Consider the following 57,671-nt stretch of genomic DNA (forward strand, 5'->3'; position numbering starts at 1 on the left):
CCACCTTCTCGTTTTAAACAGGAGTTAGAACTGCTGTTTGAGTTAGACAATGTCCAATGGCTGGAAAAGCCGCTAGAGAAGCTATTTAGGCAGTTAGAGAGCTATCTCACCATTCGTAATAAAACCGCGCATGAGCTGCAACTCACCTTATTTCAACGTAATGACTTAAGCAAGGCTATCTCTTTTCATTCCGCGCAAGGTGAATATCGTAGCCAACAATGGCAAAAGCTCTCCGCTCTAACGTTAGAATCCACGATTCTTCAGGCTCCCGTTACACGTCTGCAGCTAGAGGTCATCCGGGAAGGTGAGCCCAATGCTCACCCTACTGATCTCTTTTCTCATCGAACAGGGCAACTCTCTCGCCTCGAGTTGTACTCACTGTTGCAAGCAAAATTAGGCGCAGATTCCATAGCCACTTTGGGCTTGAATCATGATCCTAGACCTGAAAAAGCAACCCGTTACCAATCAACATTAACAGAACCCCCAAGCGAAGAGATTGAATGCCGACTACTACGCCCAAGTTTTTTACTCCCTGCTCCTGAGCCTTTGCAACATCATGTTTCTTTGATACATGGCCCTGAACGTATTGTCAGTGGCTGGTGGGATGGCGATGAGATCATGCGCGATTATTTCATTGCGAGAACCGAGCAAGGCCAGTGGCTTTGGGTATTTCGCGATCAAAAAAAGCAGTGGTTTTTACACGGTTTATTTTGTTAAGCAATTAAGGTCGTTATGTTTTACGCTGAACTCTTTTGCCAAAGCAACTTCTCTTTTCTGACGGGGGCTTCTCACCCTGAAGAACTCATCGTGCAGGCGAATTTTTTAGGCTACCACTCGCTGGCGATCACGGATGAGTGCTCACTGGCAGGCATCGTAAGAGCACACAGTGCCATTAAGCAACATCAACTTTCGGTCAAACAAATCGTCGGCAGCTTTTTTAAACTCAATACAGAATGTCAGTTTGTCTTGCTCTGCCCCAACCGCGAAGCCTACGCTGAATTATGTCGAATCATCACCAACGCTCGTCGACGTTGTGAAAAAGGCCAATACCAACTGTCACAGTGGGATGTCATGTCTCTAAAACATTGCTTGCTCATCTGGCTTCCGACAGGGCAAACGAGTGATGAACAATGGGCAACATGGCTTTCTCGTTATCAACAATCACGTCTTTGGCTTGGCTTACAACGCCATCTTCGCCATGATGATGAACATTACCTTCACCACTGCCAAACATTGGCAAACCAGTTTGATTTGCCCATCACAGCCTGCGGTGGAGTATTAATGCACAGACCCGAGCGATTACCTCTACAGCACACGCTCACCGCCATTCGTCACGGTTGTACGGTAGAACAACTGGGCACACAGTTATTGACCAATGCAGAGCAGTCTCTGCGTTCGGAGAAGAAACTCCGCAAGCTGTTCAAACCTCAGTGGCTCGCAGAGAGTCTGTATATCGCCAGCCTATGCAGTTTTGACCTTGATAGTTTACGTTATGAATACCCAAGCGAGTTGATTCCTGATGGCTATACTCCCGACTCTTACCTCGAACACCTTGTCGAACAAGGCAAAAAATTGCGCTTTCCAGAAGGGGTTCCCGACGCTATCGAGCAAACGATTCAAAAAGAGCTTGCTCTGATTAAAGAGCAAAAATACCCATTTTTCTTCCTCACTATCCATGACATTGTCATGTTTGCCAAACAGCAAGGCATTCTCTACCAAGGGCGAGGGTCTGCGGCCAATTCCGTCGTCTGCTATTGCTTACAGATCACCTCCGTTGACCCTAGACAGATCGCGGTACTATTCGAGCGTTTTATCAGTAAAGAGCGTGACGAGCCACCGGATATTGATGTTGATTTCGAGCACGAACGACGTGAAGAAGTCATTCAATATATCTATCAAAAGTACGGTCGCCAAAGGGCTGCGCTGGCAGCGACGGTTATCTCCTATCGTTTCAAAAGCGCCGTTCGACAGGTAGGAAAAGCCTTGGGTATCGAGGAAACACAGCTCGATTTTTTCTTGAAGAACATCAACCGTCGTGATCGCCAGGCTGGGTGGCAAGCGCAGCTCGTTGAACTGGGTTTGCAGCCCGACTCACTCAAAGGACAACACTTTATTCAGTTAGTCGAAGAAATCATTGGTTTTCCTCGTCATCTTTCACAGCATGTTGGTGGGTTTGTTATCTCTTCTGGGCCACTATACGAACTGGTTCCAGTCGAGAATGCCGCCATGCCTGAGCGCACCATTATCCAATGGGATAAAGACGATCTTGAGAGCCTAAAGTTACTGAAAGTCGATGTTCTATCTCTTGGTATGCTTACCGCAATCCGTAAGTGCTTCCTCTCGATTGAGCAACATCATCAACAACGACTTTCTATTGCCGACATTACTCGCCGCCAAGATGACCAAGCCGTCTACAAGATGATTCAAAAAGCCGACACTATCGGCGTCTTTCAAATTGAATCTCGAGCACAAATGAGTATGTTGCCACGGCTTAAACCAGCGTGTTACTACGATCTTGTGATTCAGATTGCGATTGTTCGCCCAGGCCCGATTCAAGGTGATATGGTCCACCCTTTTCTTAAAAGACGTGATGGAGAGGAGCCGATTAGTTATCCATCGGTACACGTCCAAGAAGTATTGGAACGAACACTCGGAGTGCCGATTTTCCAAGAACAAGTGATTAAATTAGCGATGGTGGCTGCGGGATTCAGCGGCGGAGAAGCCGATCAATTACGCCGCGCTATGGCGGCATGGAAAAAAAACGGTCACGTCTTCAAGTTCAAAACAAAGTTAATCAATGGCATGTTGGAAAGAGGCTATGAGTTAGACTTTGCAGAACGTATCTTTGAGCAAATTTGTGGCTTTGGTGAATACGGTTTTCCAGAAAGTCACTCCGCTTCCTTCGCAGTTTTAGCCTATTGCTCTGCTTGGTTAAAACACTACTACCCCGCTGAGTTTTATACTGCCCTACTCAACAGCCAGCCCATGGGCTTTTATAGCCCATCCCAGCTGGTGCAAGATGCCAAAAGGCATGGTATTGCTGTGCTACCTATCTGTGTCAATTTCTCTAATGCAGAACATCAACTGGTGAGGTTAACATCAGGCGAGTTAGCCATTCGCCTTGGTTTCAATCTGATCAAAGGGTTAAGCCACGAAGGCATCACTCGCCTACTGACTCATCGACCCGCACAAGGCTACCAATGCATAAGCGAAGTGAAGCAAATCCTGCGTCAGGCAAAAGATATCCAGAGCCTTGCCTCTGCCAATGCTTTTTATCAATTGGCGGACAATCGTTATTTGGCTCGCTGGCAGGTGATGGACAACCTTGATGAACTGCCTTTGTTCCAAACGTTACCCAGCATAAGCAACAACCCTTTACCGAAGCCAAGCGATTATCAAAATGTATTAGAAGACTATGCGGCAACAGGGCTCTCTCTGGCTGAGCACCCCGTTGCTATGTTAGAAAAAGCGGGCGGCTTAACACGCTTTACGCGCGCCAACCAATTAAACCAATGCTCTCATCGCTCATTGGTGACGGTGATCGGACTGGTGACCGGAAAACAATCTCCCGGAACCGCAGCTGGTGTCACGTTTTTCACTCTCGAAGACGACACTGGGAATATTAATGTGGTGGTCTGGCAGGCAACCTCAAGAGCACAAAAGCAAGCCTACTTAACCGCGAGGCTGTTAATGGTGAAAGGCATTTTGGAGCGCGAAGGAGACGTCATACATGTGATCGCAGGGAGGTTGATTGATCTGACGGAGAAGCTGTCGGGTTTAAGCCCAAAATCTCGTGAGTTTCATTAAGAAAAATGCCAACCAAAGGCAATAAAAAAGGAGTGAATCTTCACTCCTTGCGTTTAACCACCGTTAAATGATTTCTCTTAAGCGATCTTGGGTGACTTGCACCAGTAGGTCTGGCTGGAACTTCGAAATAAATCGGTCACACCCTACCTTTTGCACCATCGCTTCATTGAAACTGCCACTTAATGATGTATTGAGCGTAATAAACAACTTAGACATACGCGGATCACTGCGCACTTCGTGTGTGAGTTTATAACCATCCATTTCTGGCATTTCCGCATCGGTGATCATTAACAGCAACTCTTTATTTAAATCCTTACCCTCATCACACCAAGATTTGAGCAGATTCAGGGCCTCAAGGCCATCGCGACATTCAATAATGTGAAGGCCAAGTTGAGATAAAGTATCGCGGATCTGATTACGTGCCGTAGACGAATCATCCACCACTAACACTTTACGCCCCACCATTTCATTCGACAGCTTCGAATCCAAAATGCCTTCAGAAATCGTTACGTCGTAATCGATGATTTCTGCCAGAACTTTTTCAACATCAATAATCTCGACGATTTTGCTCTCTTTCCCTTCTTTCACATGGGTGATCGCCGTTAAATAATTACTGCGCCCTGATGTTTTCGGTGGCGGCTGAATTTCCGTCCAAGCGGTATTAATAATATTGCGCACTTGGCCAACCAAAAAGCCCTGAATGGTTCGGTTGTATTCGGTAATGATGAGGTTCTCTTCTTGCCCTTCTAATTTCGAGGCAGGAAAACCTATCGAGCGTCTAAGGTCAATAACAGGAACTGGTTCACCTCGCAAGGAAGCGACGCCTCGGATGTTTGCGTGAGCGCCAGGTAACTTGGTCAGCGGTGGCACTTTCAGCACCTCCCTCACCTTGAATACGTTGATCGCAAATAACTGACGGCTATTTAAACTAAACAGCAGAAGTTCCAGACGGTTTTCACCAACCAAATTGGTTCGCTGGTCTACAGTATTTAAAACTCCAGACATACAACATCCTAATGGGTTAAAACTCTATTAAAAATAGCCTAAAAAACATAAGTCATGGCAAAAGTACATGAATGAAAAACAGAGATCAATTGATGAGGGGCAATTGAGATAGGCAGGTCACTGATTTCAAGGCCGAATAAAACAAAACCTGGAGAAGATCCAGGTTTGCCGCGAGTTGGGATTTAACCTTCGACCACTTTCATTAATAGCAAGCCATCGTAAAGAGCCTGCTTAATCAATGCAGCCCCTGGCATGGTTGCCTGTTTATAGAAACGCGATTCCACCAGTTCAAGATCTTGGTGATAAACAGGCAAGCTTTGCTCTTCAATGCAGCGTCGAATAGCCGGATAGAGAACTTCCTTCGCTTGGTTGATTACACCGCCGATCAGCACTTTTTCTGGGTTAAATAAGTTGATGACAATCGCAATCGCCGAGCCAAGATAACGGCCGAGTTTCTCAATGACATCCACAGCTAATGCATCTCCATTCGCTGCGGCCTCACAAATGCTTTCAATCGTGACATCTTCCAGCTCTTCGAGAATGGACGACTCTCCATTAGCAATGCGTTCCATTACCTCTTCACGAATGGCTTTAGAACTTGCGACCGTTTCAAGGCACCCTCTGTTGCCACAGTGGCAAAGTTTGCCTTGTGGATCGATCTGGATATGGCCTAATTCGCCAATGTTCCCGTGACGGCCCTGCAATACCCGTCCATCAAGTATGATACCCGCACCTAAACCATGGTGGATCGAAATAAGAACCGAGTTTTCGTTACCTTGAGAGTGACCAAATAGCTTTTCCGCCAAAGCCCAAGCTCGTGTGTCATTGGCGATGAAAACCGGTAGCCCAGTCGCTTTGTAAATCTCTGGACCGAGAGCGAGGTTTTCAACATTGTAATGCGGCATTTGCAGCACAATGCCTTGTTCTGAATTGACTAAGCCAGGCAACGTAATCGCGATACTGGTTACACGATCCAGTTGATCGGCATAGGTTTGGAAAAATTCTTCGATTTCGTGTAGGAGTCGAGCAAGAACGTCATCTTGATCCCTTTCGTGGATATCGATTTTTGTATCGATCAGGACTTCACCACCCAATTCATGGAGTGCAATGGTGAGATAACCTCGTCCAAGTCGCATCGAAAGAAATTGCCATCCAGCATTATTCACTTGAAGGCCGACCGCTGGTCTTCCTCGGCTAATCGCTTCTTGCACGGTAGTTTCGTGCACAAGATGTGCTTCTATCAACTCACGGGTAATTTTCGTAATACTCGCCGGTGCCAGCTCGCTTTCTTTTGACAAATCGATTCGAGAGATTGGACCCTTAAGGTCAATTAGTTTGTATACACGACCAGCATTGACCTGTTTGATATGATCAATATGGCCCGGTTGAGCCATGTACATCTTGCACTCCAACATTCTATAACGGAGCAATTTTTTTACTTTGCGAAGTAATTGTGAAGTGAATTGATAAATCCCCGTGACCAGCATCACGTATAAACATGAATGTTTGTGTATCGAATCAAATATCCATCATTTAGTCGGCGACACATCGCATCACCTCAAACTTATTTTTCTTGAAAAAATTTCTGAATTTTGTGGAAAGTCAACAGCAAAGAGACCACGCTTCTCTGTATAACTATCTATGACATACGTCTATCGCAGGAGAAGCTATGACTCAGCCATTAAGAAGAACAAAAATCGTGACCACTTTAGGTCCTTCAACTGACAAAGATAATGTACTAGAAGAAATTATTCGAGCCGGCGCGAATGTGGTCAGGATGAATTTTTCTCACGGCAGCGCAGAGGATCATAAAACTCGCGCAGAAAAAGTGCGCAATATTGCCGCCAGACTTGGCAGACAAGTGGCTATTTTAGGTGATTTACAAGGCCCGAAGATCCGAGTATCAACCTTTAAAGAAGGGAAAATTTTCCTTTCAGTGGGTGACCTCTTCACTTTAGACAGTGACTTGCCCAAAGGCGAAGGCGATCAAAAATCAGTGGGATTAGACTATAAAGCACTGCCTCAGGATGTGGGACCAGAAGATATTCTGCTGCTTGATGATGGACGTGTACAACTGCAAGTGCTGACGGTCGATGGCAACAAGGTGAACACTCGTGTGATAGTGGGCGGACCGCTGTCAAACAATAAAGGTATCAATAAAAAAGGGGGCGGCCTCTCTGCTGACGCTCTAACGGAAAAAGACAAACAAGACATCTTGCTCGCCGCCGAGATCAAAGTCGATTATCTCGCGATCTCCTTTCCACGTAATGGTGCCGACATGGACTATGCTCGTCGCTTGGCCAGAGATGCCGGCTTGGAAGCCAAACTTGTTGCCAAAGTTGAACGAGCAGAAACCGTTCGAAACGATGAAAACATCGACGATATTATCATGGCTTCCGATGTCATTATGGTTGCTCGTGGCGATCTAGGGGTAGAAATCGGCGATCCGGAATTGATCGGTGTACAGAAAAAACTCATCAAACGAGCCAAAGAACTCAATCGTGTCGTCATCACGGCAACACAAATGATGGAATCGATGATTGAAAATCCAATGCCCACTCGAGCAGAAGTCATGGACGTAGCCAACGCGGTGCTGGATGGCACCGATGCCGTGATGCTTTCAGGGGAAACCGCCGCTGGTAAATACCCAGTCGAAACGGTGCGCTCTATGGCAGAAGTCTGCATTGGGGCAGAAAAAACGTGGGAACCGGGCAGCCAGAATTATCGCATCGATAAATCCTTTGTCACCGCCGAAGAAACCATTGCAATGTCGACAATCTACGCCGCAAATCATATGGAAGGCGTCAAAGCGATGGTGACGTTGACTGAATCGGGAAGAACCGCATTAATGACGTCAAGATTGAACTCAACACTGCCCATTTTTGCGCTTTCGCCTAATGAGCGAACCCTTAATCGCTGCTCTCTCTATCGTGGCGTCACTCCCGTATTTTTTGATACCAAAGTAGAAACTGGATTTGATGTCGCAATGGCCGCATTGAGCACGCTTAGAAAGAAAAAACTGCTCGATTTTGGGGATTTAGTGATCATCACACAGGGGGACATCATGGATGTTGAAGGCTCGACTAACTGCATGAGAATCCTGCCTGTTTTTGACTAACTCGCTTCATTAGTGATAGTGACAACCGCCCTTCAGCGGTTGTCATTTGTCTGATTCAACCGTGACAGCATTCTTTGCTGTTTAACCAATTGATACTGTTTAATAAAGCGATAACCGGCCTGCACACCACAATCGTAATCAAACAGCAATTCGTCTCGGCCGCTGAGCAATGAACTGGATCTCAGTGGCGCATCCGGTGTAATTTGAATAATAAACGTATCGTCAGGTGGCTTAGCAAGAAAATCTCGGGTTAACGAATACGTTTGATAGTGCACCATCAGCATATCGGCTAATCCCGAATCAAAATTGTCACCAATCAGATGGCTAAGGCGGTAGATGTTGTCTGCACCAAATAACCAACGCCCCCCGTTCAACAAGCGAAATTTGTGATCGGGAATCGCTTGAGAATCGGCAATTTGTTGTTGAAAGAACAAGCTCCAATCTTCACGCCAGCGGCTCACCCTATCCTGCCATTTCAACTGCACATTACCGAATGAATTACGAAACCAATCAGCTTCTCTCGGTTTCATCTCATTAAGATTAAGAGGCGCAGTATTCTCGGTTGCACTAAACGGTTCGGTTCGGATCACCACAATAGAACGGGCATTACGCCGCCACGGCTCCTGAACCGGAACGGACGCCGATACCCCACCGTCCACATACTCGTTGCCATTTATCATCACAGGCTTCGCATATAGCTTAGGAATGGCACACGTTGCCAGCATGGTGTCGTGCCATATCGGACCAAACATTGGCAAATAACGGTCAGTTAATGTCGATGTTTCCGTCACCGAAGCATACGCTTGTCGTTCACCCAATATGGTTTCACCAAGATCAAGATCCAACTTATAGGGATAAGAGCGAATTTTATCCAATGCCCATTCTAAACCCAGATATTGCTTCTGCCGAATGTAACCAAATAGGTTAAAAAACTCAGAATCCGTGGTGAGATCGAGTATGAAGGCTTTTCCTAATCCATGCTGACGACACAAGTAAGCACACAAATTTAAAGCGCCAGCAGAGGTACCATAGAACTCATGGAAAGGGTCAAAATCAGAGAGGATGAAAGCATCTAAAACGCCAGCAGTGAAAATACCTCTTTGGCCACCCCCTTGGGCAACCAAAGATGTTTTTCCCTGTTGGTATTTGGCGTACCGCTCTATGTCAAGATTGGTGTAACTGTTCGTGACAATACCACTGTTTATTGCCATCGGCGTTACCTAAATTTAAGCGGCAGTGATCGCAATAAAACCAAAAGAGAGTAGAACTGCAAAGACAGTTGCTGTGATGATTAGGGCTGCTTTTAGATCGTGTTCCATAAACACCTCCAACTTGTAACAAAGTAATAACAGTAGTATGAGGGATGTCTGGAAAATGTCTAAAGACGTCATACAAATTTGACGTTAGCATCACAAATAAACAGTTGGCGAAAAAGGAATTTATCATGTTGAAACATCTCTCCCTCCTCAGTTGCACACTCTTACTTATGTTTGCGCCACTGGCATCAGCCAACAAACTGATTGTAACGCCTTTTGTTGGTTATACCTTTGGTGGTGCTGTTGAAGATGAAAATCAGGACACATTCGATCTCAATGCCGCGCCAAACTACGCCATCGCCATCGAAACCCCTTTGGATAAAGGACGAGTTGGTCTGTTCTACTCCTATCAAAGCTCGGAAGTGGATGTCATCAAACAAGATTATGGTTTCCACTATTTACACTTCCAAAGCAGCATCTACTATCCAACAGATTCTGGCTTAAGCGGTTATCTCGGTATGGGGCTCGGTGCATCTTATGCTGACGTAGATTGGGCAGATGACAAAGTTGGTTTCTCCACCAGTATCTTTGGTGGAATTGAATACCCGATTACCAGTAATTTATTGATTTCAGCTCAAATTCGTTGGCTAGGAACGGTGGTCGACAATGACTCAAGCGCCGCTTGCGTTGTACCCACCACGGGGCAAAACTGTGTCATTCAATTTGAGACCGATTGGGTAAACCAATTTCAATCTAATTTAGGATTAACCTTCAAGCTTTAACATTAATACAACAAAAATATTCTAGTGGGCGTATGAAAATCAGTTATACGCCCTAAATGTTTAAAAAAGTAACATCCCCCAGCAACAACCAACAAACCAACACATTCCACTAAAAAGACCACAAAACACCATTAATTAACTTTGCACACACACCTAAAAGCAAAATGAAAACCAAATATAAATCCAAATTTAACAATTACATTCTATTGCTTAACGCAAAATAAATCGCTACTCTCCATCTCACGCGACAGTTGAATATTTCAACCAACGCAAACACACATCAAACAAATTGGAATTTAATTCTAAATTTTCTCTCTTGATTCGACACAAAAACTAACAATGACATTAACATTAGGTTAATTGCTCGAATACAGTATGAAAGACCGTTTTTCATACATACTCGTCATTCAAAGAGAAAAGCTTCATTCCTCAGGGAGTCGTAAAGGAGTTAGTTATGAAGCGAGAACAATGGGGATCCCGAGCAGGATTCATTTTAGCGGCCGTCGGTTCAGCGATCGGTTTAGGCAATATTTGGCGTTTCCCATATATGGCTTATGAGAACGGTGGCGGCGCATTTTTTATTCCTTACCTTTTTGCCATGATCACCGCTGGTATTCCCTTTATGATCCTAGAGTTTAGTATGGGACAAAAATACCGCGGCTCAGCACCAGCAACTTTGGGTAAAATCCACCCTAAATTTGAATGGCTAGGTTGGTTCCAAGTTGGCGTAGCGGCCGTTATTGCGGTGTACTACGTCGCCGTTATTGGCTGGGCAATCTCCTACTTTGGTATGTCATTTACACAAAGTTGGGGAAGCGATACCAACGCCTTTTTCTTCAGCGAATATCTGGCACTTGGCGATAACTCACCAACCAATCTAGGTTCCATTCAATGGAAAATTGCTTTGGCGATGCTGATTGCGTGGGGGATTACCTATGCCGCTATCGTCGGTGGCGTAAAATCCGGTATTGAGCGCGCATCGAAGATCATGATGCCGATTCTTTTCATCATGGTACTGCTGCTGATTGGTCGTATGATCTTCTTACCCGGAGCTTTGGATGGTGTGAACTACATGTTCGAGCCAGACTTTAGCAAGATTTGGGACGTTAAAGTATGGGCAGCAGCCTACGGGCAGATCTTCTTTACCCTCAGTATTGGTTTCGCCATCATGCTGGCTTATTCCAGCTATCTACCTGAGAAATCGGACATCACAAATAACGCTTTCATGACCGTATTAATCAACTGTGGTTTCTCGATTCTTGCGGGCATTATGATTTTCTCGGTACTGGGCTATATGGCGCAAGAACAAGGCAAACCGATCACGGAAGTGGTGTCTGCTGGTGTGGGCCTCGCATTTGTTACGATCCCGGCAGCCATTAACTTGTTACCCGCTCCTTACATCCTTGGTCCATTATTCTTCTTAGCATTGGTGGTGGCAGGTCTAAGCTCGCACATTTCAATCATGGAAGCGGTCACTTCTGCGCTTATCGACAAGCTAAACTGGAGCCGTAAAAAAGCGGCCACTATTGTCATCGGTAGTGGACTGGTTGTCTCTATGGCATTTGCAACCAACGGTGGTTTGTTACTGCTCGATCTCGTTGATCACTTTGCAAACAACGTCGGTATCATGGCCGGTGGTTTAGTTGAAATCGTACTAATGGCATGGCTGCTCAACAAAGTGGCCGATGTTCGCGAATACGTGAACAAGATTTCCGATTTCACGATTGGTACTTGGTTCGATGTTTGCCTGAAATTCATTACCCCAGCGGTTCTTGCTGTGATTCTAGCCACCAAGCTGATGACGCTGTTTACCGAAGGCTACGGTGGTTATGACTTGACGCTTGGCTGGGCAATTATCGCAGCGCTGTTTGTGATGGGCTTTGTTATCAACGCAACAAATCGTAAGGAAGCATAATTATGGCAACGAGCGCAATTATCATGATGCTGATTGGTCTTGGCATTACCTGGGGTGGTGCAGCCATCTGTATTAAACGAGCAATGGACAAACAATAACTTGTCTCTTATTTCTCGATAATAGTGCACATAAATGAAAACCGGCTTAAGCCGGTTTTCTTGTCTTCTAAAACTGATATTTAATGCCTACCGCACCGCCAAGCTGCAGTTCTGCACCTTTATATAAACTGAGCTCTGGTTGTATTTGACCATACAGGTCCCACCCGTGGGTGAGATCCCAATTGAGTCCCAACGGTACGCGAAAGCCAAAGTCATCATTCCACTCAGCCCACCCACCTACGCCAACATACCAAGTCACAGGGATATCTTGATTAAACGTGCCTTTTTTGGCGAGGTAATCAAATGCTAAACCATCATTACCAATCACCCCTCGGTACTGGTGATTCAATTCAATCACGACACTTAACTGCTGGTCCACTGCCATACCGACAGCAAGGTCGGTCTTTTGTTCTGCAGCTAGAGTAGCGAAAGGAAATAAACAAAGAGAAGCCACTAACCACTTTTTCATCTAAACGTCCTATTAATAAAAAACAAAAGCTGTAAACATCGTCACAAGCTCAGGTTTTGCATTGCTCTGTAATATCAGTGATGCAATTTTGTCCGCATAGCCATATCGCCATGTCAGCCAACGGTTAGCCCTACGATAATTCGTTGCAAATGAGGTGGTGAAGATTCAGGGAAAGAGGTACCCAAATGACTTGGGTTGCTGGTAAACGGCAAATGAATGAATCCCCTTGAGTACAGATACACGATGTGAGGGTGCCTGGCAGGCGACTCAGTGAACAAACGTAGCCTGATCACTGCAGCTTCAAGTAGGAAAGGTACAATAAAAAAAGGAGGCCTCAGCCTCCTTTTGTCAATCAATGAGTGTTAGGGATTAACCGTGGTTACGGATCCACTCATCCATTTCAGTTTTTAGGTTGTCAGATTTAGTACCGAAGATAGCTTGAACACCACCAGCAACGACAACAACACCTGCTGCACCTAGCTTCTTCAATTTATCTTGGTCTACTGCTGCTGTGTCAGCAACAGCCACACGTAGACGTGTGATACATGCATCTAGACCTGTGATGTTTGCTTTACCGCCGAACGCAGCAACCAATTCACCAGCAAGGTCTGAGCCAGAAGTTGCAGTTGCTTCTTCCGTTTCATCTTCACGACCTGGAGTCTTAAGATCCATCGCTTGAATAACGAAGCGGAATACTACGTAGTAGATAGCTGCGTAAACTAGACCAACACCAATCATCAGACCCATCTTCTGCGCGTTACCAGATAGAACTAGGAAGTCGATCAGACCGTGAGAGAATGAAGTACCGTGTACAAAACCTAGAGTGTTAGCAACAACGTATGCAGAACCCGCTAGTAGAGCGTGGATACCGTAAAGTACAGGAGCAACGAATAGGAATGAGAATTCGATTGGCTCAGTAATACCGGTTAGGAATGAAGTCAGAGCTGCTGACGCCATGATACCCATTACTTTCGCGCGGTTCTCTGGCTTAGCACAGTGTGCGATAGCGATCGCTGCTGCAGGTAGACCAAACATCTTGAACATGTAACCGCCCGCTAGCTGACCGAAGCCATTGCCCGCAGCACGAGAAGCTTCATCTGCAACTAGGTAACACGTTAGAACACCATTTTGAGCTTCGCCTGCAGCGTTCACACAGCTACCCGCTTCGAAGAAGAATGGTACGTTCCACACGTGGTGTAGACCGAATGGGATAAGAGAACGTTCAACAATACCGTAGATACCGAATGCAACTTGTGGGTTCTGATGAGCAGCCCAATCAGAGAAAGAAGCAATAGCACCACCGATTGGAGGCCATACGATGGATAGTAGGATACCAAGAGCGATAGCCGTGAAACCAGTGATGATTGGCACAGCACGCTTACCAGCAAAGAAGCCTAGGTATTCTGGTAGTTGAATCTTGAAGAAACGGTTGAATGCCCAAGCAGCAACACCACCGACTAGGATACCACCAAGGACACCTGTGTCGATTTTTTCAACGCCCATTACGCCAGCCATAACTGCAAGTGTTGCTGTCATGATGCCGTAACCAACGATCGCAGCTAGACCTGCTACGCCGTCATTATTTGTAAAGCCAAGTGCAACACCTACAGCAAATAGTAGTGCCATTTGACCAAATACAGAACCACCCGCCTGCTCCATCAGATTTGATAAGATATCTGGAATGAAGCTAAGGTCGGCAGCACCCACACCTAGTAGAATACCCGCAACTGGTAAAACTGATACTGGTAGCATCAGCGCTTTACCAACTTTTTGCAGGTTAGCAAAAAGGTTCTTAAACATGTTTATGCTCCTGATTAATTTATTAGTATTTTGGGTTCTAACGGCACACCCCCGTAGCCTAAATGTTAGCACCCTATGAAAATGTAACCACATGTTGCATTATATTTTCCGCCTCTAAATATATCTTGATGCCCCTCAAACTTTCTACAGAGTTACGAAAATTAGTTTCAAAACAAGTCACGGATCACACACAAATAAGCCTATCAATAGGCTCACATCAGATCATATATCATTGTTTTATATGAATTATTTTAATAACACTATTAATTTCGATGGGTAAATAAAATTGATTGCAATGTTATTTTTAGTAACAAAATTACATTTGATTAAATTTCGACAATTTCAATCAACAGATTTAGTTAACAAGAAAAATTAATTTACTTTATGGGGTTAAAAATAAAAAAAGAGAGCATTTGCTCTCTTTTTAATCAATATTTCTTTTTCTATCGCAAAAAAAGATTTTTAAAGTTTTGGGTGGTTTTTTCACCAACACTTGCTAAGGAAATGTTTTTAAGCTGTGCGATATATGCAGCAACTTCGATAACATAGGCGGGTTGATTCTCTTTGCCCCTATGAGGTACAGGTGCCAAGTACGGAGAATCGGTTTCGATCAACAACCGTTCCAAAGGAATGTGTTTTACAACCTCTTTAAGCTCCGTTGCTTGTCTGAACGTGACATTTCCAGAGATAGAGATGTAAAAACCGAGCGCCATTGCCGCTTCAGCAAAAGCAAGATCTTCGGTAAAACAGTGAATCACGCCACCGCATTTGTCTGCCCCCCCATTGCGAAGAATGGCTAAGGTATCTTCTCTCGCTTGCCTCGTATGGATAATCAGTGGCTTATTCAGCTCAACCGCGAGTGCAACTTGCTGTTCAAAACGTTCACGCTGCAATGCTTGCGTCTCTGGCTTATAGTGATAATCAAGACCCGTTTCACCAATAGCCACAACTTTAGAATGCGAGGCATAGGCTTTCATTTTGTCCAAGCAAAAGGGACTTTCCACGTCTAATGGGTGCACTCCACAAGAGGCGTGTACGTTGTCAAAAGGCTCAATGAGCTCAAGCATTTTTGGAAAAGAATCCAATGTCACACCGACAGACAGCAATTGCTCCACATTTACCTGCTTGGCTTTGTTGATCACGTCAGCAACATCTATGTGCAGATCATCGTAATTCAATTTGTCTAGGTGACAATGAGAATCTACAAACATAATGCCTCTCTAGTTTCGATTAACCAGTTGATGATCATCAGTTCTTCGTTTAAACCCGAAAACTGATGTAACTGTTGATTTAATTGATTGAGTTTTACCATTGAGGTCTGTAATCCGCTCAAAGGCAGTTGCCCTAGCGCGTGACTACCTTGCAATGTTTCTTCATTTTGCAAGCCAAAATGAACCTTCTGCGCATCAGAAAGCAGTAACCACAACCACGAGAGATTACGTAACGTCGCGGCTTGAACTGTCTGACACAGTGACACGTAGTCAGAATCCGCCTGAATTAAGAAATCCACAAACTGTCTTTCGAGTTTTTCATAGTGTTGAAACTCTGATTCTTTTGCCATGTGCATTGCCGTCACGGGCGAGTAATGAGCCAGTTTCAGAAAGGACTCATTCACGCTAACCCCTTGTTGTTGCAACCATTGCATAGACACCGAGACCTCAGGAGGCGTTATGCTCCACTGTTGACAACGGCTGATGATAGTGGGCAACAACCGTTTCTTATCGTGGCAAATCAACAAAAATAGGCAGCTCCCAGACGGCTCTTCCAATGTTTTCAACAACGCATTTGAAGCCGATTCGTTCATCGCCTCCGCAGGTTCGATAACAAACAAACGATATCCGCCCATTTGAGAAGATTCTTGTGCCTGACGGTTACATTGGCGTATCTGCTCAACAGTAATAGCCTTGCCTTCTTTCTCTGGCCTAATGAAATGAAGATCAGGATGGTTTTGCGACTTTAACAGCTCGCAACTATGGCAAAAGCCACAACCCTCATCAGGGTAAGTCTTACACAGTAAAGCCGCCGAAAACTTTTCGATAAGCTCGTCAACACCGAGCTCAACGTCAGATTGCAACAAGATGGCACCAGGTAACCGCTGTGCCGACATGGCGGACTGCAGCCCTTGCCATGTCGATGCTAACCAAGGATAGTGTGTCAAAACCTTAATCCTGTAACTGTTCTAGCCAAAGGTTGAGCGCAGATCGAATGTCGTTCGCGACCTGCTCAATGCTTTGCTCTGCGTTAATCGTAACGATAGACGCATCGCTCTTCGCTAACTCCAAATAACGCTGACGTGTTCTTTCGAAAAAGCTGATGTCCATTTTTTCGATGCGATCGAGCTCTCCTCGCCCTCTCGCTCTCTCCAAGCCCACTTTAGGATCGATATCCATATACAGAGTAAAGGCTGGCTTAAACTCTCCTAATGCCGTGTCACGAAGATTTTTCATTAGTGTCGCATCAATTTGACGACCACCGCCTTGGTACGCTTGGGAAGAGAGATCATGACGATCACCCACCACCCACTTTCCTTCGTGTAGCGCAGGTTTAATGACATTCTCAACTAACTGAACTCGTGCCGCGTAGAGCAGTAGCAGCTCCGTCATGTCATGCAAATGCTCGCCAGGATGCTCTTCCTTCACCAGAGCTCGCATCTTTTCCGCCAAAGGTGTGCCACCCGGTTCACGCGTTTGTGCAATCTCATTAATCCCTGCTTGGCGTAATGTGTCCAAAACCGTTTGAATTGCCGTGCTTTTCCCAGCGCCTTCTAAACCTTCAATGACGATAAATTTTGCTTGCTTCATCTTTTCTTCAATTCCCGCAGATATGCTCTTACTGCTCTATTATGTTCAGCTAATGTTTTTGAGAACACATGCCCACCCTTACCGCTAGCGACAAAGTAAAGATAGCTGCTGTTCTCTGGATTTAATGCGGCAGCGATAGAGGCTTCTCCCGCCATCGCAATCGGCGTCGGTGGCAATCCGTTAATCACGTAAGTATTGTATGGCGTTGGCGTGCGTAGATCTTTCTTGCGAATGTTGCCATCGTAGGCCTCCCCCATGCCATAGATCACCGTAGGGTCCGTTTGCAAGCGCATTCGCTTATTTAAGCGGTTCACAAATACAGACGCAACTCGCTCTCTTTCTTCATCAATAGCGGTTTCTTTCTCAATAATGGAAGCTAGAATTAGCGCTTCATAACTGTTTTTTAGCGGCAACTTATCTTGACGCTGCTGCCAATGTTTATCCAGCACTCGATTTAACTTCTCATGTGCGCGTTTGAGTAACTCAACATCAGAGGTGCCGTAGGTATAGTGATAGGTTTCCGCAAGAAAAAGGCCTTCAAGCTTTTCATAGGGAATCTCCAGTCGCTTGGCAATTTCTGCTTCGCTCAAACCTGCCAATTCATGAACCAAATAAGGGTCTTGTGCCATCTGCACCATCCACTCTTGGAAACGACTTCCCTCGACAAATGTGATGGTAAATTGATGTTCTTTGCCAAGATTGAACACTTCCAACGCTTGATAAAGCGACATCTCTGATTCGATTTGGTAGGTACCTGCTTTTATTCGAGTAATTTCTGGGTAGAGTTTGGGAATTAAGCGCGCCAGAGGTGTGGGTTCCTCAATCCAGCCTTTCTCTGTCAGAATGGCCAATGTGCGGCCAAAACCACTTCCTGAAGGAATGGTGATGATCTCACTGCCCTCGAGTTTGAGCGGTTGGTTAACGTAGGTTTTGGTTTGCGAATATGCCCAAAAAGTAGCAACGCCTATCATCAACGCGGCAATAAAGAGCAGCCCTATTATTTTTTTTATCACGAGTTAAAAATTCCTTCAAAATATCGTGTTGTGGTACCAATTGGGTAACGGGTTTCGAGAATCTGATTGATAGGAGCAACACCCAGCAAAGAGTTGGTCATGAATACTTCCTCAGCCGCCAATAAAGAGGACAAGTCTGCTTTGATTTCCTGACACGCTATCGCACGACGTTGTGCTTCGCCCATCACCAAGCGACGCATCACACCGGACACTCCACTCAAAGTGAGATCGGGAGTAAAAAGTACACCATTCTTAACCCAAAAAAGATTGGCTATTGTAGTTTCAATCACATGGTTTTGCACATTAATCGTCACCCCATCTAGGTAACCCAACGCATCGAGTTCCCCTTTGCAAAGAACTTGCTCAAGACGATTATTATGCTTGTGTCCTGCAAGAATAGGATTGATACCGAGAGGTGTTTGACACACACCGAGCTCTACACCATGTTGTTGCCATTGGGAATAATGAACAGGATAGGAAAAACTCGAGATGGTAACATTTGGCGTAGCAACACCACTGGGGCTGTAACCGCGACCGCCTTCTCCGCGGCTAATGTGCAATTTCAACCCACCTCGTGCATCTGGTAACGCGGCCTGGTGTAGCCACTGTTCAACCAATGCCCAATCAGGGAGAGGAATAGAAAGAACCTGTAAGCACGCTTCCATACGTTCAATATGTAATGGCCAATGCTCGATTTGGCCATTCAATGTTTTCATGGTGGTAAAGCAGCCATCACCATACTGGAATGATCGGTCTGAGAGAGAAACTTCCGTTGCTACAACGCCATTGACCCAATACATGCTATCTATATCCCAATAAAAACAAAACGGCTTAATGCTAAGCATCAAGCCGTTTAAATACAAGTTTCAGAAACCTAAATGAGTGTTAGATTTTCTTAAATACGAGTGAGCCGTTTGTTCCACCGAAGCCGAATGAGTTACAGATCGCGTATTCCATATCCACTTTCTTCGCAGTATGTGGAACAAGATCGATATCCAAACCTTCTTCTGGATTATCCAGGTTAATGGTTGGTGGAACGATCTGATCAACCAGCGACAACACGGTAATGATCGCTTCAACAGAGCCTGCGGCACCAAGTAGGTGGCCGGTCATAGATTTTGTTGAAGATACTTTAACTTGTTTTGCGCCCTCTTCACCAAGAGCACGTTTTACGCCTTTAATTTCAGCCACATCGCCTGCTGGTGTTGATGTACCGTGAGCGTTCACATAACCCACTTGTGTACCAACAATACCTGCGTCACGCATTGCCGCTTCCATCGCTAGAGCGCCACCAGAGCCGTCTTCGCTTGGTGAAGTCATGTGATAAGCATCACCCGACATACCAAAGCCAACCAGCTCAGCGTAAATTTTTGCGCCACGTGCTTTTGCATGTTCGTACTCTTCAAGTACCATGATGCCAGCACCATCGCCTAATACGAAACCATCGCGATCTTTGTCCCAAGGACGAGACGCTTTTTGTGGTTCATCGTTACGAGTAGAAAGAGCTTTCGCCGCACCAAAGCCAGCCATACCAAGCGGTGTTGATGCTTTCTCAGCACCACCAGCAACCATAGCATCAGCATCGCCGTAAGCGATCATTCGCGCTGCATGGCCGATGTTATGCAGACCAGTAGTACATGCCGTAGAAATCGCGATGTTCGGACCGCGCATGCCACGCATGATAGATAGATTACCTGCAACCATGTTTACAATAGTTGAAGGAACGAAGAATGGGCTAACTTTACGTGGGCCTTTTTCAACTAAAGCGGTGTGGCCTGCTTCAATAAGATCAAGACCGCCGATACCAGAGCCGATCGCAACACCAACGCGGTGTGCGTTTTCATCCGTAATTTCAAGACCTGAATCGTCTAAAGCCTGAATACCTGCTGCAATGCCGTACTGGATGAAGAGATCCATTTTACGTGCATCTTTTTTAGACATGTATTCTTCGCAGTTGAAGTCTTTTACCAAACCGGCGAAACGGGTAGAGAAGTTAGTTGCATCGAAATGTTCGATATTGACGATACCACTTTTGCCTTCAAGCAGGGATTTCCAGGATTCTGCTACGGTGTTGCCAACCGGTGACAACATACCCATGCCAGTGACAACTACACGACGCTTGGACACGATATAATTCTCCGGGGATTGAATTTCTATGAGAGGATAGAAGAAGTTAGAAAAAACACAGGCGGTCTAGGTGACCGCCTGGGGGAGATGATTACTGAGCGTTCGCAGTTACGTAATCGATCGCAGCTTGAACAGTTGTAATCTTTTCAGCTTCTTCGTCAGGGATCTCAGTGTCGAATTCTTCTTCTAGTGCCATTACTAGTTCAACGGTGTCTAGAGAATCAGCACCTAGGTCGTCTACGAAAGAAGCTTCGTTTTTAACTTCAGACTCATCAACACCTAGTTGTTCAACAATGATTTTCTTTACGCGTTCTTCGAGGTTGCTCATTTTTCTTTTCCTTTACAGAGTTCGCTTTATGCGATGTTTTCCGTAGTTTATTCAAACTATTAAAAGTTGCAAGACCAACTTTTCTGGTCAAACCACAATTTACGCGATTTTAACCGATTTTCATTACATATTTGACCTAAATCATGCACAGACAGTGAACATAATTTAGACCATATACATTCCGCCGTTGACGTGCAGTGTTTCGCCAGTGATGTAAGCAGCAGCTGGCGACGCCAAAAATACCACAGCTTCCGCAATTTCACGAGGATCACCAAGACGACCTGCTGGAACATTCGCCAAAGTGGTCGCACGCTGCTCATCATTTAGAGCACGAGTCATATCTGTCTCAATGAAACCTGGCGCTACAGTATTGACCGTTACACCACGAGATGCAACTTCACGAGCCAATGATTTTGTGAAACCAATAACACCCGCTTTCGCAGCCGCGTAGTTTGCTTGGCCTGCGTTACCCATTGTGCCAACAACAGAACCAACGTTGATGATGCGGCCATCACGTTTTTTCATCATGCCACGCATCACTGCTTTAGAAAGACGGAAAATAGACGTTAGGTTAGTGTCCATGATGTCGTTCCACTCGTCATCTTTCATACGCATAAGCAGATTATCGCGTGTGATACCTGCATTATTAATCAAGATGTCGACAGCGCCGAATTCATCATTAATCGCTTTTAGTACGCTTTCAACCGATTCAGCATCCGTCACATTCAGAGCAAAGCCTTTGCCATTTTCGCCTAGGTATTCTGAAATTGCCGCTGCGCCGTTTTCTGAAGTCGCGGTACCAATTACTGTCGCGCCACGTGCAACCAGAGTTTCTGCGATTGCGCGACCGATACCACGGCTCGCGCCCGTTACTAACGCAACTTTACCGCTTAGGTTTAATAAGTCAGTCATTTTTATTCCCTATTACTTTACAGCGTCAAGCGATGCAACATCGTTTACTGCCGCTGCTTCTAGTGATTTGACAATACGTTTTGTCAAACCTGTCAATACTTTACCAGGGCCCATTTCAAGCAATTTTTCGACACCCTGTGAACTCATTAGTTCCACACTTTCAGTCCAACGAACTGGGCTGTACAGTTGACGAACTAGGGCATCTTTGATTTTCGCTGGGTCGGTTTCTGCAACCACATCCACGTTATTGATCACTGGCAGCTGTGGGGCTTTGAATTCGATAGATTCCAGTGCAACCGCAAGTTTCTCTGCTGCTGGTTTCATTAGTGCACAGTGTGAAGGCACAGAAACTGGAAGAGGAAGAGCACGTTTAGCGCCCGCTTCTTTACACAGTGCACCCGCACGCTCTACTGCGTCTTTGCTGCCTGCAATCACCACTTGGCCAGGAGAGTTGAAGTTCACTGGAGAGACCACCTCGCCTTGCGCTGCTTCTTCACAAGCTTTGGCAATCGCTTCATCATCTAGGCCGATGATCGCGTACATCGCGCCAGTCCCTGCTGGTACGGCTTCTTGCATAAGTTGACCACGAAGCTCGACAAGTTTGATCGCTTCTTGGAAATCAATCACGCCAGCACACACTAATGCTGAGTACTCACCCAAGCTATGGCCTGCCAAGTTTTCTGGTTGAGCAAGACCTAATTCTTGCCACACTCGCCAGATCGCTACCGACGAAGCCAGCAATGCCGGTTGAGTGCGGAACGTCTGATTCAAATCTTCCGCAGGACCGTTTTGTACCAGTGCCCATAAATCGTAGCCAAGCGCTTCTGACGCTTGTGCAAATGTTTGTTTAACGATTTCATACTGTTCGCCAAGATCTGCCAGCATACCAACTGCTTGAGAACCTTGACCTGGAAATACGATAGCAAACTTGCTCATAGTAATTTTCCTTAACCGAAGCTAAATAAAATGCTGTTACTACTCACGAGCAACAGCAAAATTAGAATTCTTAATTAAAAGCGAACTAATGCCGAACCCCAGGTGAAACCGCCACCAAAGGCTTCTAGTAGTAGCGTCTGACCACGCTGAATACGCCCATCACGCACGGCCTCATCTAATGCCGTCGGTACGGTTGCCGCAGAGGTATTGCCATGACGATCAAGGGTAATTACCACTTGATCGAGCGACATAGACAGTTTTTTCGCCGTCGCTGAGATGATCCGGTAGTTCGCCTGATGTGGAACTAACCAATCCAACTCAGATTTATGCATGCCGTTCGCTTCTAGAGTATCTTTCACCAGTTTCGATAACTGAGTCACCGCTACTTTGAATACTTCGTTACCCGCCATGTGTAACCATTTGTCGGCATCTTTGCCGCGCTCAGGTACTTCTAAGCTAAGAAGATCACCAAACTCACCATCCGCGTAGATGTGAGTAGACAGAATACCCGGCTCTTCGCTTGCTCCAACAACCACAGCACCTGCACCATCACCGAATAAGATAATGGTCGAGCGGTCCGTTGGATCGCAAGTTTTCGATAAAGTGTCAGAACCAATAACCAGTACGTTTTTACACATACCCGTTTTAATATGTTGATCAGCAATAGAAAGTGCGTAGACAAAGCCAGAGCACGCAGCAGCTCGAGCGAATGCAGGACAACCTTTGATGCCAAGCTTTGCCTGCACCTGACATGCAGATGAAGGAAAAGTATGGCTTCCACTTGTCGTCGCGACGATGATCAGGTCAATATCATTTTTGTCGATACCTGCCATCTCAATCGCGTTTTGAGCCGCATAAAAACCCATATCAGCTACCGTTTCATTTTCAGCAGCAATACGACGCTCTTTAATACCAGTTCGGGCAACAATCCACTCATCACTTGTCTCTACCATTTTCTCTAGATCGGCATTGGTGCGGATCTGAGATGGCAGGTAGCTGCCAGTACCTAAAATTTTGCTATACATGAAGACTAATAATGCCTCTCGAGTAAAACCGCTTCCAAACGATCGCTTATACGGCTTGGTACTTGTCGTTTGACCTCGTGTACCGCCTCACCAATCGCATTAACTAAGGCAGATACATCAGCACTTCCATGACTTTTTATGACAATGCCGCGCAATCCTAGCAAACTTGCGCCGTTATACTGGTCGGGGTTCAGTGTTTTTAGTTCATTAAATAGCTCAGAAAACAATATTCTGGCTATCCAACCCTTTATCGACGAAGCCATCATGCTGGTTTTTATTTTTTCGATAAACAGCTGCGCAGTTCCTTCGCTGGCTTTTAGGCAGACGTTGCCAACAAATCCATCGCATACAATCACGTCTGCTGCGTTTTTTAAGATTTGGTTTCCTTCAATGTAGCCGACAAAGTGAACCGCTTGCGTTTGCGATAGCAGTTCAGCGCAACGCTTCACCAAATCATTGCCTTTCGTTTCTTCTTCACCCACGTTCAACACCGCGACTCTTGGAGCACGGTTTAAGTGCTCTTCAGCAAGCGCAGAGCCCATGACAGCAAACTGAAATAAGGTATCCGCATCACACGAAACATTGGCACCAAGATCCAACATCCAACTGCGACCACCCGTTACGGTTGGTAAAGCGGAGATCAATGCAGGTCGGTCGATTCCCGGCAGCAATTTGAGAATAAAACGAGAAAGCGCCATGAGTGCGCCGGTGTTGCCACCACTGACGCATGCATCTGCGGTTGAGTCCGCAACAAGCTCGATTGCGTGTCGCATTGAACTGCCTTGGCTGTTGCGCAAAGCTAAAGAAGGCTTTTCGGAATTAGAAATCATTCGATCACAATGCTGAACGCTCAGACGAGCATCAGGTTTGTAACCTAATAAGGAAAGTTGGGACGTGATCTGTTGTTGATCACCTGTAAGAATCACTTTTAGCTCTGGGAAATGAGACAGTGCCTGCACGGCGGCAGGCACTGTGACGCGTGGACCGAAATCCCCGCCCATTGCATCAAGTGCAACGGTAATACTTTGCAAAGGGTCAACCTTACTTGTTGATAACCTTTTTGCCACGGTAGTAACCTTCAGCGGTTACGTTGTGACGTAGGTGAGTTTCACCTGAAGTCGCGTCTACAGATAGTGCAGCTGTAGTTAGCGCATCGTGTGAACGACGCATGCCACGCTTAGAACGTGTCTTACGGTTTTGTTGTACGGCCATTGACCCTACTCCTATGTTATGGTTCAGCTTAAAGCTTAGCGCTTTAGGCTTTTTAAAACGTCGAACGGATTTGGTTTTGTTTCCTCAATTTCTTCAGGAATCTCACCAAAAACCATGTTATTTGAATCAACGCTGCAATCCGCTTCGTCATGCATTGCAATTTGAGGTAACTCTAAGATGAACTCATCTTCAACAAGTTGAATAAGGTCGACTTCGCCATATTCGTTAAGATCTACCAAATCGTAACATTCTGGGGCATCTTGCTCACTTTTCTCACTGTAGTAAGGAGTATAAGTGAACTCTACTTCACACAGATGCGTGAAGGTCTCATTACAACGTTGACATTCTAAACCGACTTCGATGTTAGCTTTACCAGAGATAACAACAAGTCGCTGTTCATCTATCTCAAATGACAAATAGACTTCTGCGTCGCGTTTTACGCCTTCGGTCATTTCAGCTAGACGCTTAAACAGACTGGCTTGGATGATGCCATCGTAATCCAATCTCTTCTGCGCGGCTTTGGCTGGATCCACCGTTCGCGGTATTTTTACCTTTTGCATAGGGCGCGAATATTATCTTCCAAAAAGAATTTAGTCAAAGGAAAAGGCAAAAAAGTTGTACTTTTTTGCGCTTGTTATACAGAGCATTAGCATGCTCCAACGGGAATCCGTTATGCTATGAAGAATGCTCCGTCAAATTGTAAGCCAAAATGGAAAATTACCAACTAGTTTTAGCGTCTACCTCACCATTTCGTCAGCAACTGCTGGAAAAACTGGCAATTCCTTTTTCAACTCTCTCTCCAAACTGCGATGAGACCCCACTGGAAGGTGAGTCCCCACAACAGTTGGTCTTGAGACTTGCCGAAAGCAAAGCGCAATCCTGTCAAATCAATCAACCAAGCTTGGTGATAGGCAGCGATCAAGTGTGTGTTATTAACGGTAACATTGTTGGTAAACCTCATAATCGACAAAATGCCATCGCACAACTGACCGCTCAAAGTGGCCAATCCATTGTGTTTTATACCGGCTTGGCGGTTTACAACAGCGAAACCGGAGAAACACGCTCTTGTATTGATGAGTTCAAAGTGCATTTTCGCCCACTGACTCAAGCACAAATTGTACGCTATGTGGATAAGGAGCAGCCATTCTACTGTGCCGGCAGTTTCAAAAGCGAAGGATTAGGAATTGCTTTGTTTGAGAAGTTGGAAGGCAAAGACCCCAATACCTTAGTTGGCCTACCCTTAATCGACCTCATTGACTTACTGGCTCAACAAGGCATGCAGGTTTTGGGTTGATACAAAAAAGGGATGATTCACTCATCCCTTTTTTCCTTATCGACTGGTTCGCAATGATTGAACGACCTTTTCCAACTGCTCACCCATCGGCGCGTTGATTTCCATTGGTTGTTCTGTCGCCGGATGTGTAAAACGAATATTGGCGGCGTGAAGGAACAAACGGTTCAGTCCATGCTGAGCGGTATAAGCATCGAAACGTCGATCACCGTATCGGTCATCCCAGGCAATTGGATGACCACTGTATTGTGTGTGCACTCGGATTTGGTGTGTGCGCCCCGTAATTGGGCTGGCTTGCACTAGGGTTGCCTGTGGAAACTTTTCAATCACTTTGAAACGCGTTTCTGATGGCTTACCGTTTGGATTGACGCGCACAATGCTGTTCACTTCGTTTTTCAGTAATGGGGCGTTAACCACTTTACAGCTGTTTTTCCACTCTCCCATCACCAGTGCAAAATAGTATTTCTGTACTGTTTTCTCGCGAAACTGCGCTTGCAAATGACGCAGAGCTGACCGTTTTTTCGCCACCAAAAGAATACCAGAGGTATCACGGTCGATGCGATGCACTAGTTCAAGAAAGCGCGCTTCTGGTCGCAGTGCACGTAGCGCTTCGATAGCACCAAACTTGAGACCACTTCCACCGTGGACGGCGGTACCTGACGGCTTATTTAACACCAACAGATGATCGTCTTCATAAATGATCAAATCTTGCAATTCAGCGACTTTGTTTAGTTTCGTACTCGGTGCCGTTTCAGGATCTTTTTTCTCAAGTGTTACCGGTGGAATGCGAACAACATCACCAGCAGCCAATTTATACTCGGCCTTAACTCGCTTTTTGTTTACGCGCACTTCTCCCTTACGCACGATTCGATAAATCATGCTTTTCGGAACATCTTTCAGTTGGTTGCGTAGAAAATTATCAATACGCTGCCCTGCCATATCTTCATCAATATCGACGATTTGGACTTTAGTTCTTATTTCATTCATGGCGCTATTCTAAAGGTGAATTTGCTGGGCCTGCTGACTTGTTGTGATACAAGCATCGAGCAAGTCATTATTATGGCAAACTTGTGCTATCTGTTCGCAAAGCCGCACATTTTAGCGGTTTTCCTTGACTAGGAAAACCGTAGAATTTTTGCTGACCGTGTAACAGAGCAGTTCAAAGTTACTCACAGGTTACTAATAACCCAATCGTTGTTTATTAAACAATCAGTTAGCGAACGCAAAATTGAATGAACACGAAAAAATTTCATCGTTTGCCGCAATGCTCGTTGCTGATATTAGCGTCCACTGCTATAGTTCACAGCTGCGAAGGTAGGTCTGGTTGAATTTTATGCAAAACCGACCATTTATCCACAAGCAAATGAGTAGTTTGTTGGTGTTTGAATGCAGCAATTGGCGTAAGACATATCAAAACCGACATAACTGTCACGCTACTCATCGCACACTCATGTTGAGTAATTACCGATATTAATGCGGCTCACAGGCAATTTTTTGTTTGTGATGACTGACGTGCCCTTAGAGCATCCCCTTCCAGCCGGGAGGCTGCAACGCGTAAACCACGGGATCAGGCACCATGAGATAGCGATATTCAGTGACAGGTAATTAAAGACAATAAAAGATAAAGACAACGAGAAATTATCAATGAAAAGAATGTTGATTAACGCAACTCAAAAAGAAGAGTTGCGTGTCGCTTTGGTTGATGGCCAGCGACTTTACGATCTAGATATCGAAAGTCCTGGACATGAGTCAAAAAAAGCAAATATCTATAAAGGACGTATTACCCGTGTTGAACCTAGCTTGGAAGCTGCATTTGTAGATTACGGTGCTGAGCGTCACGGTTTCCTTCCTCTAAAAGAAATTGCCAAAGAATACTTCCCAGATGGTTACTCTTACCAAGGTCGCCCAAGCATCAAAGAGGTGCTGACTGAAGGTCAAGAAGTCATCGTTCAAATCGAAAAAGAAGAACGTGGTAGCAAAGGTGCAGCACTGACCACCTTTATTTCCCTCGCGGGTAGTTACTTAGTTCTTATGCCAAACAACCCACGTGCTGGCGGTATTTCCCGTCGTATCGAAGGGGATGAGCGCACCGAATTAAAATCTGCATTAAGCACACTGGAACTGCCGCAAGGTATGGGTCTTATCGTGCGTACGGCAGGTGTTGGTAAGAGCGCTGAAGAGCTAGAGTGGGATTTAAACGTTCTGCTTAAGCACTGGGCCGCCATCAAAGATGCTTCTGAATCCAACCCAGCACCTTTCTTGATTCATCAAGAAAGTAACGTCATCGTTCGTGCGATACGCGACTATCTACGCCGTGACATTGGTGAAATCCTTATTGATAGCAACACCATCTATGAACGTGCCAAAGAACACATTCAGTTGGTTCGCCCAGATTTTGTTAATCGCGTGAAGAAGTATGACGGTGAAGTGCCACTGTTTAGCCACTACCAAATTGAAAGCCAAATCGAATCGGCTTTCCAACGTGAAGTGCGTCTGCCTTCCGGTGGCTCTATCGTTATCGACCCAACAGAAGCACTGACGTCTATCGATATCAACTCTGCTCGCGCGACAAAGGGCGGCGATATCGAAGAAACCGCACTGAACACCAACTTAGAAGCTGCAGACGAAATCGCTCGCCAGTTGCGTCTTCGTGACCTTGGTGGTCTTGTGGTGATCGACTTCATCGATATGACCCCAGTACGCCATCAACGTGAGGTAGAAAACCGTCTGCGTGAAGCCGTTCGTCTCGATCGCGCTCGCGTTCAAATTGGTCGTATTTCTCGCTTTGGTCTATTAGAGATGTCTCGTCAACGCTTGAGCCCTTCTCTTGCAGAAGCAAGTCATCATATCTGTCCTCGTTGTAGTGGTACAGGTGTGGTTCGCGATAACGAATCTCTTGCGCTTTCTGTTCTTCGTCTTATCGAAGAAGAAGCACTGAAAGACAACACTGCACAAGTATTGGCTGTTGTGCCAGTGCCTATCGCCTCTTACCTTCTTAATGAAAAACGTCGCTCTGTGAACCACATTGAACGTATTCAAGAAGTGAAGATCACCGTTGTTCCAAACTCGGATATGGAAACGCCGCATTTCGAAGTGATTCGTGTGCGTGAAGGTGAAGAAGTGGATCTGCTTTCTTACCTGCTACCGAAGAAACTCGAAGCAATGAAAGAAGCGGAAGGCAAAGAGAGCCCAGAGACTGAATACAAACCGAAGAAAATCGAAGAGCCGGTGCTTAAAGGTTTTGCTTCTCCAGCTCAATCTGTACCAGCACCTGCGCCAAAAGCAGCAGTTGCTAAAGTGGCAAATGAAAAACCACAGGCAGAAGAGAAACCAGGTTTGTTTGGTCGCTTAATCAAAGCATTGGGTAGCTTCTTATTCGGTTCTGCTGAAGAAAAAGTAGAAGCAGAGAAGACCGAACGCAAAGATGAGCGTGAGAAAGGCAACCGTCGTCAAAAACGTGACCGTAACGATCGTCGTCGTAATAACCGCGACAACAACCGTGAAAACAATCGTGACCGTGATGGCAAACGTCGTCAGCGCAATCGTGATGAAAACGTCGTTGAGACTCAGGATGAAGCAATCAAACCACGTTCTCAGCAAAAGCGTAAGCAAAGACCTGCTCAAAACAAAGCAGACAATGCAGTAGAGAGCAAAGCAAACGCGAAAGTGGCAGAGAAAGGCCTACAGCTTGCTGCTGAAGCACAAGGTGCGTCGAAGCAAGAAGGTCAGAAAACGCCAAGCAAAGCGGAGAAAGTGAAAGAGCGCCGTCAGCGCCGTAAACTCAACAAACCTGTTCGCGTGAAAGATCAGCTAGAACAAGCTGAAGAAACGCTTATGGATGCAGCTCCGGTCGTTGAAGCAGAAACCTTTAACAAGCAAAACACACCTGCATCTGAGAAAGCAGAGAAAGTGGTTGCTGACACTGTCGATGCAATGGACAACAGCGAAAACGAAGAAAAACCACGTCGTAATCGTCGTTCTCCTCGTCATCTACGTGCAAGTGGACAACGTCGTCGTCGCGGTCGTGATCGTCGCCCTAACCCATTCCGCCTACGTAAAGGTGGGGTTGCTTCTCCAGAAATGGCCATGGGTAAAGTGATGCCTCGTTACATTCCAAAACCAGTTGCTAAGAAAGAAGAGATGGTTAAGGAAGAGGTTGTAACAGCCGTTACTGCAGTACCTGCAATGCAAGGTGGCGTCGCATGTCCAGAAATGGCGATGGGTAAAGTGATCATCCGTCGCGATATCACCGCTGCTCAAACACCGACTGAAACGAAACCAAAACGTTCTAAATCTCGTAACAACAAGCCAGCGAAAGCAGCCGTTGTTGAAGTGGTTACTGAAGAACCAACGGTAGAGAACGCGGTTGTAGCAACGATTCAAGAAACTGATGTTCAGAAAATCGAGCCTCAAGTTGAAAGTGTTTCGCAACCAGTAGAACAGGTTTCTGTAGAAACTACAGAAGTGGTGGCAGAAATCGTTGAAACTACTGAGGTTGTCGCTGAGGTGGAAAGCGCAACGGAAACAGTTGCAAACGAAACTGAAGCAACTGTGGCAGTAGTCGAAAGCTCTATCAAGGTAATTAAAGCGCAAGCTTCAGCACCGATGACTAAGGCACCTGGCCCTCAAGAGCTTATTGAGATCCAAGTTGTCGCGGCACCATTTAAAGCAGAGCGCTATGCACAGCGTGGTGCGGGTAGCCAAGTGGCGACAAGTCAAGCCTCAGCGGCAATGACAAAGCCAGAAATGGTGTAACGCTTTAAGCTAAATAAACAAGGGCCATCTTCGGATGGCCCTTTTTATTGCTTGTAAATATCCATTCATCGTCCTAATCATTATTGAACTTAATCACACTTTTCTGTAGCATCTTGCGACTCAGCTTTTCGGCACGGGTGCAAACAAGCTCTTTTTTCCTCAATCAGCGAATCTCAATCGCGGATCAAGGATAGGTTTCAGTTTTAATGCTTTGCGAACTTGTGTCGGGTAAATTCATTTAACGATATTAGCCAAAACACATGTTCGAATTTCCTCAATTTTCAAAGCACTCAGTAAAAAATGATGTGCTCTCCGGGCTCACCGTTGCGCTTGCACTGGTGCCAGAAGCCGTTGCTTTTGCCTTCGTTGCTGGCGTTGACCCTATGGTTGGCCTCTACGCAGCCTTTATTGTTGGTTTAGTCACTTCGATTTTCGGCGGACGCCCAGGTATGATTTCCGGCGCAACAGGCGCAATGGCGGTTGTCATGGTTTCGCTCGTTTCTTCACATGGTGTTCAGTATCTGTTTGCCGCTATTATGCTCGCAGGTATTTTGCAGATTGCTGCTGGTCTATTTAAACTCGGTAAGTTTATCCGTATCGTGCCCCACCCAGTTATGATCGGCTTCGTCAATGGTCTCGCGATCGTGATTTTCCTCGCGCAACTCGGTCAGTTTAAAATGGCAGATGCAGCAGGTGGACTCACTTGGTTACCTCAAGATCAGATGTTGCTTATGTTAGGCCTTGTGGCGCTTACTATGGCCATCATCCACTTCTTACCGAAACTAACCACGGCCGTTCCTTCGTCTCTTGTTGCCATCGTGACGGTAACAGGCTTAGTGATTGGCTTTGATCTTGAGACTCGCACGGTGGTGGATTTCCTACGCACCATGTCAGGAGACGAAGGCGCCACTCTCGCGGGTAGCCTGCCGACCTTTGCTTTACCTATGGTTCCTTTTGATCTGGAAACCTTACAAATCATCTTCCCATACGCGGTGATTCTTGCGGCTATTGGTTTGATTGAATCACTATTAACACTCACCGTGCTGGACGAAATGACCAACACCCGTGGTCAGTCAAACCGCGAATGTATCGGTCAGGGTATGGCAAACATGACCTGTTCTGTCTTCGGAGCAATGGGTGGATGTGCGATGATTGGTCAATCGATGATCAACGTCAATTCTGGTGGCCGAGGCCGTCTGTCAGGCATCGTTGCTGCTGTGGCGCTGCTGATGTTTATCTTGTTTGCTGCCGCACTGATTGAAATGATCCCTCTTGCTGCACTCGTTGGGGTAATGTTTATGGTGGTAATCGGTACCTTCGAATGGGCCACCTTCAAGCTGGCACGCCGCGTACCTAAGCAAGACTTCTTTGTGATCGTGCTCGTGACGGTCGTAACGGTGATGACAGACCTAGCGGTGGCAGTTGCGGTTGGCGTGATCGCTTCAGCGCTGATGTTTGCTTGGAACCATGCTAAGCACATTTACACAGATACCCGTATTAACGAGGAAGGTTCTAAAGAGTACAAGATCCACGGTCCTATTTTCTTTGGTTCAACGGCTAATTTCCTTGAACTATTCAACGCGCAGCAAGACCCAAGCGATGTCATCGTTGACTTTGCCGATTCTCGTGTTACCGATCACTCGGCAATCGAAGCGATCGAAACATTGGCCGAACGATACTCTGCCGTTGGCAAAACGCTGCACCTACGTCATTTGAGTCCAGATTGCCGTAAGTTGCTTGATAAGGCGGGAAGTTTGGTCGAGATTAACGTCAAAGAAGATCCAAGCTATAAAGTCGCGACCGACGTACTCGCGGGATAATCACTTTGGGGGATGAACTCATGTCATCCCCTTTTTTGTTGGGTCGTTAGTTCTTTGCAACGTTTTCAAGAATCGCTTCTGACGCGGCTTCGATAAGATCCAGCACCAAATCAAACCCTTCCTCACCGCCGTAATAAGGATCAGGAATTTCATCCACATCCAACTCTGCATGGCTGAGAAACAGTGATACTTTGTGACGATACTCCTTTGGGCAAATATCGAAAAGGTCAGCTAAGTTCGCTTTGTCTGCCGCTAGAATCATATCGAAATTAGCAAAATCTTCGGGGGTAACTTGACGCGAACGGATGCCACTAAAAGAGTAGCCACGTTGCTGCCCTGCCTGCATGGCCCGATGATCCGGTGTATTGCCTGCGTGGTAACCTATCGTCCCAGCAGAATCCACTTCTACATCAATCCCCAGTTGCTGTGCTTTTGCTCTTAATACGGCCTCTCCTGTTGGGGAGCGACAAATGTTTCCCATACAGACAACCAAAATTTTCTTCATTCTATCCCCTGTAATATCAGTGGTTTTTCTTCCATTCGACATGGTCTATCATAGCCGCAAAATCGAAAAGCTGAAAAGGGATGTCTATGTCTGACGAAAGCGCATCAAGCGAAAACCTATCCACAGAGCAAGTAAAAGCTCAGCGACACAAAGAGCGCCAACAAAAAGTGAAAGAGCAAGTCGACGCTAAAATTGCTCAAGCTCAGGAAGAAAAGGGACTGCTTCTCGTCATTACGGGCAATGGAAAAGGCAAATCAACCTCCGGTTTTGGGACGATCGCTCGCGCAGTTGGGCACGGGAAAAAATGCGCCGTCGCTCAGTACATTAAAGGGACTTGGGACAATGGCGAGCGTAATCTTTTAGAAAAACTGGGCGTTGAGTTTCAAGTGATGGCGACGGGGTTCACTTGGGAAACACAAAACAAGGAAACCGACACTCAAGCCGCTCAAACGGTATGGAAAGAGTGTCAGCGTATGCTGCAAGACGACTCGATCGATGTGGTGCTCTTTGATGAACTAACCTACATGGTGAGCTATGGCTATATCGAATTAGAAGAGGTGGTTGAAGCGCTCAATAACAGACCAAGAATGCAATCGGTCATCATTACTGGACGCGGTGCCCATCGCACTTTGATTGAGATGGCCGATACCGTCTCCGAAGTAAAAAACGTGAAACATGCGTTTGAATCCGGTATCAAGGCACTAAAAGGTGTCGACTGGTAATGGAAATGCTTTTCCAGCTCCAATCTATAAGCAGGGCGACATGATGTCGCCCTGCTCTTTCTATGACTTAGCTAGTTAAACAAGCCTTTAAGTAAACCATCGACCGCCTCTTTGGTTTTCTCATCTTTGATCTTATCGGTCAACTTCTCGACTCCGCGGTCAATCTCTTTTTGGGCTTTTTGCTTTAACACATCATCAAACACCAACTTGAATTTTGGATCCGCCCAACTGCCTGAAATGTTGATAGGAATGGTCACGTCTCTCAGTTCATCGATGTCCTTACCGCCTTGGCCTTCTAGCGATCCCACAATCGAAGTACTGACCGTAAAATCAACCGTTTGATTGATGTAGTTTGCTTCTCCTTTCCCACGAATACGCAGTAGCGGAGATTGCATGTGCATGTTATTGGTTGTCACCTTGCCTTTGTTCAACGTCAACGTTGCCGTCATTGAACTGAAGTCGGTTTTTTGCACCCCTTCGGTGGCGTCTAACTTTTCACCTTTAATCTTGGCGTAGTTTTCACGAATCATCTGCGCGACGTTAATGCCGTTGACAGCACCATCAGCAAAATTGATTTCAACTGTACCGACAAGGTTTTTCTGAATACCGCTTGGCGTTAAGCTTGATCCCTTCACATCAACATCGATATTGCCAGTACCTTCCAACTTGTCGTTTTGTGCCACGTCCACCAACAGCGGTTGCACCTGAACACCTTTGATGCGCTTTTTCACACTATAGGTAGCGGGTGATCGACGTGCATCCAGTTTCGCGCTGGCGTTGATAGAACCTTGATACAGATTGGCATCAAAACGATCTAAAGTCGCGATACCACGGTTCACCGTGAACTTGGTGATGACATTTTGCAGCTTGGCATTATTGGCTTTGAACTTATCAATACTCACCTGGCCAATCACATCCAACGTTTTTAAAGCACTTAGGTCAGGCTCAACTTCGTTGTTTGCCTCTGGATGCGCGTCTTTGTCATTGCTGCTGTTTGTGCTTGCGGTTTCTTGCGATGGCTGCGTTAGGCCGAGAAATTCATCGAGATCAATCTCTGGGCTGTGCAGTGAAAAGCGTACTTTGGGAATCTCAGCTAACGTCACATCGGCTTTACCATCTAAAGCAATGGCGTTGGCGGTCAGTTTATTAAGCACAAGCGATAGATGGCTGCGCGGCACATCAAAGGTCACCTCAGAGCTCATTGCCACCTTCATCGGCGATTGAGGCAGAGATTCCCCATTTAGTTGCGATTCCAACTGGAATGCCTTCACCATCACGGTGCTGATGGCTGCATCCACATGCAACTGCGCCGAGCCATTGGCCGAAAGATCCATACCGGATGCTTGGCCTTTGATTTCAAATGTCAGTGCGTTGTCTTTATCAAACTCGAAGGTGTCCAGCACCAACTTGATGTTATCCATCTTCGTGGCTGGATCGCTAAACTGGCTGTTTAGCTCAATATTGCGCAGAGCATAAGAAGAGAAATCTTGCGCCAGCTGAAATTCAAGCTTGCCGTTTGCACTGAACTGTTGCTGGTTGTTTTTTCCTTTGGCTGAAAATTCCGCTTTGGTCCATTGCTTAAAGGCGAACTCTGAAAGTGAGAAATTCACATCATAGAGTTCAAGTGAAGTCCCCGCTTGTCGATCTTGGTTAACAAGTTTGGCATTGCTCACCGTGATCCCGGCCAGCTCCATACGCCAGTCTGCCGCTGCGCCAGCTTGCTGTGGAGCATCCGTAGTGGGCTCCGAGCTCACCTCTTGCTGAGCCGTTTCTTGTTGCACTTTCTGCTGCTGAGTTAGCGCATCAATATTCTTTTGCCCATCTTTACGCGTCTCTAGATGGAATTCCGCACCATCAAGGCGAACATCACCAATTTGCAAGACTTTATCAAGTAGAGGCATCACCGAGATATCGATCCCAACGCTCTCAACTTTAAACAAGTTTTCTTGAGAAAAGCCCTGAGGATTCTTTAATTCCGTTTTGCCTAGAGAAAAACCAATCGAAGGAAAAAATTGCCATTCAATGTCGCCTTCAATCACCAACTCTAAACCCGTTTGCTTGGCCACTTGTTCGGTGATCAGCGGTTTAAATTGATTGGGGTTTACTAAGGTCACTAGCGCTATCGCAGCCATCACGACAACCGCGATAGGCGCAGCCAAAATAAGGAACAGTTTTTTCATATGCGTATTCCTTTGCATCAAGAGTTGAGACAAGAACAGAGAAAACACGTATTTTACGCGGTTCTTGCTGCAAAAAAAGAAAGTGGCACCTAAAGTGCCACTTTCTTAATTAAAAATAAAGCTCGCTGACAAGACAATGACTTAAGCTTTCAATAGTTTTGCAATGTGCGCTTTCAGTACGTCAATCGCGATGCGGTTTTTACCACCACGAGGAACGATGATATCTGCGTACTGTTTAGACGGTTCAATAAACTGCATAAACATTGGGCGAACTGTTTTTTGATACTGTTTGAGTACCGATTCCATCGTACGACCACGCTCTTCCACATCGCGTTTCACACGGCGAAGTAGACAAATATCCAGTGGCGTGTCCATAAACACTGTCGCATGCATCAAATCACGCAGACGAGGATCCGTCAGAAGCAGGATGCCTTCAAGAATGATCACCTTCTTTGGTGTCATAGTGGTGGTGTTTTCAGTACGAGTGTGCTCCGTGTAGCTGTATTCAGGTACTTCAACCGACTCGCCTTTCATTAACTTTTCTAAGTGTTCACAAAGAAGATCGTGATCAAGTGCATTCGGGTGGTCATAGTTCGTTTTAACGCGCTCTTCCATACTCAGATGGCTTTGGTCGTTATAGTAGCAATCTTCCGTAATCACACCGATTTGATGGTCTCCCACCTTTGCACGTAGTTCGTTATAAATCGTACTGGCGATGAGGCTTTTACCAGAAGCAGAAGCGCCAGCAATACCGACGATGACGCATTGACTTTTTTCAGACATTAGTTGCACCCGATGATGATTTTTTGCAGTGGGAATAAGATAAACCGCCTGATTATAAGGAGTTCACTCATTAGATACTAGTCGCTTTTCCCAGTTTCGTGGTGCATTGTGTGTACTACGAAGAATAATAAACCAGGCAAACGTTTACCTGGTCATTATTTATTCTTTAACTCGTAATAAAATCATCCGTCTATACGGGTAAACAGGATCGTTTCAGGCTTTGCCTTACCATTCCAATACATCGAACTGCATATCTGCAAAGCAAGCTGACGGTATATTCTGCCGTGCTCGCTGTCTGGCCTTGCGACCACCGTTGGCACACCCGAGTCGAGATCTTCACGAACGCTGATATGCAACGGCACTTGCGCCAACAAAGATAAGCCAAACTGTTGCGCCATCTGTACCGCGCCGCCTTGACCAAAAATGTGCTCTTTGGCACCGCATTGACTGCAAATATGGTAACTCATGTTTTCTACAATCCCTGCCACGGGAACACCGATCTTTTCAAACATCGCGGCGCCCTTCTTCGCATCGGCTAACGCCAGATCCTGCGGAGTGGTAACGATAACACTGGTAGTAACGGGAATTTGCTGTGAAAGAGTTAACTGAATATCCCCAGTGCCGGGAGGCATATCGATCACTAAATAATCCAAATCTGGCCACTCAGTTTCATTCAGTAATTGAGAGAGCGCTTTTGATGCCATAGGTCCACGCCAAATGGCGGCTTCATTCTTATCCACCAAGTAACCAATAGAGTTGGTGTAGATGCCGTGCGCGAGGATCGGCTGCATCCATTTGCCGTCACGAACATCCGGTCTTTGATCGACACTCCCCAGCATGATAGGCAAAGAAGGTCCGTAGATATCCGCGTCTAGCAATCCCACCTTTGCGCCTTGAGAAGCGATCGCTAGTGCCAAATTCACCGCTGTGGTTGATTTACCCACACCGCCTTTAGCGGACGTGACGGCAATAATATTCTTAACCCCACGAACAGACTGAGAAACTTGAGTTTCTAACGCCTTAACTTGCTGACCTACCGTGAAAGCAAACGGTGGAACCGCACCACGCTGCTGTTGCTGAACAATCCACTCGCTGAGCGCGTCTTGAAGTTGCTGGGCAGCAAATGGGAGCTGAATGGCGAAAGTGCCATCGGCTTGAACCATCACAACACCATGCACTTCGCTCCATCGTGGAGCTAACGTTTCGTGCTCAAACTGATTCAACCAATGACAAAAATCTTGTTTAGAAGTGAACTGATGCATAACTCCTCCTTTTTCGACATCCTATCACCGAGTCTTGTCTGACTGAACCCCAAAAAAACCAGGTGATTATCCTTGTCAGCACCTTGGACTTAAAGGTTTCCTGAGTTAGTATTACCAATCAATTTTTATACCTATCGAGATAAGCGAATATTAAGTATGGCAAACGATCCAAGAAACTTTCCCCAAAGGAAATTGCTGGTAACTTGTGCCCTTCCGTACGCTAACGGTTCGATCCACCTTGGCCATATGCTTGAGCATATCCAAGCGGACATTTGGGTTCGTTACCAACGCCTACGCGGCAACATTGTAAACTTCATCTGTGCTGACGACGCTCACGGCACGCCAATTATGCTTAAAGCGCAACAGATGGGTATGTCTCCAGAAGAGATGATTGCTGCGGTGAGCATCGAGCACCAAAAAGATTTCGCTGGCTTTGATATTAGTTTCGATAACTATCACAGCACGCATTCCGATGAGAACCGTGAGCTGGCGTCTCACATTTATCTGCAACTGAAAAAAAATGGCTTTATTTCAAGCCGTACTATTTCTCAGTTGTTCGACCCTGAAAAAGAGATGTTCCTACCCGATCGTTTCGTGAAGGGAACGTGTCCGAAGTGTAAGTCTGAAGATCAATACGGCGACAACTGCGATGCTTGTGGCGAAACCTACAGCCCAACAGAATTGATCAATCCAAAATCTGCCGTCTCAGGCGCAACGCCAGTGATGAAAGATTCAGAGCACTTCTTCTTCGACCTGCCTCAGTTTGAAAGCATGCTAAAAGAGTGGACTCGCTCTGGCTCTCTGCAAACTGAAACCGCAAATAAAATGCAAGAATGGTTTGAGTCTGGTCTGCAGCAGTGGGATATCTCACGTGATGCACCTTACTTCGGTTTTGAAATTCCAGGCGAAAAAGACAAGTTTTTCTACGTTTGGCTAGATGCGCCAATCGGCTACATGGGTTCATTCAAAAACCTATGTGATAAGCGTGATGATCTTGATTTTGATGAATACTGGAATAAAGACAGTAAAACAGAACTTTACCACTTCATCGGTAAAGACATCGTTTACTTCCACAGCCTGTTCTGGCCAGCAATGCTAGACGGCTCTGGCTTCCGTAAGCCAAACAACGTTTTTGTTCACGGCTACGTAACCGTAAATGGTGCGAAGATGTCGAAGTCTAAAGGTACATTCGTGAAAGCGAGCACTTACCTTGAGCACCTTGATCCAGAGTGTCTGCGTTACTACTACGCAGCGAAGCTAAACAGCCGCATTGATGACCTAGACCTTAACCTTGAAGACTTTACTCAGCGCGTAAACGCTGACGTCGTAAACAAGATTGTTAACCTAGCATCGCGTAATGCGGGCTTCATTGCGAAACGCTTTGAAGGCAAGCTCGCTGAAAACTTCGTCGAGCCAGAGCTTTACAACGAATTTGTTGCCGCAGCAGACCGTATTGCTGAACTTTACGAAGCGCGTGAGTTCGGTCGTGCGATCCGTGAACTCACCGCGTTGGCGGACAAAGCTAACCAATACGTTGATGAAAAAGCGCCTTGGGTTGTGGCAAAACAAGAAGGCAAAGATCAGGAACTTCAGGAAATCTGTTCTGTTGGTATTAACCTGTTCCGCGTTCTAATGACTTACTTGAAGCCAGTTATGCCTGCTCTTGCAGCTCGCACTGAAGCCTTCTTGAATGAAGAGCTAACCTGGGAAGGTGTTGCTCAGCCATTAACAGCACACGAAATTACTGCGTTTAAAGCGCTATTCAATCGTATCGATCCGAAAAACATCGAAGCCATGATTGAAGCATCAAAAGAAGATGCGGCGGCTGAAATGGCGGCAAAAGAGAAAGCAGAAGCCTCTAATGCAGCTCAAGAGACCGAGCTAAGCAAAGATCCCATTGCCGAAGAAATTGAGTTTGATGACTTCGCGAAAGTGGACCTTCGTATTGCCAAAATCGTTTCTTGTGAATCGGTGCCAAAAGCTGACAAACTGTTGAAATTCCAATTGGATATCGGCGGTGAAATGCGTCAAGTCTTCTCTGGTATCAAAGCGGCGTACAATCCTGAAGATCTTGTCGGCAAGTACACAGTGGTTGTGGCAAACTTGAAACCACGTAAGATGAAGTTTGGTATGTCTGAGGGCATGATCCTAGCGGCAGGCCCTGGTGGCAAAGATCTTTGGATCCTTGAACCACATGAAGGCGCGCAGCCAGGCATGCGCGTGATGTAATTCAACGCTTCAATCTTTCAAAGCCCTGCACCCGCAGGGCTTTTTTGTGCCCAAAATCACACTATTAGTGCATTTGATGCACCAAATTAACCATAGACTCAAATCAGAATATTTCATCTCATTGTTTTGTAAAGAGATTTAATATGGCATTAAAACTGCTCCTACTATGCCATGCCCAAGCCAGTTGCTACTGCTGGTCGATAGAGTATGAGTGATTCTCCTTACGCATAGTGAGCTTTTGTCGTAGAGAAACACAACGCACCGCAGTAGATCCAACACGGAAGGGCTGAGTATCATGCATACAAGGAGTCTGCTATGTTCGTTCTACTCTCATCTCTCATTTCAATAGCAATCTTGCTCGTACTGTTTTATCTCTCCCACAAACGAGAGCGTCAACAAGAGCAAAAATATCAAGTGATCAGCACACTACGCGAGATTGTGCAGCTTTTGAGACAGCATCGTAGCGCAACCCACTTGAGCCTTTTGTATAAACAAGTGCACTCTAGCGAAATCCATCATACCCAAACGGAAGTACTGGCCAAATGCCAAGCACTGATCGAGCTTGCTTCAGGAGAAAGCAAGCCGTTGTATCGGATTTTACTCAGTCAATATCAAACTCTGTTCTCACAGTGGCAGGAACAGAGCATTGCCAAGAATCAGTTTTTGCACGGCAAAATGCTGCGCCACACATTGTTTCTTGTCGATGAAACGACCGTGGCTTGGCTAGCGGAATCTGAGCGCGACGAATTAATTGATGAGTATCATTGTCATTGGCAGGTGATCATTGAAAATCTCGATGCATTGACGCAATTGCGTATTGCTATTCAAGACTTACATCAACCACAAGGAAGGGAACGCTTTGCCCATTGTGCTCAGCGCATGGTTAGGCGCTTAAATCAGCTCACTTTGCTTAGCCCTTATCACATTGCAGCCCCTGCGAGCGTCGAAGTCATACGCGAGCTAGAGATGTACGCTAGCTTGCAGCAGGAAAAATTGAATAAGGCTAATGCCTATGAACTAACCTCGCTCATCTCAGCCACTATTTTCCGTTGCTACGATGAGATGCTGGATGAAATGATTGAAAGCCTCTACTTGCCGTTACCCAAATTAGCACTACGTTTTACCTAGCGTGCACTTGCTGCGAAGGACAAATGCACCTACGGGATGCTGAGAAACAAAAAACCTCAAACATGGTTTGAGGTTTTTTGTTTAAATTCGTTTGCTTTTAATGTGTTTGGCTTTTCTTCCAAACCACCAATTCAATCCATAGCGCTTCAAGTTCACTGATTTCTTCTTCTGTGAGTAAAGCAAGTGTTGAAGTCGTATGCGACGATGCACTTGATTGCAGTGAATAAATTTGCGAATAAAAATCCTTTTTTAATTGCGTCTTAATTGTATCCACTCTGATTACCCGTCAGTAAACCTACAATAACTGAATTAACTATTTCATATAATTTTCAAAAATGATAACAGCTTGCATGATAATTGCACAATTAATTGCTTATTATGGAATAATTGTCACATTCTTTTTGTGTGAATATTTCGGATCGAAATAACAAAGAAAATGATCAAAATAACGACAGGAAAGATCCAAAGTAATAATGTACTGCTATTTATTGGCGGATTATATAACACCATATTGCCATATCGGCTGGTCATAAAGTCCACCACTTCTTGATCGCTTTTCCCATCATTTATTTGGCTATACACAATAAAACGCAGATCTCGAGCCACTTGCGCATTCGACTCGAGGAGATTCTGATTCTGGCATTGGGGGCAGCGCAATTCCTTGGATAAACGTATTGCTCTCTCTTGCAGATCGACACTATGAAACTGAAACAAATCAACGTGATTAGAGCTTGTATTCTCGTTCTGTGCCTGACTAGAGAAAGAGACAAAAGCGACGAATAAGACGAGCCATGTCGATAATAATGTTCTATTTAAAATACGTAGCAAAATGTTTATTCCACTGTTTTTGATCTAATTTACCTCGAAATTTGATCATTATTTCCCCATTAGGGTTTATTAAGTAGGTTTCTGGTGTGCCAATCACGCCAAAATCGATTGAGACGATCCCGTCTGGATCATAAATCACCTTGGAATAAGGGTTACCTTCACTCTCCAAATAGCCCAACGCTTCTTGCTTATTATCACGATAATTTAAGCCAATCACGTCAATACCCTGCTGTTTAAGCGACATAATAAACGTATGTTCATCCCGACAAATCCCACACCAAGATGCCCAAACGTTCATCACACGGTATTGATCGGAAATAAGATCTTGCGTTGTGATCGTATTCGCCGAAAAAAGATCTTTTGCTTCAAGATTGGGCAAGGGAATCAGAGTGTCAGGCGTTGTGTGACCAGCATTTTGTCGTTCAATGCCCAAGACTGCGGTAAACGTAACGATGCCGACGATGCTCACCAACACAAGCAACTTAGTAACTTTGTTGTTCACAGTAGCGCTCCACCTTAACGCGTTGCTGAACTGGCTGTAATGCAGTGAACACCGCAGCAACAACCATCAAACCGCCTAGCCAGATCCACCAAATGTAAGCACGGTATTGGATCTTCAACGCATAGGCTTTAAGCCCGACTTTCTCACCCAGAGTCAGGTAGTAATCCCCATGCCAAAAAGACTTGATTGCGGGCTCTGTCATGTTCATGACCCTCACCGGGTAATGCCGTCTTTCAGGCAACAATTGAAATTGCCTATCGGCAAGGATGAGTGAGACCGACGCTCGCTCAGCGGTGTAGTTTGGTCCAATGGACCAGTCAATTCCTTGATAACGAATGGAAAAGCCATCGAACTGATGGTACGAGTTAGGTTCCACACGAACATTTCGTTCAAACGAATGTTGGGCATTCATCATCGCGCCGAGGCACACCAATGCAATACCAATATGAGAAAGCACCATTGGCAGTTTTTGGCGCCTCTTTGTTGGTGGCATAACAAACAATAACCGAAGGTGGCTAACAATCACCCAGGTCGTAACACACCAGAACAACAAAGTCATTGACGCCCATACCTGCACTTGCAGCAAATAGAGCATGGCACCGAGTACAGCGGAGACCACAAACTCCGTCAAAACGCGTTTGCGGCGCTGAAACAGGCCTTGCTGCCATTTTAGTAACGGCCCCCACCCCATTGCTAGCAGCCCTAAAAGGCTTAATGGCGCAATCATTGTATTGAAATACGGAGCGCCCACTGAGATGCTCCCAAGCCGCAGCAGCTCATAAATCATTGGGTAGAAGGTGCCAAGGAACACGGTACTGGTTGCGATCAGTAACAAACCCATCGCCACCAGCGTAAGGTATTGGCGACTTAGCCAATGGGTAATGCCTTTAGCGGGGATGCTATCGCTTTTGAGGATCAATAATGCAAAAGTGAGTAGAAAAATGAACGCCATGACCAGCAAAAGTACAATACCTTTGGTTGGATCCACGGCAAACGCATGTACCGATGTCAAAATCCCCGAGCGGACAATAAAAGTACCGAGAACACTGAAACCGAAGGTCAAAAACGCGAGCATATAGCTGGATTTATTGACCCCACCTTGCCGCTTTGATTGAACAAGTGTGTGTAACAAGGCGGTTGCTGTTAACCAAGGTAGCAAAGAGGCATTTTCAACTGGATCCCAGAACCACCAACCTCCCCAGCCTAATTCATTGTATGCCCACCAGGAGCCGACAATAATGCCTAAGGTGAGAAAGCCCCACGCAACCATCGCCCAGTCACGGCCTGCCTGAAACCAATGATGGATGGCCGATGGCTGTAACAACGCCGCCACGCCCAACGCTAGGATAGAAGCGAAACCGACATAACCAAGGTACAGTAGCGGGGGATGCAAAATGAGCCCAACATCTTGCAACATTGGGTTGAGATCGCGTCCATCACTGGCCAGTGATGGCGCGTACTCGAATGGGTTCGAGGTTAACAGAGTAAACCACGCGAAAATGGCGGTCAGCATGAGCATTACCGCAATATAATCGGCTTTGTACTGCGATGAGAACTCATCACGAGATCGAATCAAGCAAGCCCACAAACTTAAGGTGACGACCCAAAACAGCATCGAGCCTTGATGTCCTCCCCAACTTGCCGCAATTTTAAAGATCACGGGTAATTGGCTGTTGGAATGGCTTGCCACATAAGCCAATGCGAAATCATCGGCAACAAAAGCAAGAATCAGATACAACAAGGAAAAAGCAGAGCTGAGCGCCACTAAATACCCACAACCCAACATCAATGCGAGGGGTGTTTGCTTCGATAACAGTCGATTCATGGCGTGCAGTATCACTGCGAAACTACTGCCGACTGCCGCCAAAATCAGGCAAATTAGGCCCAGTTCTGCCTCCATCTATACTCCTTAATTAGACAACCGTCATCTGGCCGGCGTACAAAATAAACGTACGCAGCATCAAAACGCCAACCATGCTAAGTGTCGTGACCACAAAAATATAAGCATGTTTATGCCTCACTTCGGCTGGCACTAACCAGTTGAGTGTCAGCGGTAGCAACATACCAATCAGCACCACACCAACCCAAAACCACTGCGCCCAAAATCCACCAGAGATAGCATTCCAAGCAGCCATTTCCGCTTGTCCACCAGCAAAGATCAACCCGGTAAAGAAGGTGACCAATACAAACAACTCAAACAAGACCACAGGACGCTCAAAACCATGTACCCAACTGACACTTGGATCTTTTACTGACTCTTTAAACACCAAAATACCGAACATCAAACACGCTGCAGCGCCTGAAGACAAACTGGAGAAAAGAAACAGCAGTGGCAACACTGGATTATTGAGCATCGGATAGGTTTTCAATGCAGACAGTAGGAACCCCGTATAAGCCGCGAGCACTAACGCCAAAAAGGCCAAAAACAACTCGATGCTGTTTTCAAAACGTTTGAACCAGGTCAACAAGCCATCAACAAAGGTCAACTTATCACCGAGAAAATCAACGATCGTTTTCTGAAAGATAATCCCAATCCAAACAAACAACACAGCCATGTACACTTGGAAGAGAATAACCCCCATAGACATAACGGAAGTTGGATTGTAGAAAATCATGATCTTCCAAAACTCGAGAGGTTTGGTTAAGTGGAAAATCAAAATCGTTAAACCCGATATGATGCCAAACGGCGCCAGCCAAGCCATCGCTTTCATAATGCCATTTTGTGCAGGATCGCCGACAATCACTTTGCGTTTTAAGTACACAGTGATCATCACCGCCCCGGCAGACATACCGGCAAGGAAAAGATAGATTGCAATGATCCAATCCCAGACCAGAGAATCAAAGTGGAATGCAGATTCAAATCCGTTCATGCTACACCTCCCCTTTTTGATGTGGGATTTTGAATAATTTGGGTTTCGTGCCTAAGTGCACTTTGTCTCGGTAATAGACCTTCTCAGCCAATACTCGATTCACGTCACTTTGCGGATCATTTAAATCACCAAAAATCAGTGCCTTAGTTGGACAAGATTCCACACAGGCGGGTAGCTTGCCTTGCGCCAAATTGGTGTCTCGACAGAAATTGCATTTGTCGGCCGAGTGATCCACTGGGTTAAAGAAGCGCACTTGATAGGGACACGCGGCAAGGCAATAGCCGCAACCGACACATTTTTCTTTGTGGACATCCACGATGCCGGTTTTTTCATCTTTGTACGCCGCACCGGTAGGACAAACATAAACACAAGGTGGGTTTTCACAGTGTTGGCAAGATTTACGGGTGAAACGGTAATCGACATTCGGGTACTCACCGTGCGGCTCACTGCGTATGATCTCCAATCGACTTACGCCTTCAGGGACTTTGTTCACCTCTCGGCAGGCATCGGTACAAGCCGTACATCCGATACAGGCGGTCTCGTCGTGGATCATGCCATAACGAATTGCTTGGCCCTTATCCTCTTCCGCAAATGCTAAGCGCCCAGTCACCATAGAAGTGCCAGCAATGCCGTTGTCATGATCAACGCGCCACCACCAGCAAGGAAATTTCGTCTTGAACAACTCATATTACCTCTCCTCTTCTTTCTGGTTAAAGTCAGAGTGGCAATCCACACACATCTTGATTTTCTCTTTGCGCTCCAAGCCCAACACTTTGGCTTTATTGGCATGAACATCATGACAATTCGAGCAGGTTAGATTTTTCGCATGCACATCATGGGTCCAACTGGCTTGTTGGAGATCCTGAGGTTGATGACAATCGGTACAAGCACCATTGGCTTTCAGGATAGCACTGGTGTCCATGAACACTTTTTCCGTCCCTTCTTTCGATTGCGCTGGAGAGTATTTCGTAACAAGTGGTGCGCCTTCCCGATGGTCTGGTCCAATGTTGTTGTGACATTCCGTACAATTGACTTCGCGACCGAGAATTTTATGCGCATCTTCACCATGAGAACCGGACAACGTTTCCTTCGAGTCCTTATGACATTGAACGCATTTGTAATCACGGTCACGGATCAGTTCGACCTGGAATCGCGACGAGTCAGTGGCTTCTGTGGCTACAGAAGTGTCTGCTATCGCTGAGAATGAATAGCCATAGAAAGAGAATGCGAGAATAGATTTCAGCATTATGACTATGGCCAATTTTATATTGCCCATTTTATCCTTTCCTTATCCAAATAATAATTAAGAATCATTTTCAATTATTTCTTTGGTGATAAATTAATTCCTTCGAAATAACACGATTATTTCAAATGACATCAATTCTTATTTCGGAAAAGCCACAACGCTATACCTGTCAATTATCATACCCCTACTACTCTTTAGTAGTATCTATTTTTTGCTTAAAAAGCGACCTTAGTCACTCATTTTCTGTTGTGAAATTTTGCTAAATCATTGAGTTAAAAAAGAATAAATCTACCCCTTTAGGGGTATATAGATCTTATCGTGATAGCGATCACCTACCTAAATTGATCTAAAGCAATGAATAGATTTTCGCCAATTCTTTTCTAAATGTTACTGACCTAATATAAACATCAGATCTCCAATTCTTATTTGGAAATAGCAAACTCACAACGCTGCTAATAAAAACGAATATGGAGATAACACCGTGAGCATAAAACACTGGATGGCTTCCTCAGTCTCAGTTACTGCCCTTGTGATGACAGCGTTGCTGAATATCACTGCAGTCTCTGCAGAAGAAAAAGGACTGGTTGATCCGCGTAACGACGCATTTGAACAAAATCACCCAGACCAATATCAATCTTGGAAAAAGACCTCTGAAAGCGTCGAAATTGAAGATGCCTTAGCAGAAGATCCAAATATGGTGATTCTCTGGGCTGGCTATGGCTTTGCTAAAGATTACAACAAAGCGCGCGGCCACTTTTACGCATTGGATGATGTCAGACAGACACTACGCACTGGCGGGCCTCAAGATGCGAAATCAGGCCCAATGCCAATGGCTTGTTGGAGCTGTAAAAGCCCAGATGTTGCCCGCGTCATTGATGAGCGTGGCGAAGATGGTTACTTTGAAGGTAAGTGGGCACGTTTAGGGGCGGAAATTGCTAATCCTATCGGCTGTGCTGATTGTCATGATACCCGAAGCGAGAAATTCAAAAATGGCGAACCTGAGCTAGCGCTGACCCGCCCTTATGTAGAACGCGCTTTCCAAGCGATCAACAAACCGTTTGAGCAGCAATCCCGCTTAGACAAACAAGCATCGGTTTGTGCTCAGTGCCACGTTGAATACTACTTTACTGGCCCAACCAAAGCCGTCAAATTCCCTTGGGATATGGGCACTGGCGTACAACAAATGGAAGAGTACTATGACGCTCTAGGCTTTGCTGACTGGACGCATGCGGTCTCGAAAGCACCCATGTTAAAAGCGCAGCACCCAGGTTTTGAGACATGGCGTGAAGGCATTCATGGCAAGAACAAAGTCGTCTGTGTGGACTGTCACATGCCAAAAGTGAAGAAAGAAGATGGTACCGTCTACACCGATCACAAAGTCGGTAATCCTTTCGACCGTTTCGAAGATACCTGTGCGCAGTGCCACACTCAGAGTAAAGATCAGCTACGTGAAATTGTCTCTACCCGCAAAGCGCAAGTATTGAACATGAAGTTGACTGCGGAAAAACAAATCGTTGCGGCTCACTTTGAAGCGGGTGCAGCGTGGAAAGCTGGCGCTACTGAAGAAGAAATGAAACCGATTTTGCAAGATATTCGTCACGCTCAATGGCGTTGGGACTACGCGATTGCATCACACGGCGTCCATATGCACGCACCTGAAGTGGCACTTGAAGTGTTAGGTACTGCGGTCGATCGTGCAGCAGATGCCAGAACCAAGCTTGTTCGTCTCCTTGCTACAAAAGGCATCACCGAGCCAGTTCAAATTCCAGACATTTCCACCAAAGCCGCAGCACAAAAAGCACTCGGTATGGATATGGAGAAAATGAACGCCGAGAAACAACACTTCTTAAAAACCGTTGTGCCTGACTGGGATAAAGCCGCAGCAGAACGTGAGTCTAAGTACTAACAAAGTACAATTAACCAAAAACGTCAGCCTTCAGGCTGACGTTTTTATTTATCGATTGTTGCTTATTCTGGTTTGAACATTTCAAACAAACCTGCGGCGTAAAAAGTTTCTGTCTGGATATGCGCAATCATGAAAATCAAAAGAATCAACGAAAATCCATAGTTAAAACGATTGGTTACTTTGACTTTCGTAACCTCACATCCGTTACTGGCTGCTTTTAATCCAACTAAAGCAAACGGATAAGCAATGAGCATTGCCATAATGATCGTAAGATAGGTTGAGAGTAATTCCATCCTGGTCACCTCCCTATAAGAATACTTCCATATATACCTTAAACAGTACCCTAGCAGCTTAGCGTTACAGTTCGCGTTCAGGCCATCTGTTAAACACAGCAAACTCTTTGCTTAGAGTGAGTAAGCCAAACAACAACGTTTCTGACGCTTGTGCCAAGGAGTTACCTGAGGAGGATAGCAGAGTTGGTTAGGAAAATGGTCATATGGCAGCACTCAGTTTCAAAAATACCGAAACGCATCCCATGTTTGGCAACATTTACTTGAACAACGCTAATTAATGTATTGCTTAGCCACAATACGCTTAACGAGTTGAAGTTTGCATCAATGCCTTGGCTTGATGAATGGAGCGGATAACAGCTTCTCTGTCCAATTTAGGATCATTAGAATCCAGCAAATAGGTCCACGTATCAATCGCTTGCTGAAAACGAAAAGAGATAAAATGATCATTCGCGAGCAGCGATAAGGCGGCTTCATTGTAAGGTTCAAGTTGTAAGGCTTGCTCAAGCAAAAGGCTTACCTCACCACTCATTTGCTGAGATCCAAGGTAGTACAATGCGGTTGCTTTTGCCGCAAGTTGAGTAGAGGAAGGGTGCTCGGTCAGCTGTATTGCATAGTCGAAACAGATCAAAGCAGCATCCAACTCTTTATTGAGCAGATACCCTTGCCCAAGTTGAAACCACAACCCCGCATCATTCGGATTCTCTTTTAATTGAACTTGCAATTGCGCCATCAAATCCTCTGCCGTCATGCTCCTGAACATCGCATTTTCTGGCTTTGTTTCGGGGCGGGGGCTCTGCAGTACACCATAGGTAATTACAGCGCCGATCATCGTTAATAAGCTAAGTAAATACCATTGTTTCGCTGCCCATTTCGCGGCCGCCATCCAGATACTGATCAGAAAAAACAGCATCATAATTGTCGCGATAATTAACCAGCTATCCATATGATTATCCTTTAGAAAATGAGCGGCTAGCTTAGCAAACTTTTTAAGCAACTGCTTTGACCCATTGCCAACTTCCTATCGACAAAAATAAAAAAAAGCCAGATAGTTTGCACTATCTGGCTTTGTTATGTCGTTGCTAAGCAAGATTACTCTTGGTCGGCTGCGTCATCGTTGTCTGCTTGAGGATCTTGTGCCTGAGGTGCTTGCTCAGTCGCTTCCGTTGCGTCCGCTTCTTCGCCTTCTGGCAACTCAGTTTCTTCAACTTCATCAATGCGCTGTAAGCCCACGACCGATTCGTCTTCTGCAGTACGGATCAGGGTGACACCTTGAGTGTTACGACCCACTTGGCTCACTTCCGCCACACGAGTACGTACTAGTGTACCAGCGTCCGTGATCATCATGAATTCGTCACCGTCTTCAACTTGAACCGCACCAACAACACTACCGTTACGCTCAGAAACCTTAATAGACACAACACCCTGAGTGCCGCGGCCTTTGGTTGGGTACTCTGAAAGCACAGTACGTTTACCGTAACCGTTTTCAGTCACAGTAAGGACATCGCCGTCATTCTTCGGTACGATCAGTGACACAACTTGATCGCCATCAGCGAGTTTCATACCACGAACACCTGCCGCGGTACGGCCCATAGGACGCACGCCTTTGAACTTGATCTCTGGCTGACCGTTCTCATCAAGAGCTGGGTTACCATTTTCATCCAGTACTGGGCTCTCTTCTGCTTCTTTGAAGCGCACCACTTTACCAAATTTAGAGAACAGCATGATTTCGCTTTCGCCGTCAGTGATATCAACACCAATCAGCGAATCTTCATCACGTAGGTTCACAGCGATAAGACCATTTGCACGAACGTTGGAGAATTGATCAAGTGAGGTCTTCTTCACCGTACCATCGCCAGTTGCCATGAAGATAAACTTGTCAGCACTGAACTCTGTTACCGGTAGAATAGCCGTAATACGTTCGCTTTCTTCCAGCGGTAGTAGGTTCACAATTGGCTTACCACGAGCCGTGCGGCTGGCGAGAGGCAATTGATATACTTTCAGGCGGTAAGTCTTACCACGTGTTGAGAACAACAAAATGTTGTCGTGCGTGTTCGCTACCAATAGACGTTCGATGTAATCTTCATCTTTCATCTTGGTTGCGCTCTTACCCTTACCACCACGACGCTGTGCTTCGTAGTCGCTTAGAATTTGGTACTTAACGTAACCTTCGTGAGAAAGCGTCACAACAACGTCTTCACGAGCGATCAGCTCTTCAAGATCAATGTCATGGCTCGCAGCGGTGATTTCAGTACGACGTACATCGCCGAATGCATCACGAACCATTTCAAGTTCTTCGCGAATCACTTCCATCAAACGTTCAGTGCTTGCAAGGATATGCATCAACTCTTTGATTTCGTCTAATAGCGCTTTGTACTCGTCTAGGATCTTCTCGTGCTCTAGGCCTGTCAGTTTATGTAGGCGTAGATCAAGGATCGCTTGCGCTTGGGTTTCCGTTAGGAAGTACTGACCATCACGGATGCCATATTGAGGTTCAAGCCAATCTGGACGAGCAGCGTCAGTTCCGGCGCTTTCAAGCATGGCAGCTACGTTGCCCAGATCCCAGCCACGAGCCACTAAGCCCGCTTTCGCTTCTGCAGGAGTCGCTGCGTTACGGATCAATTCGATGATTTCATCGATGTTCGCAAGAGCCAGCGCCAACGCTTCAAGGATATGGGCACGATCGCGTGCTTTCTTCAACTCGAAGATAGTACGACGAGTGACGACTTCACGACGGTGATCAACGAAGCACTTCAACATCTCTTTCAAGTTGAATAGCTTTGGCTGGCCGTTATCAAGCGCAACCATGTTGATGCCGAAAGTCGTTTGCAGCTGAGTTTGGGCGTAAAGGTTGTTTAGAACCACTTCACCCACTGCGTCGCGCTTACATTCAATAACAATGCGCATACCGTCTTTGTCCGACTCGTCGCGCAGTGCACTGATGCCTTCTACTTTCTTATCTTTCACTAGCTCAGCGATCTTTTCGATCAAACGAGCTTTGTTCACTTGATATGGGATCTCAGTAACGATGATGGTTTCTTTGCCATTCTTCTCGACTTCGATTTCCGCTTTTGAACGCATGTAGATTTTGCCGCGACCAGTTTTGTACGCGTCAATAATGCCTTTACGTCCGCTAATCAAAGCAGCCGTAGGGAAATCTGGACCAGGAATGTAATCCATCAGCTCATCAATCGTGATGGCTTCGTTATTGATGTATGCAAGGCAGCCATCAATCACTTCCGTCAAGTTGTGCGGAGGAATGTTGGTTGCCATACCTACTGCGATACCGGAAGAACCGTTGACCAGCAGGTTTGGAATTTTCGTAGGAAGAACCGCTGGGATCTGTTCTGTACCGTCATAGTTCGGCACGTAATCCACGGTTTCTTTATCTAGGTCAGCCAAAAGCTCGTGGGCGATTTTCGCCATGCGAACTTCGGTATAACGCATTGCTGCCGCGGAGTCACCATCGATCGAACCAAAGTTACCTTGGCCATCGACCAGCATGTAACGTAGCGAGAACGGTTGTGCCATACGCACGATGGTGTCGTATACCGCACTGTCACCATGAGGGTGATATTTACCGATTACGTCGCCGACGACACGGGCAGATTTTTTATATGGTTTATTCCAGTCGTTGCCTAGTACATTCATCGCGTAAAGCACGCGGCGGTGTACTGGTTTTAGGCCATCACGCACATCCGGAAGAGCACGACCCACGATAACGGACATCGCGTAGTCAAGGTATGAACCTCTTAGCTCATCTTCAATGTTTACGGGCGTGATCTCTTTAGCTAGATCGCTCATAGAGCCATTATCCCTCTATTTTCTGATCGTATGTACAATACGTGTAAGGTGCAAAAATATAACACACAATTCCCTAGTTCGGCATCACTTTCCCTGTCCTTTTATCAGGTTGTGACCTCGGTTGAGAATCAATCGAAGAGAAATTGCACATTTTTTGTCTATGCTGCTGATAAAGGGTGTAATTTTGACCAGTTCAGCACAAAAAGCAGTTTCTCTATGGAGGAAAAAAGCGAAGGCGTTATAATGCCGTCCTATTTTCAAGGAAGCAGAATCACCCAGAGCAGCGCTTATGACTAAAACACAAAACGTTGACCCAAACGAAATCAAAAAATTCGAAGACATGGCTTCTCGCTGGTGGGACTTGGAAGGTGAGTTTAAACCACTTCACCAAATCAACCCGTTGCGTCTGGATTACGTACTGTCAAAAGCAGATGGTTTATTTGGCAAGAAAGTGCTCGATGTCGGCTGCGGCGGTGGCATTTTAGCCGAAAGCATGGCAAAAGAAGGCGCTGTTGTGACGGGATTGGACATGGGCAAAGAACCCCTTGAGGTTGCTCGTCTGCATGCTCTTGAAACCGGTACCAAACTCACGTATATCCAAAGCACTATTGAAGATCACGCGGCTGAAAATGCACAAATGTACGATGTCGTGACATGCATGGAAATGCTAGAGCACGTTCCCGATCCACTGTCTGTGATTCGTTCTTGTGCTGCACTGGTTAAACCGGGTGGCCACGTGTTCTTTTCTACCTTAAATCGCAATATCAAATCGTATCTGTTTGCGATTGTTGGTGCGGAGAAACTGTTGAAAATCGTTCCCGAAGGGACGCACGACCATGACAAGTTCATCCGTCCTTCTGAATTGATTAAGATGATCGACCAAACCGATTTGTGTGAACAAGGCATCACAGGCTTGCACTACAACCCTCTGAGCGACACCTACAAATTGGGGCGTAATGTTGATGTCAATTACATCGTTCACACTCAGAAATTCTAAAGTAAAGTGAATGTAATTTTTAAAGGCAGTAGCACAAAACTACTGCCTTTTTTAGTTAAAGCATGCACGTTTTTTGTGCTTGCGATTCCATTTTAACCAAGCCAGTTTTCGCATACAAAAAAGCATAAAGATCAAGAAAAATATTTTCGTTTGCGGTTAAGAATAAACCGATCCAAAAATCACACTTTTCTTCATCCAAGTGCGCTCTTTTCTCATCGGTAAGTGTTTACTTACAGTTTTTTGTAATTTTGCAAGTTATCCACAAGTCATCCAGAGTCTGTGCCTTGAAAACCGATGCCAATAGCACTATCTTGTAACCCGAAAACATTAGTACCCCTATATGTTGTGTTTGAACTACAATATGTAGATAGACTTTGATCACAAAGCCACGAAGAAATTTACAGTTGTTTCAATAGAAACACACAAAAATAAGGCTTTTATCAGTTTTGTTAGGGAAAGAAAGCAGAATGAACCAACAACTTACCGTCACCAAGCGTGATGGCCGTAAAGAAAACATCGATCTAGAGAAGCTCCATCGCGTGATTACTTGGGCCGCCGAAGGCCTAGACAACGTCTCTGTTTCACAAGTAGAACTGCGCGCTCACATTCAGTTCTATGATGGCATCACGACGAGCGATATCCACGAGACTATCATCAAATCTGCTGCTGACTTGATTTCTGAAGAGACGCCAGATTACCAATATTTGGCGGCTCGTCTTGCAGTCTTCCACTTGCGTAAAAAAGCATACGGTCAATATGAGCCACCAACGCTGTACGATCACGTTGCGCGCCTCGTTGATATGGGTAAATACGACAAGCATATCCTTGAAGACTATACCAAAGCAGAGCTCGATGAGCTGGATGCTTACCTCGATCATAAACGTGACCTCGATTTCTCTTACGCGGCTGTAAAACAGCTTGAAGGTAAGTATTTCGTGCAAAACCGTGTAAGTGGTCAAATCTACGAAAGTGCACAGTTCCTGTACATTTTGGTAGCCGCTTGCCTATTTGCAAAATACCCAAAAGAGACACGCCTAGATTACGTTAAGCGTTTCTATGACGCGACATCGACCTTTAAGATTTCGCTACCAACACCAATCATGTCTGGTGTGCGTACACCGACTCGTCAGTTCAGCTCATGCGTTCTGATCGAATGTGGTGACAGCCTAGATTCGATTAATGCGACAGCAAGCTCTATCGTACGTTACGTTTCTCAACGTGCGGGTATCGGTATCAACGCAGGTCGTATTCGTGCGTTGGGGTCTGAAATCCGTGGTGGTGAAGCGTTCCACACGGGTTGTATTCCGTTCTACAAGTACTTCCAAACTGCCGTGAAATGCTGTTCTCAAGGCGGTGTGCGTGGTGGTGCAGCAACGGTGTTCTACCCGATGTGGCACGGCGAAGCTCGCTCACTCATGGTACTGAAAAACAACCGCGGCGTTGAAGAAAACCGTGTCCGCCACATGGACTACGGTGTTCAGTTAAACAAACTGATGTACCAACGTCTGGTTGAAGGTGGCAACATCACGCTGTTCTCTCCGTCAGATGTACCAGGGCTTTACGATGCGTTCTTCGAGAACCAAGCGGAATTTGAACGTCTGTATGTGAAATACGAAAACGATCCGTCAATTAAGAAAGAGACGGTAAAAGCGCTAGAGATGTTTACCTTACTCATGCAAGAGCGCGCGTCTACTGGCCGTATTTACATTCAGAACGTGGACCACTGTAATACACACAGCCCGTTTGATGCAGAAGTCGCGCCGGTGCGCCAGTCAAACTTGTGTCTGGAAATTGCGCTGCCAACCAAACCACTTGCTAACGTTGAGGATGACTCAGGCGAAATCGCGCTCTGTACCTTGTCTGCTTTCAACCTTGGTGCAATCAACACACTTGACGATCTTAAAGAGTTATCTGAATTGGTGGTGCGTGCTCTTGATGCTCTGCTTGATTATCAAGATTACCCACTACCAGCGGCGTACAAATCAACGATGAACCGTCGTACTTTGGGTGTGGGTGTGATCAACTACGCGTACTACCTTGCCAAACACGGTGTGAAATACTCGGATGGCAGTGCCAATGGTTTGACTCACCGTACGTTTGAAGCGATTCAGTACTACCTATTGAAAGCATCGGTTGAGTTGGCGAAAGAACAAGGTAAGTGCCCACTGTTCCACGAAACCAACTACGCGAAAGGCTTAATGCCGATTGACACGTACAAGAAAGACATCGATTTGATCTGTGATGAGCCCCTTCATTACGACTGGGATGCGCTGCGTGCTGAAATCATGGAACATGGTCTACGTAACTCGACACTCACCGCGCTAATGCCTTCTGAGACCTCTTCTCAGATTTCTAACGCGACGAACGGTATCGAGCCACCACGTGGTTATGTGTCGGTCAAAGCATCAAAAGATGGTATTTTGAAGCAGGTTGTGCCTGACTTCATCGAGTTGAAGAACAACTATGAGCTGTTGTGGAACATCGGCTCAAACGATGGCTACCTACATCTTGTTGGTATTATGCAGAAGTTCGTTGACCAAGCCATTTCGGCAAACACAAACTACGATCCTGCTCGTTATGAGAGCGGCAAAGTGCCAATGAAGAAGCTGCTTCAAGATTTGCTCACCGCGTACAAGTTTGGCGTAAAAACGCTTTACTACCATAACACCCGTGATGGCGCGAAAGACGAGCAAAAAGACGCAGTTCAACCACAAGATGACGATTGTGCAGGCGGCGGTTGTAAGATTTAATCTTCCCCACTCATAATCGAAACCAATACAGACTATCGAATGCCTCCCCTGTAGGGGAGGTTAAAAGGAATTGAGGCATCATGGCTTACAGTACTTTTAACCAAACTAAAAATGACCAGCTCAAAGAACCGATGTTTTTGGGCCAATCGGTTAACGTTGCACGTTACGACCAGCAAAAGTTCGAGATCTTTGAAAAGCTGATCGAAAAACAATTGTCTTTCTTCTGGCGCCCAGAAGAAGTCGACGTGTCGAGCGATCGCATCGACTACAACAAACTGCCTGATCATGAGAAGCACATCTTCATCTCAAACTTGAAGTACCAAACGCTGCTTGATTCGATCCAAGGCCGTAGCCCAAACGTGGCATTGCTTCCGTTAGTTTCTCTTCCTGAGCTAGAGACATGGATTGAAACTTGGTCTTTCTCTGAAACGATCCACTCTCGTTCTTATACGCACATCATTCGTAATATCGTCAATGATCCAAGTGTCGTTTTTGATGACATCGTCGAAAACGAACACATTCTTAAGCGTGCGAAAGACATCGCGCACTACTACGATGATTTGATTCAATTGACCAACGACTACCACCGCTTTGGCGAAGGTGAGCACGTGGTGAATGGCGAAACCATTAAAGTTAGCCTGTATGAACTGAAGAAAAAACTCTACTTGTGTCTGATGTCAGTTAACGCGCTCGAAGCCATTCGCTTCTACGTGAGCTTTGCATGTTCATTTGCTTTCGCGGAGCGTGAGCTTATGGAAGGCAACGCAAAAATCATCAAGCTGATCGCTCGTGATGAGGCCCTGCATCTTAACGGCACTCAGCACATGATCAACCTACTGCGCAATGGTCAAGATGACTTCTCCTTCATGCAAATTGCAGAAGAAGCGAAGCAACAGTGTTTTGATCTGTTCAAAGAAGCGGCTGAGCAAGAGAAGGAATGGGCAGAATACCTGTTCAAAGATGGTTCGATGATTGGCCTGAACAAAGACATTCTTTGTCAGTACGTTGAGTACATTACCAACATTCGCATGCAAGCCGTTGGTCTTCCAGTGGCGTACCCGAATGCAACCTCGAATCCAATTCCTTGGATCAATGCTTGGTTGTCTTCTGACAACGTGCAAGTGGCACCACAAGAAGCGGAAATTTCCTCTTACTTGGTAGGCCAAATTGACAACGAAGTTCACTCTGACGATTTTGAG

49 protein-coding genes and 1 pseudogene (2 of these 50 running past the window's edge) are annotated in these 57,671 nt (G+C 45.8%); 16 read left to right on the plus strand and 34 right to left on the minus strand.

Going from position 1 to position 57,671, the window contains the following annotated elements:
- Together VV1_RS14170 and VV1_RS14175 are read left to right on the plus strand one after the other, a co-directional pair.
- Positions 1 to 717, plus strand: partial view of a Y-family DNA polymerase gene (locus VV1_RS14170; protein WP_011080802.1) — the 3' portion only. It extends 681 nt beyond the left edge of the window; the window shows 717 of its 1,398 coding nt (coding positions 682-1,398); its start codon lies off the left edge, out of view; its stop codon occupies positions 715 to 717.
- A 15-nt stretch (positions 718 to 732) separates the two neighbouring features.
- A complete protein-coding gene (locus VV1_RS14175) occupies positions 733 to 3,807 on the plus strand; it encodes an error-prone DNA polymerase (RefSeq protein ID WP_011080803.1) in 3,075 nt (1,024 codons plus the stop codon).
- A gap of 63 nt (positions 3,808 to 3,870) precedes the next feature.
- Here VV1_RS14175 and VV1_RS14180 read toward each other — a convergent pair whose 3' ends face one another.
- Entirely contained in the window at positions 3,871 to 4,812 is a 942-nt protein-coding gene (locus tag VV1_RS14180) for a chemotaxis protein CheV (RefSeq protein ID WP_011080804.1), read from the minus strand.
- A 182-nt stretch (positions 4,813 to 4,994) separates the two neighbouring features.
- Positions 4,995 to 6,212: a sugar metabolism global transcriptional regulator Mlc gene (gene mlc / locus VV1_RS14185; protein ID WP_011080805.1), complete on the minus strand. Its 1,218-nt coding sequence runs from the start codon at positions 6,210 to 6,212 to the stop codon at positions 4,995 to 4,997.
- Positions 6,213 to 6,481: 269 nt separating this feature from the next.
- On the opposite strand from mlc, the gene pyk reads away from it, so the two are divergent.
- A complete protein-coding gene (gene pyk / locus VV1_RS14190; protein WP_011080806.1) occupies positions 6,482 to 7,930 on the plus strand; it encodes a pyruvate kinase in 1,449 nt (482 codons plus the stop codon).
- 32 nt (positions 7,931 to 7,962) lie between these two features.
- On the opposite strand, the gene VV1_RS14195 is transcribed toward pyk, so the two are convergent.
- Together VV1_RS14195 and cydH are read right to left on the minus strand one after the other, a co-directional pair.
- Positions 7,963 to 9,141 carry a patatin-like phospholipase family protein gene (locus VV1_RS14195; protein WP_011080807.1) on the minus strand — a complete coding sequence of 393 codons (1,179 nt, stop codon included), beginning with the start codon at positions 9,139 to 9,141 and terminating at the stop codon, positions 7,963 to 7,965.
- A gap of 15 nt (positions 9,142 to 9,156) precedes the next feature.
- The gene (gene cydH, locus VV1_RS24720) at positions 9,157 to 9,249 is read right to left on the minus strand and encodes a cytochrome bd-I oxidase subunit CydH (protein ID WP_026060839.1); all 93 of its coding nucleotides are present in this window, start codon (positions 9,247 to 9,249) and stop codon (positions 9,157 to 9,159) included.
- Positions 9,250 to 9,374: 125 nt separating this feature from the next.
- Here cydH and VV1_RS14200 point away from each other — a divergent pair, with 125 nt between their 5' ends.
- The 3 genes from VV1_RS14200 (at position 9,375) to VV1_RS24455 (ending at position 11,981) form a co-directional block, all read left to right on the plus strand.
- A complete protein-coding gene (locus tag VV1_RS14200) occupies positions 9,375 to 9,968 on the plus strand; it encodes an outer membrane beta-barrel domain protein (protein ID WP_043921051.1) in 594 nt (197 codons plus the stop codon).
- 454 nt (positions 9,969 to 10,422) lie between these two features.
- Positions 10,423 to 11,883 carry a sodium-dependent transporter gene (locus VV1_RS14205; RefSeq protein ID WP_011080809.1) on the plus strand — a complete coding sequence of 487 codons (1,461 nt, stop codon included), beginning with the start codon at positions 10,423 to 10,425 and terminating at the stop codon, positions 11,881 to 11,883.
- Between the two features lie 2 nt (positions 11,884 to 11,885).
- Positions 11,886 to 11,981, plus strand: coding sequence for a MetS family NSS transporter small subunit (locus VV1_RS24455; protein WP_017422301.1), 96 nt, complete (start codon positions 11,886 to 11,888; stop codon positions 11,979 to 11,981).
- A 67-nt stretch (positions 11,982 to 12,048) separates the two neighbouring features.
- On the opposite strand, the gene VV1_RS14210 is transcribed toward VV1_RS24455, so the two are convergent.
- From VV1_RS14210 to yceD, 15 genes are all read right to left on the minus strand, one after another.
- Positions 12,049 to 12,450, minus strand: coding sequence for a porin family protein (locus VV1_RS14210; RefSeq protein ID WP_011080810.1), 402 nt, complete (start codon positions 12,448 to 12,450; stop codon positions 12,049 to 12,051).
- A 369-nt stretch (positions 12,451 to 12,819) separates the two neighbouring features.
- On the minus strand, positions 12,820 to 14,250 hold the full coding sequence (ptsG, locus tag VV1_RS14215) for a PTS glucose transporter subunit IIBC (protein ID WP_011080811.1): 1,431 nt from the start codon (positions 14,248 to 14,250) through the stop codon (positions 12,820 to 12,822).
- Between the two features lie 443 nt (positions 14,251 to 14,693).
- Positions 14,694 to 15,461, minus strand: coding sequence for a TatD family hydrolase (locus VV1_RS14220; RefSeq protein ID WP_011080812.1), 768 nt, complete (start codon positions 15,459 to 15,461; stop codon positions 14,694 to 14,696).
- Complete coding sequence (locus VV1_RS14225; protein WP_011080813.1) at positions 15,452 to 16,408, minus strand: DNA polymerase III subunit delta'; 957 nt, start codon at positions 16,406 to 16,408, stop codon at positions 15,452 to 15,454. The genes VV1_RS14220 and VV1_RS14225 overlap by 10 nt, the downstream gene beginning before the upstream one ends.
- Positions 16,409 to 16,412: 4 nt before the next feature.
- A complete protein-coding gene (gene tmk, locus VV1_RS14230; RefSeq protein WP_011080814.1) occupies positions 16,413 to 17,051 on the minus strand; it encodes a dTMP kinase in 639 nt (212 codons plus the stop codon).
- Positions 17,048 to 18,064: an endolytic transglycosylase MltG gene (gene mltG, locus VV1_RS14235; protein ID WP_011080815.1), complete on the minus strand. Its 1,017-nt coding sequence runs from the start codon at positions 18,062 to 18,064 to the stop codon at positions 17,048 to 17,050. Before mltG ends, tmk begins: the two co-directional genes overlap by 4 nt.
- The gene (gene pabC, locus VV1_RS14240; protein WP_011080816.1) at positions 18,061 to 18,864 is read right to left on the minus strand and encodes an aminodeoxychorismate lyase; all 804 of its coding nucleotides are present in this window, start codon (positions 18,862 to 18,864) and stop codon (positions 18,061 to 18,063) included. The genes mltG and pabC overlap by 4 nt, the downstream gene beginning before the upstream one ends.
- Positions 18,865 to 18,949: 85 nt before the next feature.
- Positions 18,950 to 20,191: a beta-ketoacyl-ACP synthase II gene (gene fabF, locus VV1_RS14245; RefSeq protein ID WP_011149969.1), complete on the minus strand. Its 1,242-nt coding sequence runs from the start codon at positions 20,189 to 20,191 to the stop codon at positions 18,950 to 18,952.
- A 91-nt stretch (positions 20,192 to 20,282) separates the two neighbouring features.
- Positions 20,283 to 20,519 (minus strand): acyl carrier protein, encoded by a 237-nt coding sequence (gene acpP, locus VV1_RS14250; protein ID WP_011080818.1) that lies wholly within the window; start codon positions 20,517 to 20,519, stop codon positions 20,283 to 20,285.
- Positions 20,520 to 20,684: 165 nt separating this feature from the next.
- A complete protein-coding gene (gene fabG / locus VV1_RS14255) occupies positions 20,685 to 21,431 on the minus strand; it encodes a 3-oxoacyl-ACP reductase FabG (RefSeq protein WP_011080819.1) in 747 nt (248 codons plus the stop codon).
- A 12-nt stretch (positions 21,432 to 21,443) separates the two neighbouring features.
- Positions 21,444 to 22,367, minus strand: coding sequence for an ACP S-malonyltransferase (gene fabD / locus VV1_RS14260; RefSeq protein WP_011080820.1), 924 nt, complete (start codon positions 22,365 to 22,367; stop codon positions 21,444 to 21,446).
- Positions 22,368 to 22,441: 74 nt separating this feature from the next.
- Positions 22,442 to 23,392 (minus strand): beta-ketoacyl-ACP synthase III, encoded by a 951-nt coding sequence (locus tag VV1_RS14265; RefSeq protein ID WP_011080821.1) that lies wholly within the window; start codon positions 23,390 to 23,392, stop codon positions 22,442 to 22,444.
- Between the two features lie 5 nt (positions 23,393 to 23,397).
- A complete protein-coding gene (gene plsX / locus VV1_RS14270) occupies positions 23,398 to 24,423 on the minus strand; it encodes a phosphate acyltransferase PlsX (RefSeq protein ID WP_011080822.1) in 1,026 nt (341 codons plus the stop codon).
- A gap of 10 nt (positions 24,424 to 24,433) precedes the next feature.
- Complete coding sequence (gene rpmF, locus VV1_RS14275) at positions 24,434 to 24,604, minus strand: 50S ribosomal protein L32 (protein ID WP_011080823.1); 171 nt, start codon at positions 24,602 to 24,604, stop codon at positions 24,434 to 24,436.
- 35 nt (positions 24,605 to 24,639) lie between these two features.
- A complete protein-coding gene (gene yceD / locus VV1_RS14280) occupies positions 24,640 to 25,164 on the minus strand; it encodes a 23S rRNA accumulation protein YceD (protein ID WP_011080824.1) in 525 nt (174 codons plus the stop codon).
- A gap of 149 nt (positions 25,165 to 25,313) precedes the next feature.
- Between yceD and VV1_RS14285 the strand changes: the two genes are divergently transcribed.
- Entirely contained in the window at positions 25,314 to 25,898 is a 585-nt protein-coding gene (locus VV1_RS14285; RefSeq protein WP_011080825.1) for a Maf family protein, read from the plus strand.
- Positions 25,899 to 25,934: 36 nt separating this feature from the next.
- Here VV1_RS14285 and rluC read toward each other — a convergent pair whose 3' ends face one another.
- Positions 25,935 to 26,882, minus strand: coding sequence for a 23S rRNA pseudouridine(955/2504/2580) synthase RluC (rluC, locus tag VV1_RS14290; protein ID WP_011080826.1), 948 nt, complete (start codon positions 26,880 to 26,882; stop codon positions 25,935 to 25,937).
- 657 nt (positions 26,883 to 27,539) lie between these two features.
- Here rluC and rne point away from each other — a divergent pair.
- Positions 27,540 to 30,650, plus strand: coding sequence for a ribonuclease E (rne, locus tag VV1_RS14295; RefSeq protein WP_011080827.1), 3,111 nt, complete (start codon positions 27,540 to 27,542; stop codon positions 30,648 to 30,650).
- A gap of 260 nt (positions 30,651 to 30,910) precedes the next feature.
- Entirely contained in the window at positions 30,911 to 32,470 is a 1,560-nt protein-coding gene (locus VV1_RS14300; protein WP_011080828.1) for a SulP family inorganic anion transporter, read from the plus strand.
- Between the two features lie 46 nt (positions 32,471 to 32,516).
- Here VV1_RS14300 and VV1_RS14305 read toward each other — a convergent pair whose 3' ends face one another.
- Positions 32,517 to 32,975: a low molecular weight protein-tyrosine-phosphatase gene (locus VV1_RS14305; protein WP_011080829.1), complete on the minus strand. Its 459-nt coding sequence runs from the start codon at positions 32,973 to 32,975 to the stop codon at positions 32,517 to 32,519.
- 80 nt (positions 32,976 to 33,055) lie between these two features.
- Here VV1_RS14305 and cobO point away from each other — a divergent pair, with 80 nt between their 5' ends.
- Entirely contained in the window at positions 33,056 to 33,697 is a 642-nt protein-coding gene (gene cobO / locus VV1_RS14310) for a cob(I)yrinic acid a,c-diamide adenosyltransferase (protein WP_043921052.1), read from the plus strand.
- Between the two features lie 71 nt (positions 33,698 to 33,768).
- On the opposite strand, the gene VV1_RS14315 is transcribed toward cobO, so the two are convergent.
- The 3 genes from VV1_RS14315 to apbC form a co-directional block, all read right to left on the minus strand.
- Positions 33,769 to 35,877, minus strand: coding sequence for an AsmA family protein (locus VV1_RS14315; protein WP_011080831.1), 2,109 nt, complete (start codon positions 35,875 to 35,877; stop codon positions 33,769 to 33,771).
- Between the two features lie 141 nt (positions 35,878 to 36,018).
- Positions 36,019 to 36,660 (minus strand): uridine kinase, encoded by a 642-nt coding sequence (gene udk / locus VV1_RS14320; RefSeq protein ID WP_011080832.1) that lies wholly within the window; start codon positions 36,658 to 36,660, stop codon positions 36,019 to 36,021.
- A gap of 182 nt (positions 36,661 to 36,842) precedes the next feature.
- Positions 36,843 to 37,922 carry an iron-sulfur cluster carrier protein ApbC gene (apbC, locus tag VV1_RS14325; RefSeq protein ID WP_011080833.1) on the minus strand — a complete coding sequence of 360 codons (1,080 nt, stop codon included), beginning with the start codon at positions 37,920 to 37,922 and terminating at the stop codon, positions 36,843 to 36,845.
- 156 nt (positions 37,923 to 38,078) lie between these two features.
- Between apbC and metG the strand changes: the two genes are divergently transcribed.
- Positions 38,079 to 40,151 (plus strand): methionine--tRNA ligase, encoded by a 2,073-nt coding sequence (gene metG, locus VV1_RS14330; protein ID WP_011080834.1) that lies wholly within the window; start codon positions 38,079 to 38,081, stop codon positions 40,149 to 40,151.
- 315 nt (positions 40,152 to 40,466) lie between these two features.
- Positions 40,467 to 41,279, plus strand: a complete 813-nt coding sequence (locus tag VV1_RS14335; RefSeq protein WP_011080835.1) for a hypothetical protein — start codon at positions 40,467 to 40,469, stop codon at positions 41,277 to 41,279.
- A 97-nt stretch (positions 41,280 to 41,376) separates the two neighbouring features.
- Here VV1_RS14335 and VV1_RS24965 read toward each other — a convergent pair whose 3' ends face one another.
- The 7 genes and pseudogenes from VV1_RS24965 to nrfB form a co-directional block, all read right to left on the minus strand.
- On the minus strand, positions 41,377 to 41,553 hold the full coding sequence (locus tag VV1_RS24965; protein ID WP_011149954.1) for a hypothetical protein: 177 nt from the start codon (positions 41,551 to 41,553) through the stop codon (positions 41,377 to 41,379).
- Between the two features lie 116 nt (positions 41,554 to 41,669).
- Positions 41,670 to 42,107, minus strand: coding sequence for a heme lyase NrfEFG subunit NrfF (nrfF, locus tag VV1_RS14345; RefSeq protein ID WP_043921053.1), 438 nt, complete (start codon positions 42,105 to 42,107; stop codon positions 41,670 to 41,672).
- Complete coding sequence (locus VV1_RS14350; RefSeq protein WP_011080836.1) at positions 42,088 to 42,609, minus strand: DsbE family thiol:disulfide interchange protein; 522 nt, start codon at positions 42,607 to 42,609, stop codon at positions 42,088 to 42,090. Before VV1_RS14350 ends, nrfF begins: the two co-directional genes overlap by 20 nt.
- Entirely contained in the window at positions 42,590 to 44,509 is a 1,920-nt protein-coding gene (locus VV1_RS14355) for a heme lyase CcmF/NrfE family subunit (protein ID WP_011080837.1), read from the minus strand. The genes VV1_RS14350 and VV1_RS14355 overlap by 20 nt, the downstream gene beginning before the upstream one ends.
- A gap of 13 nt (positions 44,510 to 44,522) precedes the next feature.
- Complete coding sequence (gene nrfD / locus VV1_RS14360; protein ID WP_011080838.1) at positions 44,523 to 45,479, minus strand: cytochrome c nitrite reductase subunit NrfD; 957 nt, start codon at positions 45,477 to 45,479, stop codon at positions 44,523 to 44,525.
- A gap of 1 nt (position 45,480) precedes the next feature.
- Positions 45,481 to 46,166: pseudogene (gene nrfC / locus VV1_RS14365) on the minus strand (cytochrome c nitrite reductase Fe-S protein).
- Position 46,167: 1 nt separating this feature from the next.
- Positions 46,168 to 46,755, minus strand: a complete 588-nt coding sequence (gene nrfB, locus VV1_RS14370) for a cytochrome c nitrite reductase pentaheme subunit (RefSeq protein ID WP_043921054.1) — start codon at positions 46,753 to 46,755, stop codon at positions 46,168 to 46,170.
- Between the two features lie 451 nt (positions 46,756 to 47,206).
- Between nrfB and nrfA the strand changes: the two genes are divergently transcribed.
- The gene (gene nrfA, locus VV1_RS14375; RefSeq protein ID WP_011080841.1) at positions 47,207 to 48,631 is read left to right on the plus strand and encodes an ammonia-forming nitrite reductase cytochrome c552 subunit; all 1,425 of its coding nucleotides are present in this window, start codon (positions 47,207 to 47,209) and stop codon (positions 48,629 to 48,631) included.
- Between the two features lie 62 nt (positions 48,632 to 48,693).
- Here nrfA and VV1_RS14380 read toward each other — a convergent pair whose 3' ends face one another.
- From VV1_RS14380 to gyrA, 3 genes are all read right to left on the minus strand, one after another.
- Positions 48,694 to 48,924, minus strand: a complete 231-nt coding sequence (locus VV1_RS14380; RefSeq protein ID WP_011080842.1) for a hypothetical protein — start codon at positions 48,922 to 48,924, stop codon at positions 48,694 to 48,696.
- Between the two features lie 301 nt (positions 48,925 to 49,225).
- The gene (locus VV1_RS14385) at positions 49,226 to 49,867 is read right to left on the minus strand and encodes a TPR domain-containing protein (protein ID WP_011080843.1); all 642 of its coding nucleotides are present in this window, start codon (positions 49,865 to 49,867) and stop codon (positions 49,226 to 49,228) included.
- Between the two features lie 146 nt (positions 49,868 to 50,013).
- Positions 50,014 to 52,725, minus strand: a complete 2,712-nt coding sequence (gyrA, locus tag VV1_RS14390; protein WP_011080844.1) for a DNA topoisomerase (ATP-hydrolyzing) subunit A — start codon at positions 52,723 to 52,725, stop codon at positions 50,014 to 50,016.
- Between the two features lie 289 nt (positions 52,726 to 53,014).
- Here gyrA and ubiG point away from each other — a divergent pair, with 289 nt between their 5' ends.
- The 3 genes from ubiG to nrdB form a co-directional block, all read left to right on the plus strand.
- Positions 53,015 to 53,722, plus strand: coding sequence for a bifunctional 2-polyprenyl-6-hydroxyphenol methylase/3-demethylubiquinol 3-O-methyltransferase UbiG (gene ubiG / locus VV1_RS14400; protein ID WP_011080845.1), 708 nt, complete (start codon positions 53,015 to 53,017; stop codon positions 53,720 to 53,722).
- Between the two features lie 467 nt (positions 53,723 to 54,189).
- Positions 54,190 to 56,472, plus strand: coding sequence for a class 1a ribonucleoside-diphosphate reductase subunit alpha (nrdA, locus tag VV1_RS14405; protein ID WP_011080846.1), 2,283 nt, complete (start codon positions 54,190 to 54,192; stop codon positions 56,470 to 56,472).
- Positions 56,473 to 56,552: 80 nt separating this feature from the next.
- Positions 56,553 to 57,671, plus strand: partial view of a class Ia ribonucleoside-diphosphate reductase subunit beta gene (nrdB, locus tag VV1_RS14410; RefSeq protein ID WP_011080847.1) — the 5' portion only. 15 nt of this gene lie beyond the right edge of the window; 1,119 of the gene's 1,134 nt are visible here — the first part of the coding sequence; its start codon is at positions 56,553 to 56,555; the stop codon falls past the right edge of the window.

Source organism: Vibrio vulnificus CMCP6, from assembly GCF_000039765.1.
In the GTDB taxonomy this organism is placed as follows: domain Bacteria; phylum Pseudomonadota; class Gammaproteobacteria; order Enterobacterales; family Vibrionaceae; genus Vibrio; species Vibrio vulnificus_B.

Bases quoted from the DNA above. Each gene is read 5' to 3' on its own strand.
- VV1_RS14220 (WP_011080812.1), bottom strand. From the start codon at position 15,461: ATGTTTGTAGATTCTCATTGTCACCTAGACAAATTGAATTACGATGAT.
- VV1_RS14385 (WP_011080843.1), bottom strand. From the start codon at position 49,867: ATGGATAGCTGGTTAATTATCGCGACAATTATGATGCTGTTTTTTCTG.
- cydH (WP_026060839.1), bottom strand. From the start codon at position 9,249: ATGGAACACGATCTAAAAGCAGCCCTAATCATCACAGCAACTGTCTTT.
- VV1_RS14180 (WP_011080804.1), bottom strand. From the start codon at position 4,812: ATGTCTGGAGTTTTAAATACTGTAGACCAGCGAACCAATTTGGTTGGT.
- udk (WP_011080832.1), bottom strand. From the start codon at position 36,660: ATGTCTGAAAAAAGTCAATGCGTCATCGTCGGTATTGCTGGCGCTTCT.
- cobO (WP_043921052.1), top strand. From the start codon at position 33,056: ATGTCTATGTCTGACGAAAGCGCATCAAGCGAAAACCTATCCACAGAG.
- metG (WP_011080834.1), top strand. From the start codon at position 38,079: ATGGCAAACGATCCAAGAAACTTTCCCCAAAGGAAATTGCTGGTAACT.
- rluC (WP_011080826.1), bottom strand. From the start codon at position 26,882: ATGAATGAAATAAGAACTAAAGTCCAAATCGTCGATATTGATGAAGAT.
- VV1_RS14305 (WP_011080829.1), bottom strand. From the start codon at position 32,975: ATGAAGAAAATTTTGGTTGTCTGTATGGGAAACATTTGTCGCTCCCCA.
- VV1_RS14315 (WP_011080831.1), bottom strand. From the start codon at position 35,877: ATGAAAAAACTGTTCCTTATTTTGGCTGCGCCTATCGCGGTTGTCGTG.
- fabD (WP_011080820.1), bottom strand. From the start codon at position 22,367: ATGAGCAAGTTTGCTATCGTATTTCCAGGTCAAGGTTCTCAAGCAGTT.
- VV1_RS14380 (WP_011080842.1), bottom strand. From the start codon at position 48,924: ATGGAATTACTCTCAACCTATCTTACGATCATTATGGCAATGCTCATT.
- VV1_RS14200 (WP_043921051.1), top strand. From the start codon at position 9,375: ATGTTGAAACATCTCTCCCTCCTCAGTTGCACACTCTTACTTATGTTT.
- VV1_RS14210 (WP_011080810.1), bottom strand. From the start codon at position 12,450: ATGAAAAAGTGGTTAGTGGCTTCTCTTTGTTTATTTCCTTTCGCTACT.
- mlc (WP_011080805.1), bottom strand. From the start codon at position 6,212: ATGTACATGGCTCAACCGGGCCATATTGATCATATCAAACAGGTCAAT.
- gyrA (WP_011080844.1), bottom strand. From the start codon at position 52,725: ATGAGCGATCTAGCTAAAGAGATCACGCCCGTAAACATTGAAGATGAG.
- nrfB (WP_043921054.1), bottom strand. From the start codon at position 46,755: ATGGGCAATATAAAATTGGCCATAGTCATAATGCTGAAATCTATTCTC.
- rpmF (WP_011080823.1), bottom strand. From the start codon at position 24,604: ATGGCCGTACAACAAAACCGTAAGACACGTTCTAAGCGTGGCATGCGT.
- VV1_RS14205 (WP_011080809.1), top strand. From the start codon at position 10,423: ATGAAGCGAGAACAATGGGGATCCCGAGCAGGATTCATTTTAGCGGCC.
- VV1_RS24455 (WP_017422301.1), top strand. From the start codon at position 11,886: ATGGCAACGAGCGCAATTATCATGATGCTGATTGGTCTTGGCATTACC.
- apbC (WP_011080833.1), bottom strand. From the start codon at position 37,922: ATGCATCAGTTCACTTCTAAACAAGATTTTTGTCATTGGTTGAATCAG.
- VV1_RS14355 (WP_011080837.1), bottom strand. From the start codon at position 44,509: ATGGAGGCAGAACTGGGCCTAATTTGCCTGATTTTGGCGGCAGTCGGC.
- tmk (WP_011080814.1), bottom strand. From the start codon at position 17,051: ATGAAGCAAGCAAAATTTATCGTCATTGAAGGTTTAGAAGGCGCTGGG.
- VV1_RS14265 (WP_011080821.1), bottom strand. From the start codon at position 23,392: ATGTATAGCAAAATTTTAGGTACTGGCAGCTACCTGCCATCTCAGATC.
- pyk (WP_011080806.1), top strand. From the start codon at position 6,482: ATGACTCAGCCATTAAGAAGAACAAAAATCGTGACCACTTTAGGTCCT.
- rne (WP_011080827.1), top strand. From the start codon at position 27,540: ATGAAAAGAATGTTGATTAACGCAACTCAAAAAGAAGAGTTGCGTGTC.
- VV1_RS14195 (WP_011080807.1), bottom strand. From the start codon at position 9,141: ATGGCAATAAACAGTGGTATTGTCACGAACAGTTACACCAATCTTGAC.
- VV1_RS14300 (WP_011080828.1), top strand. From the start codon at position 30,911: ATGTTCGAATTTCCTCAATTTTCAAAGCACTCAGTAAAAAATGATGTG.
- nrdA (WP_011080846.1), top strand. From the start codon at position 54,190: ATGAACCAACAACTTACCGTCACCAAGCGTGATGGCCGTAAAGAAAAC.
- acpP (WP_011080818.1), bottom strand. From the start codon at position 20,519: ATGAGCAACCTCGAAGAACGCGTAAAGAAAATCATTGTTGAACAACTA.
- nrfD (WP_011080838.1), bottom strand. From the start codon at position 45,479: ATGAACGGATTTGAATCTGCATTCCACTTTGATTCTCTGGTCTGGGAT.
- yceD (WP_011080824.1), bottom strand. From the start codon at position 25,164: ATGCAAAAGGTAAAAATACCGCGAACGGTGGATCCAGCCAAAGCCGCG.
- VV1_RS14335 (WP_011080835.1), top strand. From the start codon at position 40,467: ATGTTCGTTCTACTCTCATCTCTCATTTCAATAGCAATCTTGCTCGTA.
- ubiG (WP_011080845.1), top strand. From the start codon at position 53,015: ATGACTAAAACACAAAACGTTGACCCAAACGAAATCAAAAAATTCGAA.
- VV1_RS14285 (WP_011080825.1), top strand. From the start codon at position 25,314: ATGGAAAATTACCAACTAGTTTTAGCGTCTACCTCACCATTTCGTCAG.
- ptsG (WP_011080811.1), bottom strand. From the start codon at position 14,250: ATGTTTAAGAACCTTTTTGCTAACCTGCAAAAAGTTGGTAAAGCGCTG.
- pabC (WP_011080816.1), bottom strand. From the start codon at position 18,864: ATGTATTGGGTCAATGGCGTTGTAGCAACGGAAGTTTCTCTCTCAGAC.
- fabG (WP_011080819.1), bottom strand. From the start codon at position 21,431: ATGACTGACTTATTAAACCTAAGCGGTAAAGTTGCGTTAGTAACGGGC.
- VV1_RS14175 (WP_011080803.1), top strand. From the start codon at position 733: ATGTTTTACGCTGAACTCTTTTGCCAAAGCAACTTCTCTTTTCTGACG.